47 protein-coding genes and 6 pseudogenes are annotated in these 57,671 nt (G+C 69.8%); 29 read left to right on the plus strand and 24 right to left on the minus strand.

Features of this window, described 5'->3' with window-relative positions; genetic code table 11:
• Window positions 1–118: 118 nt before the first annotated feature.
• Together ABD774_RS17335 and ABD774_RS17340 are read left to right on the plus strand one after the other, a co-directional pair.
• Window positions 119–376 (plus strand): annotated as a pseudogene (locus ABD774_RS17335) (DsbA family protein); the annotation flags it as partial.
• A gap of 55 nt (window positions 377–431) precedes the next feature.
• Window positions 432–1,023: pseudogene (locus tag ABD774_RS17340) on the plus strand (vitamin K epoxide reductase family protein).
• 187 nt (window positions 1,024–1,210) lie between these two features.
• On the opposite strand, the gene ABD774_RS17345 reads toward ABD774_RS17340, so the two are convergent.
• Together ABD774_RS17345 and ABD774_RS17350 are read right to left on the minus strand one after the other, a co-directional pair.
• Window positions 1,211–1,792 (minus strand): class I SAM-dependent methyltransferase, encoded by a 582-nt coding sequence (locus ABD774_RS17345; protein ID WP_345043952.1) that lies wholly within the window; start codon window positions 1,790–1,792, stop codon window positions 1,211–1,213.
• Between the two features lie 25 nt (window positions 1,793–1,817).
• A complete protein-coding gene (locus ABD774_RS17350; protein WP_486327339.1) occupies window positions 1,818–2,462 on the minus strand; it encodes a methyltransferase family protein in 645 nt (214 codons plus the stop codon).
• 86 nt (window positions 2,463–2,548) lie between these two features.
• Here ABD774_RS17350 and ABD774_RS17355 point away from each other — a divergent pair, with 86 nt between their 5' ends.
• The 7 genes from ABD774_RS17355 (at window position 2,549) to ABD774_RS17385 (ending at window position 7,772) form a co-directional block, all read left to right on the plus strand.
• Window positions 2,549–2,977 carry an ArsR/SmtB family transcription factor gene (locus ABD774_RS17355; protein WP_345044084.1) on the plus strand — a complete coding sequence of 143 codons (429 nt, stop codon included), beginning with the start codon at window positions 2,549–2,551 and terminating at the stop codon, window positions 2,975–2,977.
• Window positions 2,974–4,941 (plus strand): heavy metal translocating P-type ATPase, encoded by a 1,968-nt coding sequence (locus ABD774_RS17360; RefSeq protein ID WP_345043957.1) that lies wholly within the window; start codon window positions 2,974–2,976, stop codon window positions 4,939–4,941. Before ABD774_RS17355 ends, ABD774_RS17360 begins: the two co-directional genes overlap by 4 nt.
• A 134-nt stretch (window positions 4,942–5,075) precedes the next feature.
• Window positions 5,076–5,678, plus strand: a complete 603-nt coding sequence (locus ABD774_RS17365) for a cadmium resistance transporter (RefSeq protein ID WP_345043959.1) — start codon at window positions 5,076–5,078, stop codon at window positions 5,676–5,678.
• 234 nt (window positions 5,679–5,912) lie between these two features.
• Window positions 5,913–6,413: a signal peptidase II gene (lspA, locus tag ABD774_RS17370; RefSeq protein WP_345043962.1), complete on the plus strand. Its 501-nt coding sequence runs from the start codon at window positions 5,913–5,915 to the stop codon at window positions 6,411–6,413.
• A gap of 167 nt (window positions 6,414–6,580) precedes the next feature.
• On the plus strand, window positions 6,581–7,003 hold the full coding sequence (locus tag ABD774_RS17375; protein WP_345043965.1) for a hypothetical protein: 423 nt from the start codon (window positions 6,581–6,583) through the stop codon (window positions 7,001–7,003).
• 85 nt (window positions 7,004–7,088) lie between these two features.
• On the plus strand, window positions 7,089–7,358 hold the full coding sequence (locus ABD774_RS17380; RefSeq protein ID WP_345043967.1) for a methyltransferase family protein: 270 nt from the start codon (window positions 7,089–7,091) through the stop codon (window positions 7,356–7,358).
• A gap of 81 nt (window positions 7,359–7,439) precedes the next feature.
• Entirely contained in the window at window positions 7,440–7,772 is a 333-nt protein-coding gene (locus tag ABD774_RS17385; RefSeq protein WP_345043969.1) for a YnfA family protein, read from the plus strand.
• Window positions 7,773–8,009: 237 nt separating this feature from the next.
• On the opposite strand, the gene merA is transcribed toward ABD774_RS17385, so the two are convergent.
• Window positions 8,010–9,446 (minus strand): mercury(II) reductase, encoded by a 1,437-nt coding sequence (gene merA, locus ABD774_RS17390; RefSeq protein WP_345043971.1) that lies wholly within the window; start codon window positions 9,444–9,446, stop codon window positions 8,010–8,012.
• Between the two features lie 81 nt (window positions 9,447–9,527).
• Between merA and ABD774_RS17395 the strand changes: the two genes are divergently transcribed.
• Window positions 9,528–9,917: a heavy metal-responsive transcriptional regulator gene (locus ABD774_RS17395; protein ID WP_345044087.1), complete on the plus strand. Its 390-nt coding sequence runs from the start codon at window positions 9,528–9,530 to the stop codon at window positions 9,915–9,917.
• Between the two features lie 264 nt (window positions 9,918–10,181).
• Here ABD774_RS17395 and ABD774_RS17400 read toward each other — a convergent pair whose 3' ends face one another.
• A complete protein-coding gene (locus ABD774_RS17400) occupies window positions 10,182–10,508 on the minus strand; it encodes a hypothetical protein (protein ID WP_345043974.1) in 327 nt (108 codons plus the stop codon).
• Window positions 10,509–10,742: 234 nt separating this feature from the next.
• Between ABD774_RS17400 and ABD774_RS17405 the strand changes: the two genes are divergently transcribed.
• The 3 genes from ABD774_RS17405 to ABD774_RS17415 all read left to right on the plus strand — a co-directional run bounded on the left by ABD774_RS17405 (window position 10,743) and on the right by ABD774_RS17415 (window position 13,925).
• Window positions 10,743–11,147, plus strand: a complete 405-nt coding sequence (locus ABD774_RS17405; protein ID WP_345043976.1) for a MobC family plasmid mobilization relaxosome protein — start codon at window positions 10,743–10,745, stop codon at window positions 11,145–11,147.
• Complete coding sequence (locus ABD774_RS17410) at window positions 11,144–13,063, plus strand: relaxase/mobilization nuclease domain-containing protein (RefSeq protein WP_345043979.1); 1,920 nt, start codon at window positions 11,144–11,146, stop codon at window positions 13,061–13,063. The genes ABD774_RS17405 and ABD774_RS17410 overlap by 4 nt, the downstream gene beginning before the upstream one ends.
• Before the next feature lie 67 nt (window positions 13,064–13,130).
• Window positions 13,131–13,925, plus strand: coding sequence for a hypothetical protein (locus ABD774_RS17415; RefSeq protein ID WP_345043981.1), 795 nt, complete (start codon window positions 13,131–13,133; stop codon window positions 13,923–13,925).
• Here the strand turns inward: ABD774_RS17415 and ABD774_RS17420 are convergent.
• Together ABD774_RS17420 and ABD774_RS17425 are read right to left on the minus strand one after the other, a co-directional pair.
• A pseudogene (locus ABD774_RS17420) lies at window positions 13,915–14,251 on the minus strand (thioredoxin family protein). The gene ABD774_RS17415 and the pseudogene ABD774_RS17420 overlap by 11 nt on opposite strands.
• 22 nt (window positions 14,252–14,273) lie before the next feature.
• The gene (locus tag ABD774_RS17425) at window positions 14,274–14,684 is read right to left on the minus strand and encodes an arsenate reductase ArsC (RefSeq protein ID WP_345043984.1); all 411 of its coding nucleotides are present in this window, start codon (window positions 14,682–14,684) and stop codon (window positions 14,274–14,276) included.
• Window positions 14,685–14,800: 116 nt separating this feature from the next.
• On the opposite strand from ABD774_RS17425, the pseudogene ABD774_RS21870 reads away from it, so the two are divergent.
• Window positions 14,801–15,046: pseudogene (locus ABD774_RS21870) on the plus strand (transposase); the annotation flags it as partial.
• A 601-nt stretch (window positions 15,047–15,647) separates the two neighbouring features.
• On the opposite strand, the gene ABD774_RS17435 reads toward ABD774_RS21870, so the two are convergent.
• The 5 genes from ABD774_RS17435 to ABD774_RS17455 all read right to left on the minus strand — a co-directional run bounded on the left by ABD774_RS17435 (window position 15,648) and on the right by ABD774_RS17455 (window position 20,787).
• Window positions 15,648–15,845, minus strand: a complete 198-nt coding sequence (locus ABD774_RS17435) for a hypothetical protein (RefSeq protein WP_345043987.1) — start codon at window positions 15,843–15,845, stop codon at window positions 15,648–15,650.
• 103 nt (window positions 15,846–15,948) lie between these two features.
• The gene (locus tag ABD774_RS17440) at window positions 15,949–16,290 is read right to left on the minus strand and encodes a winged helix-turn-helix domain-containing protein (RefSeq protein ID WP_345043990.1); all 342 of its coding nucleotides are present in this window, start codon (window positions 16,288–16,290) and stop codon (window positions 15,949–15,951) included.
• Between the two features lie 661 nt (window positions 16,291–16,951).
• Window positions 16,952–17,593, minus strand: a complete 642-nt coding sequence (locus ABD774_RS17445; protein ID WP_345043992.1) for a thioredoxin-like domain-containing protein — start codon at window positions 17,591–17,593, stop codon at window positions 16,952–16,954.
• 157 nt (window positions 17,594–17,750) lie between these two features.
• Entirely contained in the window at window positions 17,751–19,286 is a 1,536-nt protein-coding gene (locus ABD774_RS17450; protein WP_345043995.1) for a gamma-glutamyltransferase family protein, read from the minus strand.
• Window positions 19,287–19,488: 202 nt separating this feature from the next.
• Window positions 19,489–20,787, minus strand: coding sequence for a DUF418 domain-containing protein (locus ABD774_RS17455; protein ID WP_345043997.1), 1,299 nt, complete (start codon window positions 20,785–20,787; stop codon window positions 19,489–19,491).
• A gap of 464 nt (window positions 20,788–21,251) precedes the next feature.
• Here ABD774_RS17455 and ABD774_RS17460 point away from each other — a divergent pair, with 464 nt between their 5' ends.
• Window positions 21,252–21,653, plus strand: coding sequence for a four-helix bundle copper-binding protein (locus ABD774_RS17460; protein WP_345044000.1), 402 nt, complete (start codon window positions 21,252–21,254; stop codon window positions 21,651–21,653).
• Window positions 21,654–21,733: 80 nt separating this feature from the next.
• Entirely contained in the window at window positions 21,734–22,342 is a 609-nt protein-coding gene (locus ABD774_RS17465) for a DUF305 domain-containing protein (RefSeq protein ID WP_345044003.1), read from the plus strand.
• A gap of 87 nt (window positions 22,343–22,429) precedes the next feature.
• Here the strand turns inward: ABD774_RS17465 and ABD774_RS17470 are convergent, their stop codons facing one another.
• Complete coding sequence (locus ABD774_RS17470; protein WP_345044005.1) at window positions 22,430–22,891, minus strand: DUF305 domain-containing protein; 462 nt, start codon at window positions 22,889–22,891, stop codon at window positions 22,430–22,432.
• Between the two features lie 519 nt (window positions 22,892–23,410).
• Here ABD774_RS17470 and ABD774_RS17475 point away from each other — a divergent pair.
• Window positions 23,411–25,163: pseudogene (locus ABD774_RS17475) on the plus strand (heavy metal translocating P-type ATPase); the annotation flags it as partial.
• Window positions 25,164–25,282: 119 nt separating this feature from the next.
• Here ABD774_RS17475 and ABD774_RS17480 read toward each other — a convergent pair.
• Window positions 25,283–26,587, minus strand: a complete 1,305-nt coding sequence (locus ABD774_RS17480; RefSeq protein ID WP_345044007.1) for a phenylacetate--CoA ligase family protein — start codon at window positions 26,585–26,587, stop codon at window positions 25,283–25,285.
• 244 nt (window positions 26,588–26,831) lie between these two features.
• Between ABD774_RS17480 and ABD774_RS17485 the strand changes: the two genes are divergently transcribed.
• Window positions 26,832–27,800, plus strand: a complete 969-nt coding sequence (locus ABD774_RS17485) for an IS481 family transposase (RefSeq protein WP_345044010.1) — start codon at window positions 26,832–26,834, stop codon at window positions 27,798–27,800.
• Between the two features lie 374 nt (window positions 27,801–28,174).
• Window positions 28,175–29,215 (plus strand): ATP-grasp domain-containing protein, encoded by a 1,041-nt coding sequence (locus tag ABD774_RS17490; protein WP_345044012.1) that lies wholly within the window; start codon window positions 28,175–28,177, stop codon window positions 29,213–29,215.
• 56 nt (window positions 29,216–29,271) lie between these two features.
• Here ABD774_RS17490 and ABD774_RS17495 read toward each other — a convergent pair whose 3' ends face one another.
• The gene (locus ABD774_RS17495; protein ID WP_345044014.1) at window positions 29,272–30,540 is read right to left on the minus strand and encodes a type III PLP-dependent enzyme domain-containing protein; all 1,269 of its coding nucleotides are present in this window, start codon (window positions 30,538–30,540) and stop codon (window positions 29,272–29,274) included.
• 222 nt (window positions 30,541–30,762) lie between these two features.
• Window positions 30,763–32,211: a glycosyltransferase gene (locus ABD774_RS17500; protein WP_345044017.1), complete on the minus strand. Its 1,449-nt coding sequence runs from the start codon at window positions 32,209–32,211 to the stop codon at window positions 30,763–30,765.
• Between the two features lie 728 nt (window positions 32,212–32,939).
• Between ABD774_RS17500 and ABD774_RS17505 the strand changes: the two genes are divergently transcribed.
• The 3 genes from ABD774_RS17505 to ABD774_RS17515 are packed head-to-tail and all read left to right on the plus strand — an operon-like array spanning window position 32,940 to window position 35,857.
• A complete protein-coding gene (locus tag ABD774_RS17505; RefSeq protein WP_345044019.1) occupies window positions 32,940–34,064 on the plus strand; it encodes a tyrosine-type recombinase/integrase in 1,125 nt (374 codons plus the stop codon).
• Window positions 34,057–34,410, plus strand: coding sequence for a helix-turn-helix domain-containing protein (locus ABD774_RS17510; protein ID WP_345044022.1), 354 nt, complete (start codon window positions 34,057–34,059; stop codon window positions 34,408–34,410). The genes ABD774_RS17505 and ABD774_RS17510 overlap by 8 nt, the downstream gene beginning before the upstream one ends.
• Window positions 34,403–35,857: a Fis family transcriptional regulator gene (locus tag ABD774_RS17515; protein ID WP_345044024.1), complete on the plus strand. Its 1,455-nt coding sequence runs from the start codon at window positions 34,403–34,405 to the stop codon at window positions 35,855–35,857. Before ABD774_RS17510 ends, ABD774_RS17515 begins: the two co-directional genes overlap by 8 nt.
• 805 nt (window positions 35,858–36,662) lie before the next feature.
• Here ABD774_RS17515 and ABD774_RS17520 read toward each other — a convergent pair.
• Window positions 36,663–37,187, minus strand: a complete 525-nt coding sequence (locus ABD774_RS17520) for a hypothetical protein (protein WP_345044027.1) — start codon at window positions 37,185–37,187, stop codon at window positions 36,663–36,665.
• Window positions 37,188–37,544: 357 nt separating this feature from the next.
• On the opposite strand from ABD774_RS17520, the pseudogene ABD774_RS17525 reads away from it, so the two are divergent.
• Both ABD774_RS17525 and ABD774_RS17530 read left to right on the plus strand, forming a co-directional pair.
• A pseudogene (locus ABD774_RS17525) lies at window positions 37,545–37,796 on the plus strand (DUF1016 N-terminal domain-containing protein); the annotation flags it as partial.
• A gap of 106 nt (window positions 37,797–37,902) precedes the next feature.
• On the plus strand, window positions 37,903–38,628 hold the full coding sequence (locus ABD774_RS17530; RefSeq protein WP_345044030.1) for a PDDEXK nuclease domain-containing protein: 726 nt from the start codon (window positions 37,903–37,905) through the stop codon (window positions 38,626–38,628).
• An 81-nt stretch (window positions 38,629–38,709) separates the two neighbouring features.
• Here ABD774_RS17530 and ABD774_RS17535 read toward each other — a convergent pair whose 3' ends face one another.
• From ABD774_RS17535 to ABD774_RS17565, 7 genes are read right to left on the minus strand one after another with little or no spacing between them, the layout of a single operon-like run.
• The gene (locus tag ABD774_RS17535) at window positions 38,710–39,762 is read right to left on the minus strand and encodes a zinc-dependent alcohol dehydrogenase (RefSeq protein ID WP_345044032.1); all 1,053 of its coding nucleotides are present in this window, start codon (window positions 39,760–39,762) and stop codon (window positions 38,710–38,712) included.
• Complete coding sequence (locus ABD774_RS17540; protein WP_345044035.1) at window positions 39,759–40,604, minus strand: fumarylacetoacetate hydrolase family protein; 846 nt, start codon at window positions 40,602–40,604, stop codon at window positions 39,759–39,761. Before ABD774_RS17540 ends, ABD774_RS17535 begins: the two co-directional genes overlap by 4 nt.
• 40 nt (window positions 40,605–40,644) lie before the next feature.
• Complete coding sequence (locus ABD774_RS17545; protein WP_345044037.1) at window positions 40,645–41,520, minus strand: amidohydrolase family protein; 876 nt, start codon at window positions 41,518–41,520, stop codon at window positions 40,645–40,647.
• Entirely contained in the window at window positions 41,517–42,611 is a 1,095-nt protein-coding gene (locus ABD774_RS17550; RefSeq protein WP_345044040.1) for a Gfo/Idh/MocA family protein, read from the minus strand. Before ABD774_RS17550 ends, ABD774_RS17545 begins: the two co-directional genes overlap by 4 nt.
• Window positions 42,608–43,711: an enolase C-terminal domain-like protein gene (locus ABD774_RS17555; RefSeq protein ID WP_345044042.1), complete on the minus strand. Its 1,104-nt coding sequence runs from the start codon at window positions 43,709–43,711 to the stop codon at window positions 42,608–42,610. Before ABD774_RS17555 ends, ABD774_RS17550 begins: the two co-directional genes overlap by 4 nt.
• A complete protein-coding gene (locus tag ABD774_RS17560; RefSeq protein WP_345044044.1) occupies window positions 43,708–46,182 on the minus strand; it encodes a hypothetical protein in 2,475 nt (824 codons plus the stop codon). Before ABD774_RS17560 ends, ABD774_RS17555 begins: the two co-directional genes overlap by 4 nt.
• Window positions 46,179–48,776, minus strand: coding sequence for a glycoside hydrolase family 2 protein (locus ABD774_RS17565; RefSeq protein WP_345044047.1), 2,598 nt, complete (start codon window positions 48,774–48,776; stop codon window positions 46,179–46,181). The genes ABD774_RS17560 and ABD774_RS17565 overlap by 4 nt, the downstream gene beginning before the upstream one ends.
• Before the next feature lie 164 nt (window positions 48,777–48,940).
• On the opposite strand from ABD774_RS17565, the gene ABD774_RS17570 reads away from it, so the two are divergent.
• From ABD774_RS17570 to ABD774_RS17590, 5 genes are all read left to right on the plus strand, one after another.
• Window positions 48,941–50,011 carry a LacI family DNA-binding transcriptional regulator gene (locus ABD774_RS17570; protein ID WP_345044049.1) on the plus strand — a complete coding sequence of 357 codons (1,071 nt, stop codon included), beginning with the start codon at window positions 48,941–48,943 and terminating at the stop codon, window positions 50,009–50,011.
• A gap of 154 nt (window positions 50,012–50,165) precedes the next feature.
• Window positions 50,166–51,473, plus strand: a complete 1,308-nt coding sequence (locus tag ABD774_RS17575; RefSeq protein ID WP_345044052.1) for an ABC transporter substrate-binding protein — start codon at window positions 50,166–50,168, stop codon at window positions 51,471–51,473.
• Window positions 51,470–52,411, plus strand: a complete 942-nt coding sequence (locus tag ABD774_RS17580; RefSeq protein ID WP_345044054.1) for a carbohydrate ABC transporter permease — start codon at window positions 51,470–51,472, stop codon at window positions 52,409–52,411. Before ABD774_RS17575 ends, ABD774_RS17580 begins: the two co-directional genes overlap by 4 nt.
• Complete coding sequence (locus ABD774_RS17585; RefSeq protein WP_345044057.1) at window positions 52,408–53,307, plus strand: carbohydrate ABC transporter permease; 900 nt, start codon at window positions 52,408–52,410, stop codon at window positions 53,305–53,307. The genes ABD774_RS17580 and ABD774_RS17585 overlap by 4 nt, the downstream gene beginning before the upstream one ends.
• Window positions 53,308–53,317: 10 nt before the next feature.
• The gene (locus ABD774_RS17590; RefSeq protein WP_345044059.1) at window positions 53,318–54,478 is read left to right on the plus strand and encodes an SGNH/GDSL hydrolase family protein; all 1,161 of its coding nucleotides are present in this window, start codon (window positions 53,318–53,320) and stop codon (window positions 54,476–54,478) included.
• A 41-nt stretch (window positions 54,479–54,519) separates the two neighbouring features.
• On the opposite strand, the gene ABD774_RS17595 is transcribed toward ABD774_RS17590, so the two are convergent.
• A complete protein-coding gene (locus ABD774_RS17595; protein ID WP_345044061.1) occupies window positions 54,520–57,054 on the minus strand; it encodes a glycoside hydrolase family 5 protein in 2,535 nt (844 codons plus the stop codon).
• Between the last annotated feature and the right edge of the window lie 617 nt (window positions 57,055–57,671).

A 57,671-nucleotide genomic window follows, 5' to 3' on the forward strand; every position in this document is an offset into this window, starting at 1 on the left:
CACGACCGAGGAACCCGAAGTGGAAAAGCCGGGCAGACCGGCGAGTCCTCCATGCCCGCACACGAAATGCTTCACGCCGAACGACTCAGAATGACCGACGAAAGCCGACCGGTGGATCGAGGCTGAGTGGGGGGAGCAGCAGACCTCCAAGGCCGACCTGTTCCGCACCTTCGCTGAGGACCTCGGGCTCGACATGGCGGCGTACGACGAGGCGGTGGCGGATCCGGCGACGCTCGAACGCGTTCAGCAGGACATGTCCGACGGCCTGGCCCTAGGGGTGCAGGGCACCCCGACGTTCTTCCTCAACGGCGAGATGATCTCGCCGGCGTCCCCCGACGAGTTCCGTGCGCTGATCGACGCCGCCCTTGAGGGCTGACCCGGTGGCGGCGCCCACTGCGCACGTCGGTACCACCGACGACGTCGCGGTCGGCATCGGCGGTGGGGCACCCCGCCACCTGGCGGTGCTGCTGGCACTGGGCGGGTTGGTGGGTCTGGTCGCGGCCGTGGTGCTGCTCGTCGAGAAGATCGCCCTGGTCGCCGACCCCAACTACGTGCCGAGCTGCAGCATCAACCCGGTGCTCAGCTGCGGCTCGGTCATGAGACCCCGCAGGCCGAGGCCTTCGGCGTGCCGAACCCGCTCATCGGCGTCACGGGCTTCGCGGTCGTCACCACGGTGGGGGTGGGGCTCCTCGCAGGCGCCGGCTACCGGCGCTGGTTCTGGCTGGGTCTGCAGGCAGGCGTCACCTTCGGTGTGGTCTTCGTGCACTGGCTGATCTTCCAGAGCCTGTACCGCATCGAGGCGCTGTGCCCGTACTGCATGGTGGTGTGGGTCGTGACCATCGCGGTGTTCTGGTACACCACCCTGCACAACCTCCGCGCCGCTCACGCGTCGCTCCCCGGGCCGGTGCGCCGAGCCGCTCGAGGTGTCGCCGGGTACCACGGGTCATCCTCACCGGCTGGTACCTCACCATCGCCACGCTCATCCTCTTCCAGTTCTGGACGTACTGGCAGACCCTGCCCTAGTCCGTCCTTGCCCGGGCGGGGCACCCAGACGGCACGGTGGCGGTGACGGGGGTGGGAGGCCGCGTGCTTACCGGCGTTCCTGTGGCATGAGGCCGCGCAGCCGCCCAGGTGGATAGACCTTGCCGCTCAGTACATGTGAGCGGGCCAAGTGCAGCGCAGCTTCCCGAGTCTGGGAGGCCGGACCCGACTAGCACTTCCTCGCAAGGAATCGCATGACCTGGCCTGCCCAACCGGTACGGATTGAGACGTCGAGGCCTATGTCGCGCGCGGTGGGAGCAAGTTCGGCGGGCTGCACGAGCTGGTGGGGTGACCGGTCAACGAGGTGCAGCAGCTTGGCGGCCGGCGAGGCGGTCAGGTCGTAGCCGATCAGCATGCCGCCTGGCTTCAGCACTCGAGCCGCTTCCGCGACGGCGGGCTGCCAGTTCACGACGTGGTGCAGCATCAAGAAGCTGAGGACGAAGTCGAATGATGAGTCCGCGTAGTGAAGCGCCGTTGAGTCCGTCTGCTCCACCTTTGGGCGCGGGTTTCTTGTGAAGCGGTCGCGCGCTGTGGCGACCATGCGCTCGTCGATGTCGGTCAGCGTGAGACGAACTTCAGGCGACCGCTGCAACAGCGCTGCAGCCATCTCTCCGCTGCCAGCGCCGAGCTCTAGCACATCTCCGCTGACGTCTTGCCCTTGAAGAGACCAGGGCAGGGCGACGTCGCGTGCGAACCGTCTCCACAGAGCACTACGGCAGAACGTCGTTTCGAGCCCGGACATCTTGGGCATAGGTGATCTCCTGAGAGGTTGGGTCTTACTGACGACGGTTCTCGGCACCGAGCTGCTTCAGCCGTCCTAGTCCAGGGACGAACCGGCCGACAGTGCGGGCGTAGGAGAGGTATGCCATTCCGTGCACCCGCACCAGGTATGGCTCCTCGACGAAGCGGACCTGGAGCTCGACCGCGACCACCAGGGCGAGAAGGGCTGCCACGGTCAGGACGCTGGGGACCATGAGCGTCATACCCAGCAGGGCTGTGATCATCGCGGAGAAGATGGGGTTGCGAACCTTGGCGAAGGGCCCGGTGGTCACCAGGTCGGTGCGTTCGTCCGCGTCGACGCCGATGCGCCACGAGGCGCCCATCCCGGACTGAGCGATCAGCACACCCGCGATGGCGGCGATCACGGCGAGCAGGCCAACCCAGCTCAGCCATCCCGGCGTCCACGCGTACACCCCAACGACACCCGACAAGGCCAGAACAGGGCTCAGCGCGCCGAGCGCCAGCGCCGCGGCGAAGAGGACGCCACCCCACCACTCGCACGACCCCGACGGGCCGGAGAGCCCGCGAAAGCCGCTCGAACCGGTCCGGCGGCGGTGCGCCCACGAGCGAAACCCGAACATTATTACCAGGCCCGCGCCGTACAGGCCCAGGGCCAACCCCGCGGCCACATCTGCCGACATCATCCTTGGCATCCCTTCGGTTCTCCACCGGTCCACGGTCCGCGGTTGATCCCGAACCGACCCGTGCTTAGTATCGTCATATGACGATGCAAACATCTAATGCCGATGTCAGCGGGGAGCGGGGTGCGGTCGATCCCGCCACGCTGGCGCCGGCGGCGGCGTTGTTCCATGGGCTGTCTGACCCGGCCCGGCTGGCGATTCTGCAGCACCTGACCGTGGGGGAGCACCGGGTGCGGGACCTGACCGAGCACCTCGGGCTGGCTCAGTCGACCGTGAGCGCGCACCTGGCGTGCCTGCGCGACTGTGGCCTGGTGACGTCCCGTCCGGAGGGGCGGGCGTCGATATTCTCCCTGACCACGGCCCCGGAGCTGCTCGCGGTCCTGGCGGCGGCGGAACACCTGCTGGCCTCGACCGGGTACGCCGTCGAGCTGTGCCCGAACTACGGCATCGGCGCCACCAGCACCCCGGACGCGGAGCACCTGAAGCCTCACGAGAATCTGGAGAGCGCCCGATGAGCGACGCCTGCTGCGCCCACGACGAGGACGAGCACACCGACACCAACGACGACGAGCACGGCGAGGCTGTCGAGCGGCTGTGGGACGTCGACGAGATCCGCGGGGCTGCCGTGTCCGGCGTGCTGCTGGCCGCCGGCTTCCTGCTCTCCTGGGCCGGGCAGGACGGCTGGGCGCTCGGGCTGAACATCGTCGCTCTGGTGGTGGGTGCGTCCACCTTCGTCCCCGGGACGCTGCGCGCCCTGGTCAAGGGCCGGATCGGGGTCGGCACCCTGATGACCATCGCCGCGGTCGGTGCGGTGCTGCTCGGGGAGGTGCAGGAGGCCGCGATGCTGGCGTTCCTGTACTCCATCAGCGAGGGCCTGGAGGAGTACTCGCTGGCCAAGACCCGCGGGGGTCTGCGGGCCCTGCTCTCGCTCGTTCCGGAGCGAGCCACCGTTCGCCGCGACGGTGTCGAGGTCAGCGTCTCCCCCAAGGACCTGCGCGTCGGCGACGTCATGCTCGTCAAGCCCGGTGAGCGCCTCGCCACCGACGGGACCATTCTCGCCGGGCGCACCGCGCTGGACGTCTCGGCCATCACCGGGGAGTCCATGCCCGTCGAGGCCGGCCCGGGCAGCGAGGTCTACGCCGGATCCATCAACGGCACCGGCGCCCTCGAGGTCGCGGTCACCACGACCGCCGAGAACAACTCCCTCGCGCGTATCGTCCACATCGTCGAGGCCGAGCAGTCCCGCAAGGGCGCGACCCAGCGCCTGGCCGACAAGGTCGCCAAGCCGCTGGTGCCCGGCATCATGATCCTCGCCGCCCTTATCGCCGTCATCGGCTCTCTCGCGGGTGACCCCGGGTTGTGGATCGAGCGGGCGCTGGTGGTCCTGGTCGCCGCGTCCCCGTGCGCCCTGGCGATCTCCGTCCCGGTCTCGGTGGTCTCCGCGGTCGGCGCCGGCAGCCGGTTCGGGGTGCTGATCAAGGGCGGGGCCGCCCTGGAGACCCTTGGTCGGATTCGCACCATCGCCCTGGACAAGACCGGGACCCTGACCGCGAACCGGCCGGTCGTCGTCGATGTCGCCACGACCGCGGGTGCCTCCCGCGAGGAGGTGCTCTCACTGGCGGCTGGGCTCGAGGCCCGCAGCGAGCACCCGCTGGCCCGGGCCATCCTCGCCGCGGCTGATTCCGTGCCGGTGGCGGCCGAGGTCGAGGCCGTGACCGGCGCCGGGCTGACCGGCACCATCGGGGCCCGGCGCGTGCGGCTCGGGCGACCCGGGTGGATCGACCCGGCCGGGCTCGCCGCAGAGGTCACCGCCATGCAGCAGGCCGGGGCCACCGCCGTGGTCCTCGAGGTCGACGGCCGGGTGCTCGGCGTCATCGCGGTGCGCGACGAGCTGCGCCCCGAGGCGCCGGAGGTCGTCGCACGCCTGGGCCGCGAGGGGTACACCGTGACCATGCTGACCGGCGACAACACGGCCACCGCCCAGGCGCTGGCCGCCGAGGCCGGCATCACCACCGTGCACGCCGAGCTGCGCCCGGAGGACAAGTCGCGCCTGGTCGGTGAGCTCCGCGACAAGGGGGCCACCGCGATGGTCGGGGACGGTGTCAACGACGCCCCCGCCCTGGCCACCGCCGACCTCGGCGTGGCGATGGGCGCCATGGGCAGCGACGTGGCGATCGAGACCGCCGACGTGGCCCTGATGGGGGACGATCTGCGGCTGCTGCCGCAGGCCTTCGCGCACGCCCGCCGCTCACGGCGGATCATGCTGCAGAACGTCGGCCTGTCCCTGGCCCTCATCGCCGTCCTCATCCCGCTCGCCCTGGCCGGCGTCCTGGGCCTGGCCGCGGTCGTCCTGGTCCACGAGCTCGCCGAGGTCGTCGTCATCGCCAACGGCGTCCGGGCCGGCCGGTCCAAGGACCTGCGCACCATCAGCCCTTCGACCACGTCCGTCACCGCGACACCGGCCCCCGCCCACAGCTGACCCGCCCCCGGGCCGACGGCCCGGCGGCTCACGAATGCGGCCGAGAGGGCCGTGGCCACGACACCACGGCCCCTCCTCTCGTGCCCGCCCGCACACGCACCGGCGGCTGCGCCGGTAATCCCCGAAAGGCAGTCATGGAATTGCTCGCCCCGGTCCTGCAGGCGATCGGCCTGTTCCTGGCCACCAACATCGACGACATCATCGTGCTGTCGTTGTTCTTCGCCCGCGGCGCCGGTATGCGCGGCACCACGGGGAAGATCCTCGCCGGCCAGTACCTCGGCTTCGGCGCCATCCTCGCCGCCTCGGTCCTGGTCTCCCTGGGCGCGGCCACCTTCCTGCCAGAGGACGCGATCGCGTACTTCGGTCTCATCCCGCTGGCGCTCGGCCTGTACGCGGCCTGGAAGGCCTGGCGCGGGGACGACGACGATGACGACGACGAGAAGGTCGCCGGCAAGGCGATCAGCGTGTGGACGGTCGCCGGCGTCACCTTCGCCAACGGCGGGGACAACATCGGCGTCTACGTCCCGGTCTTCCTCACCGTCGGCACCGGGGCGATCATCGCCTACTCGATCGTCTTCCTCATCCTCGTCGCCGTACTGGTGATGCTGGCGAAGTTCGTCGCCACCCGCAGACCCATCGCCGAGATCCTGGAGCGCTGGGAGCACGTCCTGTTCCCGGTCGTCCTCATCGGACTGGGCGTGGTCATCCTCGTCGAGGGCGGCGCCTTCGGCCTGTAGGCCCGCCACCCCACGACCTCGGCAAAGTTTCGAAGGAGCAGATCGTGAGCCACGTGCACGCGCACCCCACCCACCGGAGGCGGCCGCGACCGTGTCCGTGACCACCGCCACCATCTTGCTTGCCGGGGTAGAGGGCGATGGCCACGCGGCCCTCTCGCCGCCTGCCAGCCGAGCAGGGGGCGACGCGACCACCGAGCCAGGGGACACGATCACCGAGCTGAAGGGAGTGTCCTCGTGACCACACACGAACCCGCCAAGACGATCACGGTGGCTCGGGCGCGGGTTGCCCTGGTCGCCACCGTCGCGCTGCTCGCCGCGGTGGACCTGGGCCTGAAGGCGTGGGCGGGCGGGGCCCTGTCCGGCGGTCAAACGGTGGACCTCGGGCCCGTCCAGCTGCGTCTGGGCTTCAACTCTGGGGTGGCGTTCAGCCTCGGCGCCAACCTGCCGGCCGGTGTCGTGCTCGGCGTGACCGGGCTGATCATCGTCGGGCTGGCGGTCTTCGCCTGGCGGGCGGTCCGAACCGCGACGCTGCCCGCGCGGCTGGCGCTGGCCGCGATCCTGGCCGGTGCGGTGGCCAACCTGCTCGACCGGGCCGGCGACGGGGTGGTGACCGACTACCTGCACACCGGTTGGTTCCCCACCTTCAACCTGGCCGACGTCTTCATCACCGGTGGGGCCGCGGCACTCGTGCTGGCCAGCCTCACCGGCGGCGACAGGGCCGAGAATCCGGCGTGACCGGCCAGGGTGAACGCGCGGCGGTTCGGCGGGGCTGGCCCTGGCGTGGTTCATCGTGGTCTGGGACGTCATCGAGGGCGTCGTCGCCGTGACTGCCGGGGTGATGGCGAACTCCACGCGCTGTCGGGTTCGGCATCCACTCGGCCATCGAGGTCTCCGCCGCCGCGGTGGTGATCTGGCAGCTGCGGGCCGGCGCCCGGGCGCGGCAGCGACCGGCGCCGCGCGCCATCGCCGTCACCTTCTACGCGCTGGCCGCCTACGTGGTGTTGGAGCCCGTTCGTGATCTCCTCACGCAGGACAAGGCCGGGGAGTCCCTGCTGGGCATCGTGCTCGAACGTGGTCGCCCTGGTCGTGATGATCCCGGTCGCGATGGCGCAGCGGCGGACCGGGCGGGCCCTGGACAATCCGGTGCTGGTGGCGCAGTCCATCGAGACGTGGATGTCCAACGCCGTGTCGGTGACGGTCCTGGCCGGGCTCAACTCAACGCCGTGCTCGGCTGGTGGTGGGCCGACCCCGCGGTCGCCCTGGTCGTCGCCGCCGCCGGTTTCGTCGGTGTCCTGGCCGCTCAGGCCGGCATGGGTGCCTCCTGACGGGTCGGCATCGATGCCGCCGAACGCACCGACCTTGTCACATCGGGTGCGTTCTCGGTCGTCCGCAACCCGTTCTTCACCGCCCATGCTCGCGGCCCTGCTGGGCATGACCTTGCTCGTCCCCTCCGCGGTCACCACGGCGGCGTTGTTGTGTCTGCTCGTCGCCGTCGAGCTCCAGGTCCGAGTCGTCGAGGAGCCCTACCTGTTACGCACCCAGGGGCAGGCCTATGCGAGCTACGCCGCCACCGTGGGGCGGTTTCTCCCCGGCCTCGGCCGGCTCGCTCGCCGTCCGCAAGAAGATCCGGTCCCTAGCGCAGACGACCTCGACTTCGGGCTTGACGCTGGTGCCTGTTAGCGCGCAGCCTCACAGCCACGGGGTGTGAAGAAGTCGAGCGGCTCCCGATAGCGTCGTGTCGATGCCGTAAGGGAGACCGCCATGCCGCTACGTTCCATCCTGCTCTTCGCGATCGCCGCCCTCTTCGAGATCGGTGGCGCGTGGCTCGTCTGGCAAGGAGTGCGCGAGCACAAGGGCTGGATCTGGATCGGTGCCGGTGCCATCGCGCTCGGCCTGTACGGCTTCGTGGCCACTCTTCAGCCCGACGCCCATTTCGGCCGGATCCTCGCTGCCTACGGCGGCGTGTTCGTCGCGGGCTCGCTCGCCTGGGGCATGCTCATGGATGGCTTCCGCCCCGACCGCTGGGACCTCCTTGGTGCCCTCGTCTGCCTCGTCGGTGTCGCCGTCATCATGTACGCACCCCGGCCAAGCTGAGGCTCACTCGCTCGGATCGAGCCGACGCCTTGCCACCAGGCATGGGATCAGGTGGAGCTCAGGCATCGCGTCGACGAGCGCGCGCGCACGTCGGCCATGTCGGTGATGGACGGCTGAGCCGGTCGGCGATGGGTCGGGAGGGACGATCACCGGGCGTTTGCGTAGCGGCCACACATGGCGCCGAGTCTGCCCTTCTACCGGCAGTTCGGCGGGTCTGGTCATTCTGCAGGTGGTCGCTCAGGCCGCACAGCACGAGAGCCTCGTGACGTCGGTGGTGAAGGATTGGGCGGTGAGCTTGAGCCCTTCAGCCATGGTGAGGTACGGGCTCCAGAGGTTGGCGACCTGCTCGACGGTCATGCTGGCCTCGAGGATATACACGCCCGCGGCGGCGAGGTCCCCGGCGTCCTTTGCGAGAGCCGTGATGCCGACGATGCGGCCGGTGTCGGCGTCGATGACCATCTTGATCAGGCCTCGGGTGTCCCTGTTGACCATGGCGCGGGGCACGTGGGCCAGGGGCAGGACGCGGCACTCGCACCGGATCCCGGCCTCGGTGGCCTGCCTGTCGGTCATCCCGACGGCCGCGAGGGAGGGACTGGTGAAGAGGACCCGGGGGAGATGTCGGTAGTCGACCTCGCGGTGGGCGTCTGTGAGGGCGTTGTCGACGGCGAGGGTGCCGTGCGCGGCGGCGACGTAGACGAACTCGCGGTGCCCGGTGACGTCGCCGGCGGCCCAGATCCGCGGGTTGGTGGTCCGTAGCTGCGCGTCGACGGCGACCTCGGCCCGGTCGCCGGTCTCCACCCCGACCGTGTCGAGGCCGAGCCCGGTGGTGACGGCTCGCCGGCCGGTGGCTACGAGCAGCTCGGCGGCCCGTAGCTCCTGGTTGGCGCCGGCGACGGTGGCGGTGACGACGACCTCGCCCGTGGCCCCGTCGCGGCGCACGCCGGTTGGCGCGGCCCGGCGGATCACCTGGATGCCGTCGTCGGCGAAGACCTCGAGGAGCGCCTCGGAGGCCTCGGGCTCCTCGTGGGAGGCGAGCCGGGAGCGGACCAGCATGGTCACGCGGGTGCCGAGGCGGGCGAAGAGCTGGGCCTGCTCGAGCGCGACGTAGCCGCCGCCGATGACCAGGAGGGAGTCGGGCAGATGGTCGAGCTCCATCGCGGTCGTCGAGGTGAGATAGCCGGTCTCTTCGAGTCCCTCGATGGGCGGCGCCCACGGGGTGGAGCCGGTGGCGATCAGGTAGTGGTCGGCGCGGACCGTCTCAACCGTGCCGTCGGCAGCCGTGGCCTGCAGCACCGGGTCGCTGGAGGTGCCGGTGAAGGTGGCGTCGCCCTGGTGCAGGTCCCACCCGTAGTCGTCGGCGAGGTCGAGGTACTTCTCGAGGCGCATAGCACCGACCAGGTCGTCCTTGCCCGCGATCAGCGCGGGCATGTCGACCGCGGGCGTCGTGGCGGTGAGGCCCGGGAACCGGGCAGCGTCCAGGGCGACGTGCCGGGCCTCGGCGGCCGCGAGCAACGCCTTGGAGGGCACGCACCCGGTGTTCACGCAGGTACCACCGACGGTGCCACGCTCGATCATCACCACCCGCTTACCCAGGGCGGTCGCCCGGATGGCCGCCGCGAACGCCCCACCACCGGACCCGATCACCGCCAGGTCGTACCCCTTGCCCGCTGTCATCGACCTTCCTTCCCTTAGCCGTCGTCGGGAACAGAATCGACCTTCCAGTGCGCTGGAAGGTCAAGAGGGAGGATGAGCAGCATGCGGATCGGTGAGGTGGCCCGGGTGGCCGGGACGACGACCAAGACCCTGCGGTTCTACGAGGACGTCGGGCTGCTTCCGCCGGCGGAGCGCACGCCGGGCGGATACCGCGACTACGAGGCCGGAGTGCTGGGCCGTCTGAACTTCATCCGCCGCGGCCAGGCCGCCGGCCTGACCCTTGCCCAGATCGGTGAGGTGCTCCAGATCCGCGACGGCGGCCAGGCACCGTGCACGCACGTCACCGACCTGCTCACCAGCCGGCTCGACGACATCGACCGGCAGATCGCCGACCTCCAGCAGCTGCGCACCACACTCGCCGCGCTGCGCGACGACGCCGCGGCCGCCGATCCGGCCACCTGCTCACCCGGAGACGTCTGCCGCTACCTCTGACTCGCGGCCGCGCCCTGATCCGGCCACGTGGCACCATCCGGAGATGGCCGACGACACGAAGCTACGGTGTTCCTGCTGCGGCCGGCTCCGGCCGCGCAAGTCTCTCCACGCCCTCGGTGCCGAACCCGCCCACATCTGCCGGCGCTGCGGGCTATGGGTCGCACTCCGGCTTCGCGCCGACGAGAGCTGATCCCCGCTTGCCGGGACGCCCGGGAGAGACACGCTCCACTAGCGGGGGTGCCAGCAACGCATGCGTGGTCTCGCTCAGTTCAGCGCCGGTTCGGGGACCGGCTCCCGGTGGTCGACCGCGGGGGTGTCGACGGCCGGCTTCTTGGCCGCCGCGCGGCGACGGGTGCGCGCCTTCTTCTCGGGCTCAGGCAGGCCGAGCCTGCGCAGCTCTTCGGGTGACCAGCCGTCGCTGAGTGCGGCGTTATACAGGCGCACGTCCTCGCGCTCGGCGTCAGCGACCTGCTCGCGCAGCTCGCTGAGCCTCTGGCGCGCGGTGACGAGCGTGCGGACCGACGCGATGCGTCGGTCGAGCAGCTCACGGGCCTTCTTCTCGGCGTCCTCGACGCTCAGTTCCTTCGCCATGCCGTCATGCTAAGGCGACGGACTGACGACGGCCGAAACCCACGCCGTCCCAAGCCCTTTCGGCGCTGACGCCCACCCAAGGCGTACGGAGCCGCCAACCCCTCCAAGACGGAGCAAGTTATACAGTTACGTGCCGTAACTGGCCGCTATCGCTGGACGGCCGGTGGCCGTTACTGGCACGCTGGGCGTGCATCCCCGCAAGGGGCGGGGTCGCTGCGCTGGGCATGAGAGGCGGTGGTCGCGGTGGCGGAAGAACCTGCGAAGGCGCGCCGTTTGGTCCGGCGCCGGCGGGCGAACGTGACTGGCGGTCGCCAGCACAGCCACCGCGTGATGGTCACGCCCGAGGAGGAGGCGCTGCTGCTGCAGCGCGCCGAGGAGCACCGGGTCACGGTGCCCCGGCTGTTGATCGAGTCGGCCTTGGCACCGACGGGGGAGACGCCCACCGAACGGCGCAACGCGGTGGTCGAGCTGTTCGCCGTGCACCGGCTGCTCGCGGGCATCGCGAACAACGTCAACCAGATGGCGAAGGCGATGAACGCGACCGGCGAGGTGCAGGCAGAGATGGTCGCCACCCTGCGGGCGGTACGCCGGGTCGCCGAGCGCATCGACGACGCGGTCGACCGGCTGGGGCAGTCGTGATCCCGCACATCGTCCGGGGCGACCGGATGGCCGGCCTGATGGTCTACCTGGCCGGGCCGGGACGACGCAACGAGCACACCGAGCCGCACCTGGTCGCCGGCGACTCGGCGCTGCTGGCCTGGCACGACGACAACGAGCTCGACCGCGACGCCGCCCTTGCGATCGCCAAGCACCTCGACCGCCCGCACAAGGCGCTCGGGGTCGACGTGATGACGGGCGTCTACGAGCGCCAGGTCGTCGGCCACGACGACGCCGGCAAGCGGATCTTCAAGAACGTCAAGGTCGGTGAGAAGGACGCGCACGTGTGGCACTGCTCGCTGTCGCTGCGCCCGGAGGAAGGGATGCTCACCGACGAGCAGTGGAGCACCATCGCCACGGAGTTCATCAGGCGTATGGGCTTCGACGACCACGAGGGCACGAAGGCCCCGTGCCGGTGGGTCGCGGTGCGTCACGGACTCTCGGCGAAGGGCAACGACCACGTCCATCTCGCGGTCAACCTGGTGCGTGAGGACGGGACCAAGGCGTCCACCCACAACGACTACCGGCGCGTGCAGGAGGTCGCCCGCGAGCTCGAGCGAGACTACGACCTGCTGCCTCTGTCACCGAACGAGTACGAGACCGCCCGCGCGCACACCCGTGCCGAGTGGGAGCGCGCCCGCCGAGGGGACGGGCGGGTGCCGTGGGACGAGCTGACAAACGAGTTGCAGGACGCCGAGGTGCGCAAGCAGTTCGCCACCGAGCAGGCCTGGCAGCGTGCCCTTACGGGCCGGGACCGGCACGGGCCGGCGGACACCGCCGAGCGTGCCTACGACCCCGCCGAGCGTGAGGCCCAGGCCCGCGGCCGCGCCTGCGCGAAGCACGAGCGAAACCGCCGACACGGCGGGGGAGTGGTGCCGTGGGACAAGCTGCCCACGGCCGAGAAGCAGGCCCGCATCACTGCGGAGCTGCGGGCAGACGAGCCGCGCCGCGCGCTCGCCCGGATCGTGCGCGGGTGCTCGACGGCGGCCGCGGACGAGGCCGAGTTCGTGCGCCGGATGCGCCGGGCCGGTCTGCTCGTCCGGCCACGTTTCGCGGACGGCCGCACGGACGTCGTCACCGGCTACTCCGTCGCCACACGGCCCGAGGCCGGCGAGCGGCCCGTCTGGTACGGCGGCGGGCACCTGGCCCGCGACCTGACCCTGCCCAGGCTGCGCCAGGCATGGCCCGACACCCCCGCGGCGGGGGAGTGGACCGCCGCGAAGCGCAACCGCCGCCCGGTCACGCCAGGCCGGGAGGCGGGCGAGGTCGACCCTCGACTGTGGGAGCAGTACGCGCGCGAGGTCACCGCGCTGCGTGAGCAGCTGCGCGCCGTGCCGATCCACGACCGCGACACCTGGGCTCAGGTCGCCCGCGACACCGCCGGGGCGTTCGCCGCCTGGTCGCACCGGGTTGAGACCGTGCCCGGGCCGCTCGCGGCGACGGCCGACGCGCTGGCGAAGTCGGCGCAGCTGCGCCGCCAGTCCGTGCACCCCAAGGCATCCGGAAAGGCGTCCATCGGGGGAGTGGCGATGCTCCTCGCGTCCGCCACCACAGCGGGTCAAGGTGCGGTCGCCGAGGCGGCGCTGCTGCGTCAGCTGGTGATGCTCGCCCAGGCCGTCTACGCCATGCACCGCGCCTCCGCCGAGCACCACCGGGCCGCCCAGATCCGCCAGGTCGCCGAGCAGCGCCTGCGCGAGGTCGCCGACCGTCTGCCACCTGTGCCCGGGCCCGTACCTGCCGGCCCGGCACACGACGCCCGGGCGGCCGAGGCCGCCCGCATCGCGGCCACCGGCCAGACCCCGGCACGCCCGGTCGGCTCCCCGGTGCCCAACCGGATCGAGCCCGCCCGCCGACACGAGCTGGCAGGGCACGACAAGGACCGCGGACCGGAGCGGTAGACCAACACGATGGGGGAACGTCATGGCTGAGGAATCAGACGGCATCGAGGAAGCCCTGACCGGATCGGTGCGCGTCGCCGTCACCGTCGGCGCACGCCTGGGCGAGATGCTCGCCCGAGCCCGCGAGGAACAGAAGCGCCGCGCCGAAGTCGCCGAGGAACAGCACGCACGCGAGCTCACCGCCCGGCTGCAGGCTGAACAGGCCGCCGCCCGCGCCGACCTCGCCCCGGTCTTCCAACCTCAGTGGTGGGACCAGGCCGGCCCCGAGGGCATCCAGCACGCCTGGACCACCGCCCGCGCCTGGACCGGGCAGGACCCCGAGGCAGACCGGGCCGCAAACCGGATCCGCGATGCGGTCCGGCGCCGCTACGGCGTCGACGTCGACCGTGCCGCGGCCGACCCCAACCTCGTGCGCGTCGCCCTCGAGCGCGCCGAGACCCGCCGCGTCGAAGCCGAGCGCGAACGGGCGCGCGCCGCCGAGGAGCAGGTAGAGGCGCAGCTGCTCGTCGCCGAGGCCGACCACGCCGACCAGGTCGCCGAGGCAGCGCGCGCGGCCGCGCAACACGAACCCGACCCCGTCGAGCGTGACGAAGCAGCCCTCGCAGCGGAGCGCGAACAGAACTTCGCCACGGCCACGCGCGAGGCAGGCAAGGACAGCTACGACAGCGCCGAACGACGCCAGGCGTTCGCCGCCGACCTCGAACGGCGCGGCATCGACCAAGAAACCGTCGCCGCACGCATGACCGCCGACATCAGCCAGGGCACCCACCCCTCAGAGGTAGTGAGGACCGGCGGGAAAAAGGCGCCCAAGGCGCGCACGAGTCGAGGTCCCGGGCAGCGCCAGCACGAGCTCAGCCGCTAACCCGCATTCCTAGTCGGCGAGCTCGTCGAGGAACTGCTTCTTGGTCCGCGCCGATGAGGGACTTGATGACCTCGCCGCCGGCGTAGAGGTTGAAGGTCGGGATCGATACGACGCCGTACTTGGTGACGGTCTCGATGTTCGCGTCGGCGTCGAACTTGACGAACTTGATCTTGTCGCCGTGCTCGGCGGCGAGCTCATCGATGATTGGCTCAGTGCGCCGGCACGGGGCGCCACCAGGTCGCCCAAATGCCGACCAGCACAGGAGTCTCGGACTGCAGAACCTCCGCGTCGAAGGTGGCGTCGGTGACGGCCAGGACATCTCTCATGCTCGTTCCCTCCGGTGGCTCTTCAGGCCCTGGTGGGCAGGAGGCTGGCGATCAGTCCCTCCACGCGGGTCTTGATCTCGTCGCGCACCGGGCGGACGCCGTCGACGCTCTTGCCGGCGGGGTCCTCGAGCTCCCAGGCCTCGTAGCGCTTGCCCGGGAAGATAGGGCAGGCGTCGCCGCAGCCCATGGTGATGACGACGTCGGACTCCCTGACCGCCTCGGTGGTCAGCACCTTGGGCGTCTGTGCGGAGATGTCGATGCCGACCTCGGCCATGGCCTCGACGGCGGCGGAGTTGACCTGGTCCGCCGGGGCCGAGCCGGCGGAGCGGACCTCGACGGCGTCGCCGGCGAGGTGGGACAGCCAGGCGGCGGCCATCTGGGACCGACCGGCGTTGTGAACACAGACGAACATGACGCTCGGGCGCTCAGACATGGGATCTCCTCAGGGTCAGCGAGTCGCGTCGGGCGCGACGTTGGTGGGATTGGTGGGCAGCGACAGGCGGGGGGCGAGGTTGCCGACGCGACGACCGATCTCCGCCAGGGCGTTGTCGAACGCCTGGCGTCGCCCCGATCCCGGTCTGGTCCGGGAACACCCGCGGCCGGGTACGGATGAACAAGTCCGGCAACCGCCAGCTCAACGCCGCCCTGCACCGCATCGCCATCACCCAGGTACGTCTCGGCGGCCTCGGCCGTGCCTACTACGACAAACGCCTTGCCGCCGGCGACACCAAGACCGAAGCCCTGCGCTGCCTCAAGAGGCGGCTCGCCCGAGTCGTCTACAACACCCTCAAGAACCAGACAACAACCAGTCAACCGCCACCACACCCGCATACGCGGCAGCGGCTTGACATAGGAGAAACCCATGTCGCTCGAGCCGGGTACGTACCGACAACAAGGTGGCGCACACCCTCACACCTGACCAGTACGGCCAGCCCGTCAAGAAGGCAGATCTCCCGGTCCCGCCCTGGCGTGCGTGCGCCACGGGGAAGGGCGCCATCACCTGGTTGACGCCGTCGCGACCGCTTGGACACCGCGGGCGGTCCTGTCCGGCGTAGAAATCGGTCCGTTCGCACCGCGTGCCGCAGCAGCCTCGCCAGACGGGCGCGGCGCACCTCGAGGGTGCTTGTTGACCGGCGAACCGACGACGCCCGCCGCGGCGTCCGGAGGCGATGTCGAGACGGCCGCAGCGTTGCTGCGCCTGCTCGGTGATCGAACCCGCCTCGCCATTCTGGCCGCCCTCGGCGAAGACGAACGACCGGTCTCAGTGATCGCGGAGGCGGTCGACCGCCCGCCTACCGGCCGTCTCGTAGCACCTGGCCAAGTTGCGCATGGGCGGTCTGGTGACCACCCGCCGGGAGGGACACCACGGTCTTCTACGCCCACACGAACGGGCACGTCAGCGCTGGTCAGGCACGCGCTGCACCTCGCCGAGCACCTGCGATACCCCGTCCCGCCCCACCACCGCTAGGAACCGGGCCAGCACACCGGTACCCGTCCGGCACTGTCGGGCATGAGCCGAGACAGCGCCGGCGGTCAGCTTGCGAACGGAAGACTTTCTCAACGCCACCAGGTTGAGCAGTGCGGCGCTGCGCACAGCGCCCATTTTTGGACGCACGTTCCGCGGCTGGATCGGGCGTAAGTCGCCCCGGACGAGGTCGCCCTCGAAGGGCTTCGCCGGCCGCATTGGTGGGTAAGGATCATCTAGTTCTTCCCCAGCTGGGCTGGCGGCGCGCGGTGAGGCGGTACCCCAGTCCCCGGACGGTGTCGATGGAGATGCCCGGGGTCGGCTCCAGCTTGCGGCGCAGCCGCCCGACGTAAACCTCGACGACGTTAGGGACGGCGTCGAACGCCTGGTCCCAGACGTGCTCAAGGATCTCCTGGTTGCTCACCACCCGCTCCGCCCGATGAGTGAGGTAGGTCAGCAGCTGCGGAGCGTCCAGGAGGGCGTTGATGTCGCTGACCGCCTCGGCGACATGCCCACCACGGGCACGGTCCAGCGTCCAGTAGACGGCCCGTCGGGCGGTGCCGGACAGTTCCATAATCTCTTCCTCTGCATCGGGCCCGGGGCCGGGGCCTTACCACCTGGCTCGACCGTAGTGATGGCTGAGACCAGGTAGAGCCGCGTTGCAATGAAGGTTCGATGAAGGTTGCTCGACCGGATCAAAGGCCCTCACCGCCGTAGGAACCAGGTGCCCTGAGGCAGGTAGAAGGGGACTTCTGACCGCAAGCTCCCCATGCAGTTATGCTACGGCGGCGGACCGACGGCGACCGAAATCGGCGCCGTTGTCCCGTCCTTGCGTTTGACGGACAGCACCTCGCTGTCGCGGTCGCGCGAACGCACGGTCTCCGCAGATCTCCGAAAAGACTGGCATCGGGCGCGTGACGCTGTACTTCCCGGACGTCGAGGCGATTTTGCTCGCCTGCCACGAACGTCACGTCAACGATTACCTCCGGCATCTCACTGAGTTCCGGGACCAGGGCGGTCACGCGGGTGCGCGCTGGAGGCTTACGCGCGCGTCTTGTGGAGCATCACCGGCACCGAAGGTCTTGGGGCGCTGCTTTGGCCGGCTCGTCGCGGTCATCCTGGGGCTGCGCCCCGCGCTGACCCTGTTCCCGTTGGAGTTTGCGAAACTAGGCGACGACGAGGCGGGGAGCCGCAGGGGTCCCGATGTGCGCCGGCGCTTCTCGTGCGTTGCTTGTTCAGGCGGCGGGGGTTCCGACCCCGCCGGAGCAGGCCGCGCCGGGCTCGAGCGTCTGCTCGCCCTGGAGGTAGCGCTCGAGGAACGCGTCGATGCGTGGGTCGGCCGGGTCGTCGACCTTGAGTTGGAGGCCCCAGGCGCTGAGGGTGACAGATGCGTCGAGGGCTTCGTACGGGCTCACGAGTGCGTAGGCCTCGCCCTTGGCCTTGTCGGTGAGGATGGCGACGTCGTCTGTGGATAGGTCGGGGGAGTAGGCGATCCAGACGGCGCCGTGTTCGAGGGAGTGCACGACGTTCTCGTCGGTCACCGGCTCGGTATAGACGCCGCAGTTCTGCCAGACGGTGTTGTGGTCGCCGCCAACGGGCGGAGTGGTGGCGTAGTCGACCGTGCCCTCGACGTGGTTAGAGCTCAGGTCGGTAAACTCCTCGACGCCCTCGATCGGCGCGTTCGCTGCGGCCTCGAGCTCTTTTTGTCTCTCGGCCTGGTTGATCAAGGGGATGGCGGTCGCTGCGGCGAGCCCGAGGACAACGGCGCCCGTGGTGCCGAAGATGAGAATCTTGCTCCTACGATCCTTGCGTTGCTGCTCGGCGCGCATGGCGGCGAGCTTGGCGGCCCGCTCCTCGTTACGTTGCTTGCTGCTCACAGTTGTTCCTCACGACCTGGCGTGGGTTTCGGCTTCTAGCGCAGGGAACACGCCCCATGCACGACGCCGACCTAACTACCCAGGCATTCGATTTTTGATGCCGTTCCGACAGATTGATTCAGGTGCTGGCACGGTGGTCAAGGAGATGTGGGCGGCGTCACGGCGGGCCCACGATGAAGTCGGCTTCGCGGCGGGTATCGGCGGTGCCGGTGATCTCGCCGGTGGTGTGGTCGACCTCGAGGGCCTGGACGGATCCGAAGATCGCTTCTTCGACCGTTACGACGTCGGTGGTCCAGCCGAGTTCCTCGAGGCGGTCAGCGAGGTCATCGGACGGTGGTTCCTCGACGGTGAGCTGGCCGTCCTGGAGGTGGAAGCGGGGTGCGGCGACGGCGTCGGCCAGAGGTTGGCCGTGCAGGGCCCATCTGGTGAGGACGTTGGCGAGGATGTTCGGGATCTGATGGCCGCCGGGGGAGCCGAGCCCCAGGACGGGGCGGTCCTGGTCGTCGAGCACAACGGTGGGGGCGGCCCAACTCACGGAACGACGGCCAGGTGCGGGCTGGTTCTGTGGGGTGTCGAGGGCGTCGAAGCGGGAGAGCTGGTTGTTGAGGAAGAATCCGCCCACGACCTGGGCATCGCTACCGCCCCAGAAACTGGTGATGGTGTTCGTCATCGAGACCATGAGCCCGTCGGAATCCACGACGGTTATGTGAGTGGTGTTCCCCGGCACAAGCTTCGCTGCAGCGGCGAGGTTGTCACCCTCGCCGCCGGGAGCCGGCGAGGCGGTGACGTTCGTGGCCAGAGCCGCGTTGCGGGCCGGGTCGGTCAGCTCGTCTACCGGCACGTCGACGAACGCGGGGTCGCCCAGCTCGGCTGTCACCGCCGCATCGGCGACCTGCCAGCCGGTGGATAGCTTCTCGACGTAGTCCGCCGAGCCTGGTTCGCTTTCAGCGATCCCGAGGGACTCGGCCACCTGAAGCATCTGGATCACTGCCACCCCGGGAAGGGCCGGGGCGGCAGAGACCACCTCGTAGTTGCCGACATCGCCACGCGCCGGCTCGGAGCGCACGACCTCATAGGCGGCAAGCGAGTCGGCGTCGATGCCGTCGACGGCCTCGAGCTGTTCTGCGATCTTGCCGGTGTAGAAGCTGTCGGGTCCGTCCTCCGCGATGGTGGTCATCGTGTTCGCGAGCTCTTCCTGGACAAGCTCGTCGCCGGCCTCCAGAGCGAACAGGCCGCCCCAGCCCTTGAACTGGTCCTGGCCGGAGATGGCGCCCGGGCCGTAGTCGCTGCGCATACGCAGCGCGAGAAACTCAGAGACGGGAAACCCTTCGGAGGCAAGCGTGGTCGCGGGTTGGAGCAGTTCGGCCCACTCCAGCTGGCCGTGGTCGTCGTGCAGGGCGGCCATCCCGGCGACGAATCCCGGGATTCCCGTGCCGGACGGAGGAATCTTGCCGTTCTGTGCCACGACTTCGCGGTAGTCGTAGGCCCGGGGCTGGCCGCCGGTGGGTGCCACAATCGCAGAGCCACCGCCGCCGATACCCGAGGCGAACGGCTCGACAACGGCGACGGCGAACGCGGTCGCGATCGCCGCGTCAACCGCGTTCCCCCCGCGTTCGAGAACGGTCATTCCGGCTTCCACCGCCGCGGGGTGTGCGGCGCTGACGCCGTGGGCCTTCAGGGCGGAGTCGCTCACTGGTGCTTCCGCCTCCGGGGTGGGGGACGTCGTCGTAGATGACTGTGCTGCCGTAGGGAACGTAGAGGCAGCGGGAGTCGGTAATCCGGTGCATGCGGTGAGTACCGCAAGGACCGCAGCGGTTCCGGCGGCGCGGACGACCGCTGTCTTCTGAGTGGGCACAGGAAGTCCTCCGTCGGGCGGTTCCGGTCGGATCGGGAAGTCAGCCTTGGCCAGCGCCGGCTGGGAAGTCGGTCACGCGGGGTGGGTGCGGGACCGGCATCTGAGCCGGTTGGCGCCCAGATGGGCCGGTGAGTAGATGAGGGCGAGGGCCGATCTTCAACCCCGTGAGCGGAGTGGCTGAGGCCGGTTGGATCGGCTCTTCCTTGGACCGGGTCCGAGGGCTCGTGCTGTTGCGCGGTGGGTGGCTCGGCGGCGTGGTCTCCGCGTCTGGGGCGGTGCGCAGCCGGGTGGGGATTCGGGGGTGGTTCCACGGATCCCGGAGGAGGGCTTCGAACGGACCCTGCTTGAAGTAACGACGCCATAAGGTCGCGCCAACGATCGCCAGGACAGACAGGACGAAGCTGATGAGCACCCCCTCGGCGAGGGTGTGTGGCTCTGGCCGGATGAGAAGTGCAAGAGCGAACAAGTGTGCGACGTAAATGGTCAGGGCGAGTTGCCCGGTGGCCACCAGGGGCCACAGCCACCGGTCAACAACGCGCCCCAGGCGAAGCAGAACACCTAGGGCAAGCAGTGCACTGCCGGTCCCGCTCAGCAGCCACAGCGGCATCTGGGAATGGGCCACGGACGTAACCAGGCGATCGAACCCGATGGTGTTGGAAGGCTCGCCCAGCCATGCCACGAGAGCCAGAGAGATCATGCGACCGGCGACGGCCGCGATCGCTCCGGTGACGATCATCCGGCGCTGTAGGACCCGATCGCTCAGGCGTCGGCGTCCCAGCCACATACCGAGCAGGAAGGGACCTGCCCAGGTGATCACCGGGTACGGACTTGAGAGGAGCACCTTGTGCAGGATGAGAAGCGGCGAGTCGGTGAGCGAGGCAGGCTCCGAGGCAAAACGCACGCCTTGGACCATCTGCAGAAAAATCCACGTCACAGGGCCGAGAACCATGAGGGCGCCCGCGAGGACGAGCAGCAACCGGTCCGGGGCCCGGACAACGGGTAGTGCGATGAGGAAGAGCAGAGCGTAGGTCGGCAGGATCACGCTGACGCCGTGATCGAGCAGTTGGAGCGCGAGACCCCCCACCAGCAGGAGCCCGGAACGCCAGAGCAGCGACGCCCACGGCAGCGGCCCGCCACTGTCACGAGCGCGCCGGGTCAAGAGGGAGATGCCCAACCCCGCAAGAAGCACGAAGAGCAGAGAAGCTCGACCGAGCGGAATCCGGTGCAGGACGTCAGCCAGACCGTCACCGCTACGCGGGCCGACATTGACGATCACCATGCCAATGACCGCCAACGCACGCGCGGCGTCGATGGCCGCAATCCGGTTCCTGCTCTGCACGCCTGCCCTGCGGGCAGTGGCCGATCCTCCTGCCGCCACTTCACTCCGATCCGTGATCATGCCCGTTCAGGCCACCAAGTCGAGCGGGACGCAGGTGTGCGGCCGCCACTGCGTTCGGCCGAAACGTTCGTCGAGCCGGAACGGGCCGAGTGAGAGGCTGAGCCGATAGCAAGCGCCTGCCAACGTAATCGCCGACCTGCCCTAAGTCACGTTCAGGTAACGCTCTTCATCGATTCTTCATACAAGGCGCGAGAACGGGTGTGGTACATCACGAATGCGGCTCGATCGGCCGAGGGGGCACCTCGCGACATCCTGCGTGTGAGGTCGGTTCTTCCGTGAAGTTTCGATGAATCCGGACAGCTCGGGATGCACCCTGATCCGTTCCTTCGTAGCGTCGAGGACGCCAACGGTGGCCATGCTCCGGAGGGCCACCGCCAATCTCTGACGAGGAAGGGCAGATAGCCATGAGGACCGCCGAGATGATGGAAAGCTACCCGGCCGAGATAAACCTGGACCGCCAGCTTCTGGCCCGAACTGTCGACGCTGTCATCGCTTGCGCTCAGGCGTGTACCGCGTGTGCAGACGCGTGTCTGAGCGAGGAGATGGTCGCCGAGTTGCGGAAGTGCATCCGCACAGATCTGGACTGCGCAGACATCTGCGAGGCCACCGCACGGGTTCTGTCCCGGCATACCGGTTACGACGCCAACATCACCCGAGCCCAGCTTCAGGCCTGCATCCAGGCATGCCGGGCCTGTGGGGACGAGTGCGAGGCGCACGCCGGCATGCATGAGCACTGCCGAATCTGCGCGGAAGCATGCCGCGCCTGCGAGCAGGCCTGCACCGAGCTGCTCGCCGCGATCGCCTGAGACGGCTCAGTCATGCCGATGCCTGACCGGCGGCAACGTCCCTCGGTAGCCGCCACATCCCGCGTAAGTAGAGGAGTCACATGACCGAGACCACCAGCCGACGTAACGCCCACCGTCCCGCGGCCGTACTCGCCTCCATCGCACTGGCCACCGGCGCCTTCGCCGGTGCCGGGGTAGTCATGGCAGGCCCTGCCCTTGCCGACGTTCCCGCCTCGAGCGAGCAGACCGCTCGGTTCGAGGTCGACTTCCTTACCGGCATGATCGACCACCACGCGATGGCCGTGAGCATGGCCGAGATGTGCCTGGAGGAGGGCGTCCATGACGAACTCATCGCCACCTGCGAGTCGATCATCACCTCCCAGTCCACTCAGATCGAGCAGATGCAGGCCTGGCTGCAGGACTGGTACGGCATCGACTACGAGCCCGGCACGAGCAGTGGCGGATCGATGAACCACCTGGCCAACCTCAGCGGTGAGGAGTTCGAGGTGGCCTTCATGCGGTCGATGATCCGCCACCACTGGGGCGCGATCCGCGAGGCGGAGAAGTGCTTCGACAACGCTGAGCATCCCGACCTGCTCACCCTGTGCGAAGACATCTACACCGCGCAGCTCGAAGAGATCGAGCAGATGCAGACCTGGCTCGACGACTGGTACGGCATTCCCGGCGGTCGCCCTGTAAGCACCGCCTAGAACCCCGGCCTGGGCAGTCGCCGTGTGTGCCCCGGCCCCAAACAGGGGTCGGGGCACATCTGTTGATCAGCGTTGCAGTTCGTGGGGCTAGCGGTCCAGGGCGCCGAGCCAGGTGCGGAAGTCTGCGATCTCGGCCTCCTGGTTGATGATCCCGGTCGCGGCGGCGACGCGGAGTTCGGCGTGCGGCGCACGGGACTGTGGCTCGAGGAACTCGATAATGCCCGCCGAGTGGTGGGGAATCATCATGCGGACGAACTCGACGTCGAACTCTGCACCGGCCGGCACCTGCTCAAGTTTCGCCATGTCCTCCTGGGTCTCGCGCTCCATCGTAGCCATCTCTCGTTGCGCCTCGCGGGGTGCCTGTTCCATCGCCTCCTCGGGGGTGAGCCCGTACCACTCGTCCAGCCAACGGGTGAACTGGTCGATCTGGTGCTGCTGGTTGGCGATGATGTTTTCCGCGTGCGTGCGGATGTCAGCGTTCTGGCCCCGCTCAAGCTCAAGCTCAGCCATCTCGATGGCGGCACGGTGATGAGGGATGATCCCCGCCATGAACGTGATCTCGAGGTCCTCACCCTCGAGCTTTGCGAGTGTTTCCCCGAACTCGTAGGCAGTGGGTGACGTGGGCGGGGGCTGGCTGGGGTCGTTCTCGGGTCGCTCCCCTCCCTCCACTGTCACCGGGTTGTGTGTCGAGACCGGAGCGGTCGATGCGGACGTCGCTGGTAGCCCGACGAGTGCGGCGCCTACGAGGACTCCGATGAGCGTTCGAGCAGCGGTGCTAGATCTCATTTCGTGCCCTTCCTCGGTGTAGGGAAGGCTCCGGGCCGGCTGCCCAGAGCCGACGGTTCAATGACCGTATGTCCACCACACCCAAGGGGCAACACGCGAACAGTGGCTAATGCCGGTGTCCGCGTCCGTTCTCAGCTGCGCCGTAAGAGTGCAAGCCCGGCCCAGCGTGCACGGCCTGAGATGTGATCCCGGTCGGGTAAGAAGCGGGCGGATGCGATGAGCAAGCTGCACGAGGACGACGCACACTCCGCTCATGGCGGTGGGCATGCGGGGCACGATCCCATGCCCGAGGACGACCGTCATGGAGGCGTCGACACTCACGTTCTCCACGACGCGCACGCGGGCCACGACATGTCTCACGACGGCCACGGCCACGGTGGTCACGGGGACCACGTCGCTCAGTTCCGGCGGCTGTTCTGGATCATGCTCGTGCTGGCGGTGCCGACGGTGCTGCTCAGCTCGATGTTCGCGTCCCGGCTACTCGCTGCCAGACCTGCCCGGCCTCGCGTGGGTCTCGCCGATCCTGGGCACGGTCATCTACCTCTGGGGCGGACGCCCGTTCCTCACCGGCACCGTGAGTGAGATCCGCGCACGCAAGCCGGGGATGATGCTCCTGATCGGCATGGCGATTACGGTGGCCTTCGTCGCCTCCTGGGGCGCGACCCTGGGCGCGCAGTCCCACGGGCTGGACTTCTGGTGGGAGCTCGCTCTTCTGGTCGTGATCATGCTGCTCGGTCACTGGATCGAGATGTGTTCCCTGGCCCAGACCTCTTCCGCGCTCGACTCCCTCGCCGCCCTCCTCCCGGACGAGGCGGAGCGGGTCGACGGCGACCAGGTCACCAAGGTGGCCCCCGCAGACCTGCGGATGGGTGACGTCGTGATCGTGCGGCCGGGCGGCCGCATCCCGGCGGACGGTGAGGTGGTCGACGGCGGGGCGGACGTGGAGGAGTCGATGATCACCGGCGAGTCGAAGCCGGTGCGCCGCGAGGCCGGCGACCACGTGGTCGCCGGCACCGTCGCCACCGGCAACGCCCTCCGGGTCCGCATCTCCGCCGTCGGCGAGGACACGGCCCTCGCTGGCATCCAGCGCCTCGTCGCCGAGGTCCAGTCCTCGTCCTCCCGTGCCCAGCGCCTGGCCGACAAGGCCGCCGGCTGGCTGTTCTGGTTCGCGCTCGGCGCCGCAGCCGTCACCCTCGTCGCGTGGCTGCTACTCGGCACCCCGGAGCAGGCCTGGATCCGCGTGATCACCGTCCTGGTCATCGCCTGCCCCCACGCCCTGGGCCTCGCGATCCCGCTCGTCGTCTCGATCGCGACCGAGCGCGCCGCCAAGGGCCGGGTGCTCGTCAAGGACCGCATGGCGCTGGAGCAGATGCGCACCGTCGACGCCGTCCTCTTCGACAAGACCGGCACCCTCACGGCCGGCCGCCCCGCGCTCACCGGCGTCACAGCCGTCGCTGGCACCGGCGAGGACGAGGTCCTCGCGCTCGCCGCGGGCGCCGAGTCCGACAGCGAGCACCCGCTCGCCCGCGCGATCGTCGACGCCGCAGCGCACTGCGGTCTCGACGTGCCGCGTGCTACGGACTTCTCCGCGTCGACTGCTGTCGGGGTCCGCGCAACGGTCGACGGGCGCTCGGTCGCCGTCGGTGGCCCCGCCCTGCTGGCCGAACGAGGGCTCGACCCGCTCCCCGCGACGCGGGAGTGGTCCGACTCCGGAGCCACCGTCCTGCACGTGGTCGTCGACGATGAGATCGCTGGCGCGCTCGCCCTGGCCGACGAGGTTCGGCCCGAGTCCCGCGAGGCCGTCGACGCGCTGCACGGACTCGGTGTGCACGTCGTGATGATCACCGGCGACGCCGAACCGGTGGCCCGGGCCGTGGCCGACGAGCTGGGTATCGACCAGGTCTTCGCCCAGGTCCGGCCCGAGCACAAGAGCGAGAAGGTCGCCGAGATCCAGCGCCAGGGACGCACCGTCGCCATGGTCGGCGACGGCGTCAACGACGCCCCGGCACTCGCGCAGGCCGACGTCGGCATCGCCGAGGAACCGGCTCTCGTGCAACACTGAGGCGGTGGGCCGACATCAGTGTGCGGCTGCGTGAGAGCTCCGCATCTCACGCGCGGCCGCAAACCGTATGCATAACACGGTTGCCACGTGGGTTATCCGGTGGGGCGCCACTGATTGATCACGATCTGGCGCTTGCCGGAGGCGAGCAGCGGAACCTCGTCGACGTACTCGATCTGAAGGTCTGCGTCGGCACCCAGGAACGTGAGGTAGTCGGCGCGGATCCGTGCGTCTCGCCCGGCGTCGCGGTCGGCGTTGAGTTTGAGGGTGTACTTCCCTGGTCCGGTCTGGATCAGTTGGTACTGTCGGAGGTTTTGGTCGGCAAGTTCTGGTTTGGCCATCGGGTTAAGGCTTCGCCCGCGTGTGTCGAAGAGCTGATCGAGGGCGCGCCCGGAGACCGCCGCCAGGGTGGTGTCGTCGACGTTGTCGTCCTCGTCTACGGCGAAGGTTCCGACATCGCCGGTGTCGTACCTGATGAAGGGCATGGCGTAGTTGAACAGGTCGGTCAAGACGATGCGTCCTTCTTCTCCGGCCCGGGTGGGTTCGTCGGAGTCGTGCCGCAGAATCTCTACGGCATAGGACGCGACGTTGATGCGGTACGCACTTTCGCCGGGTGTCTGTTGGGCGATGAGCCCGTTCTCGCTGTTGGAGTAGCGTGCGACGAGCGGGCGGCCGAAGCGCCGAGGGGCGGCGCTGCTCAGGTAGTTCGTCGGGGCCTCGCCGCCAGCGATCACCGCACTGACGTGGCTGTTGACGTCCAAGTCTTGGTCGTCGAGGACGTGGCACAGTTGCTCGAGGGCCGAGCTGTAGCCGAACAGTGTCACCGGGCGGCGTCGGCGTCGGATGCCGTCGAGGACTTCTCGGGCCCGATCTGTGTCGAGGGCTCGGACGTCGATCGGTGTGATCGCCTCTTTCATGCAGCGGAGGCGGCTCTTGCGGTACTGCCCACCCCAGAGCCTGAAGTACAGCATGGGAGTCCCCAGCCGGTAGCCGGCGCGGCCGGCCAGGGCGATCGTGTCAGCCTGGTTCTGCCGCATCTTGCCGCTGTCCCACAACGATTCGAACGGGGTGCCGGTGGATCCCGAGGTCCGGTGCGGATAGAGGTCACGGGCGGCGAAGCCGCGAGCGAGCATTGACTGGCCGTTGGTGCGGAACGTCAGCTTGTTCACCACGGGGAACTCAGCGAGATCGCTCGGGTCGAGACCGGCGTAGTAGTCCGTCACTTTGGAGGCGTGCCGTAGCAGGTCCGCCAGCCTGTCCCGTCGAACCGCGACGGCTGCGGGTGACCTAGAGGAATCTAAGAGGGCATTGATTTCGGTGACTGCTTGGGCGACATGACCGCCCCGGGCACGGTCCAGCGCCCAGTAGACCGATCGGCGGGCGACGGCTGCCAAGTCCATAGCGGGCTCCTTGCGATAAGTCTCCGTCCATTTGACTGTAGTAAGTCTGGCGACCGGAGCGGGGCGGTAGACCCTTGAATTTCTGATGAAGATCGGCTGGCCGGGACGAACGGCTCTAGTTGTACCCGGCCGGGACGTTGGTGACACGGGAGCGGTCGGGACACACGGTCGTGGGTGATTGAACGAGGAAGGGCCTCCGGGTGGGGTGTGGCTTGTCTAGAGTCCGCACCCACCGGAGGCCCTCGTGTCCCACCGTAACGCCCGTCTGACCTTCCACGGCCGCCTGACCATCGTCGACCGGGTGCGCCGGCAGGGCCGCCCGCAGGCCCACGTCGCCAAGGAGATGGGTGTCTCGCGCAAGACGGTCATCTACTGGCTCAGGCGTTACGACACCGAGGGTGAGTCCGGCCTGCACGACCGATCCTCGCGCCCGCGCTCCTGCCCGCGGCGCACCCCGGCCCAGGTCGAGCAACGGGTGCTCGAGCTGCGCGCGTCGTCCCGGCGCGGGCAGGACTGGATCGGCCCCGAGCTCGGTCTCCCGGCCCGGACCGTTGGCCGGGTACTGCGCCGCCACGGGGTGCCCTACCTGCGCGAGTGCGACCCGCTGACCGGAGAGGTCATCCGTTCGTCCAAGGCGACCGCCACCCGCTACGAGCGCGCCCGGCCCGGGGAGCTGGTCCACATGGACGTCAAGAAGATCGGCAAGATCCCCGACGGCGGCGGCTGGAGAGCGCACGGCCGTGAAGCGGTCTCCACCACCCGCGACCGCTCAGGCAAGCTCGGCTACGACTACGTCCACTCCCTCGTCGACGACCACTCCCGCCTGGCCTACTCCGAGATCCTGCCCGACGAGAAGGGCACCAGCTGCGCGGGGTTCCTGCGCCGGGCCGCGGCCTACTTCGCCGGCCACGGCATCACCCAGATCGAGCGCGTCATGACCGATAACGCCTGGGCGTACAAGCACTCCCTGCGTGAGGTCGTCGCCGAGCTCGGCGCGAGGCAGAAGTTCATCAAGCCGCACTGCCCCTGGCAGAACGGGAAGGTGGAAAGGCTCAACCGCACCCTGCAGAGCGAGTGGGCCTACCGGCAGGTCTTCACCAGCAACGATGAACGAGCCGCCGCCCTTGCCCCCTGGATCGAGTACTACAACACTCAAAGGCGCCACAGCGCACTCGGCGGCCTCCCGCCGACCAGCCGACTGTCACCAACCTGATGGCCGGGTACATCTAGTGCGGCCGGCGGAACGCGAATTGTGAACTTGGTAGGCGCGGCGGAACCGGCTTCGGGCCCGAGCGCGTATCCGATGACCTACGAGAGGTGCATAGCCGACGAACGGCCGCCGGCAACCATGCAGGTTGGTGGGTGGGAGCAGGATCGTGCCCGAGCTCCGCTCGGCACGAAGGTCGCCGGATGAATCTTCATTAAACCTTCATCACTACACCGGTCCTTCATCGCGGCGCACCGGACATAGTGGCCATCCCGGACACGTACGATCCGCCGCCGGCCCGGGCACTGCGCGGTGTCTTTTCAGCACGGTCACTGGGAGTTCTCATGAGTCGACCGACACACCAGCCAGGACTCAAGATCGTGATCGCCTCCGCGGGGCGGCGCGCTCACATCGTCGGGTGGTTCAAGGAGTCATTGGTGCACGTGGGGTTGCCGGGCGAGGTCATCTCGATGGAGTTCCGGACCACCAGTGCCTCGTTGGCCGTGGCGGACCGTGCCGTGACCATGCCGGCCTACAACGCCGACGAGTACCCCGCAGCCATGCGCGCCTGGTTCGACACAGAGCGTCCTGACCTGTTCCTGTCGCTGAACGACTACGAGCACGAAGTGCTGTCCAGGGGCCTCGCAGACCAGCTGCGCGAGTACGGATGCCGCGTTGCCGCGCTAGAGGAAGGTGGCCAGGAGACGGTGTCCGACAAGTTCTCCATGGCGAAAGCCCTTCGAGCGCACGGCATCGCGTCCCCGGTCACCCACCTAGGGACCGAGAGCCACGACCTGGCGCGGCAGGGCCCCGCCGACCGGATGTTTGTCGTCAAGCATCGCTTCGGCAGCGGCTCGACGGGCTTGAGGATAGTGGAAGCCGCTCATCTGGAGGCCGCCGTAGCCGATTCGGCCAGGACCGCCCTGAACAGGCGCGGGCTGCCGGCCTACGGAGACCTCAGCCATGTCATCGTCCAAGATCGTCTCCTCGGTGCCGAGTTCGGAGCGGACGGTGTGTTCTCGGTAGACGGTCGCGCACAGCTCCTGGGTGTGCTGGCCCGCCGGAAGGTTCAGATGAGGTCCGGAGCCACGGATGTGGCCACCTCCGTGGACGCCGAGCGGTTTCGCGACCTTGTCGGACGCATCGGGTCCCTGATCCGACCAAGTGCACTCATCGATCTCGACATCATCGAATCGGCGGACGGCGAACTGCACGTGATCGACATAAACCCGAGATTTGGAGGTGGCTATCCGTTCGTGCACCTTGCCGGTGCGGATGCGCCCGCCGTCCTCATCCAAGCAGCCGCCGGGCTGGAGCCCGACCTCTCGCTCCTCGCGTACGAGGAAGGCGTGACATCGGCAAGAGGGGAGACGTTCGCTGTGGTCAGCCGGGCGTCGACGCCCTCGCCATTGTCGGCGTGAATGGCCGACAACTGCGCCGAGCTCCGTCCTGATGGTGGCCAGTCTCCGACGACGACTCAGGAGGTCGGTCGGGACACCAAATCGGGCCGGGGATCGGAGTCCTGCCCGGCGGCGTCGGTCGTCACGTTGTCGCCGCGGAGCGGCGGCATAGGGAGCTCTGGCGAGCCGGGTCTCGAGTTGCCCTGAAGGAACTCGGCCACGCCCCACCTCTCGCGTACTGGGATCAGCATGTCGCCCTCGCGGACATACACGGGCGGGAGGAACTCGATGAACAGGGGCTGGAAGCACATCGAGTACGCGCCGACCTTGAGGTAAACGATCCGGTCACCCTCGGTGAGGGCCGGCGCGTCGTTGAGCCGCATGAGACGGTCGTGCTCCATGCACGTAAAGCCGCTGACGATCTGGCTCGGCGATGTCGCGGCAGAGGAGGTGACGAGCTGATACTGGTACGGAGCCTTCCGCCGGAAGGTGGGGTCGATGTTCGTGCGACTGCCGTCCGTGACCACGATGGTGTGCGGGCCGACGTTCTTGACGTCGATGACGCTGGTGTGGAACTCGATCGGGACCGCCACCAAAGACCTGCCCGGCTCCACGATCAATCGCGTCCGTGCCGGGTCCACCACCTCACCGAGGGTGTCCCGTATGACCCCGATGTAGTCGTCGAACGTCGGGTCACCGGGGGCTTCGCCACCGAAGAAGCCCCCACCGATGTCGACGAAGTCCAGGTCGAGCCCACGGGAGGTGATGAGTTCAGCGGCGACCGTGGCCGCTGCGCGGAAGACCTGTGCGCTGCGTGACAGGGAACTCGAATGCAGGTGCAGCCCTGAGATCCTCACCCCGGCCTGGGTGAGCTCGTCGACCGCGCGGTCGAACTCGCCGTTGTCGAGGTTGAACCCGAAGCGACCTCCCTCCTGCGCCGTGGCGCTCTCGCCCGGGCACATCGCCTCAAGGTCCCAGTTCACCCTGAGCCCGACGGCGACGTCCTGACCGGGATGGTCACGGGCGAGCTCGCACGTCCACCGCACCTCCCGGTTGGCGTCAAGATTGACCACCGAGCCCTGGGTGAGCGCCGCCCTGAGCCTGTCCCGACTCTTGATCGGACCGTTGTAGACCACCTGGTCGGGGCCGTACCCCAGGGCCAGGGCGAGCTCATACTCGGTGTCGGAGACCACCTCCGCCCACGCGCCGCGGCTCTTCATGTATGTGATGAGCCAGGGGAGAGAGTTTGTCTTGAAGGAGTACGCCAGCGTCGCGTTCGGCCAGAACCGCTCCAGGGCGCGGCTGAAACGGCCGTAGAACCTCTCGAGGGTTTCCAGATCGATCACGAACGCCGGTGTCGGCGGACGAGTGTCGGTGGTGCCGCTGCTCAGCTCTGCCATGTCAGCCTCTCTCTGTGTCGGCACGGAACCAAACTGGCACGGCGCGGACCTGGCGCACCGCCGGTCTTCGGCGCCCTACGCAGCAGCCCTCGTCGCTCGCGTCTGATGCAAACTCTGGCGTCGTTTACCGCCTCCTGAACGGAAAACTGTTGAATCTTCACCAGATTTTCACAGGTCCTCGTGCGGGAGCCCACCGGATCTGAGCCCGCCGCCAGGGAGACCAACCCTGGGGGAGGTGTGCCGAGAAGACCGGACGGGTGGCCCGCGCGTGTCACACCGGTGCCTGGGGAGCGCGCGAAGCAGCACGGGGTGCAACCACCGAACTATTGGCCCGCGGCCGACCGCATGATCCGGCTCGCGGCTGCCTTGCGTCAGCTGTCCCTGGAAGTAGGTGTCCAGAGCAGCCCATACACGGGGGCGCGAGAAGTTCTCGTGCACCCACGTCCGTCCGCGAGCCCCGAGGCTGGAAGCGAGCTTGGGATCAAGCGCGAGGCTCTCCAGTGCGGCGGCCAGGGCAACGGGGTCAGCCGGGGGGACAGCAATGCCGGTACGACCGTCGAGGATGCTGTCCACCGCTCCCGTCGCAGTCGTCGTCACGACCGGCACGCCCATCGCCGCCGCCTCCAGGCACACATTCGGCATTCCCTCACGAAGCGTGGGGAGGCACAGCACATCCATGAGACGGAAGTACGGCCGAGTGTCCTCGACAACGTCGACCCGTACAGGCCTCCTCGTCACACTGTCGAAAGGGTCGTACCCGGCCCGGTCGACGCCTCCGACGACCAGCACGTCCACGTCGACCGATCGGATCGCGAGCAGTTCCACTGCGGCGGCCAGCGTCTCCAGGCCCTTGTCGGGCGCGAGGCGCCCCACGAAGCCGACCACCCGTCGCCCTCCGGTGAGACCCAAGCTGTCACGAAGGCGTGCGAGTTCACTCTCATCGACCTGCTGCGGCGAGAACCACGCCATGTCCACCCCGTGCGAACTGCCGGAACCGAGCATGTCGATCTTCTCGGGACGTGCGAGACGGTGAGCGGTGAATGCCCTCGTCAGACTCGGGCTCACAGAGAGAACCCGTGTCGCCGAGCGTGCAGACACCCATTCGAACAACCACAACAAGGCACGGAAAGCCCCTCTGGTGGTCTCAAGTCGGAGCCCGTACAAGTGGTAAATCCTTGCCGGCACACCGGTGCCCTTGGCGGCAAGGAGCCCCAGCAGCGCGGCCTTCGGCGTGGCAAGTACGGCAACGTCCGGCCGGTACCTCCGCAGATGACGTATCCAGCCCAGCAGCGAACGAACGTCGCCCACCGGTGAGGGACGACGCAACATCGGCAACTCGAACGTAGTCACGCCAGGGCGCAGGAACTGCTCCGTACTCCCACCACCAGGTCCGCTAAGGAGCTGAACGTCCCAGCCCTGCTCGACCAGGTACTCGGGGAAACCGGCCAAGAAGTGGAAGGATCCTGACGACGTGGCCCCAAAGAGAATGGAAGGCCGGGAGCGGGCGCCGTCTCCGGCATGGGGAAGCCCGGACTCGTGGTCCCGACCGCGAGCACCACGTTCGGTCCGCCTCATTGCCACCACCGTCAATCGTACGGACACCGGCCTGGGCGCCATGCCGCGCAGGGGTTACACAGCGGCGATCTCGTCCCAGAAATGTCGAGGTTGCGGCTCGACTCTATGTGGCACGGACCGCACGCGTCTGCGGATTCGGGCGCTGTACCGACGGCCCTCGCGTAGTTTGCGCCCGAGTCGTCTCCGAAGGCAGCGCCACAGCTAGGCACGCCGTCGCCGAGGGAGTCGTGGTGACGTCGCTGGGGCCGAAGTGGCTGCCGCCGGGTGGCCAGTTTCGGCACACGCCTGGATGCGTGGTGGGGTGAAGTTTGCCGTCCGGCGTGGGCGCTCTGGAACAGCCACGGGCTGCGGCCACGCCGGTGTTGAGGTTCGGCTGGGGGTTGTTCAGTGCATGAGGAGCGGGATCGCAGCGCCGCGACGCGGCCCGGCGCTGGGCGCAGAGGAGCAGGTAGGAGTGCCGTCGGCCGACTCAGTAGAGGAGTCGGAGTGGTTGAGGGGAGAGTCGTTCGTCTGTCCGGCCGTCAGCGATGCATCCGATGAGATACGCAGACTGCACTTTGTCATAAGGTCCATTATCGGATCAGAACCCACGGGAGTTGCAGTAGATGCGAGAACTCCCGTCCCGGGCCGATCTGGACGTCTTCGCAGGTCAGGACCCGTCTGGAGCGCCACGGCTCTCGTGCACCGGCGTGTCGTTGAGCGGGCATCTATGCAGGTGGCCATAGGTTTCCTGCATTAGATGCACGATTCCGCGATGAAGTGGAGAGCGCGTGGACGCCGTCCCGGGCAGGGTTCCAGCGGTTCTCAGCGACGCCAGCGTGGGTCTGTTCCGCGCGGACGAGCGCGTGTTCGAGGCGATGCTCGCCGGCTGGCGCACCCAGATGCTGGCCCGCGGACTGACGACGCACACGATCAAGGGCCGCTGCGGCGTCCTCGAGCGGTTCCAGCGCTTCGCCGGCACCTTCCCGTGGCAGTGGCACCCGGCGGATCTCGAGGACTTCCTCGCCGAGCGACGCTCCGGCGACCGGCCGATCAGCCTGACGACGCTGCGCGCGGACGCCAACGCGGTGGCGGCGTTCTGCACCTACCTCACCCAGCCGGTGTACGGCTGGGCACCCTTCTGCGAACAGACGTTCGGCGACGTCCCGTCGCAGATCAGCTTCGAGTGGAACACCCCGCGGCACACCGCCGAGGACGCCGTCCCGCCGGGCCGGCGCGCCTTCACCAGGGCCGAGCTGCAGCGCCTGTTCGACCATGTCGACGACCTCGTCGACCGTGAGCACGCCGCCGGCAGCAAACGGTGGCTGCCCGCGCTGCGGGACTCGATCGCCTTCAAGGTCTGCTACGCCTACGGCCTGCGGCGCCGCGAGCTGACGATGCTCGACCTGCACGACTTCGGGCCCAACCCGCACGTGAGCGACTTCGGCCAGTTCGGTGCCGTCCAGATCCGCTGGGCCAAGGGCACCGCCGGATCGGGCCCCCGTCGGCGCACCGTGCTGACCGTGCCGGAGTTCGACTGGGTCGTGCCCCTGCTGCAGTTCTGGACCGGACCCGAGGGCCGGGGCCGCTTCCCCACCGCTGATCGCTCCTCGGCGCTGTGGCCCTCCGAACGCGGTGACCGGGTCCGCCTGGGCAGCCTGGGTGATGCGTTCTCCCGGCTCCGCGAGGAGGTCGGGCTGCCCAAGGAGCTCGGGCTGCACTGCCTGCGCCACTCCTACGTCACCCACCTCGTCGAGGCCGGCTACGACCCGGCGTTCATCCAGACCCAGGTCGGCCACTCCCACGCCTCGACCACCGGGCTGTACACCTCGGTCTCGGCCGACTTCAAGCAGCGGGCCGTGCAGCAGATGATCGCCCGCCGGATCGCCAACCCGAAGGAGGACCCCGATGCCTGAGCAGCGTCGCATCGGCTACCGGTGGCACCTGCGCACCCTGATGGCCCAGCGCAACCTGTGGAAGAGCACCGAGCTCCTCCCCCTGCTGCAGTCCCGCGGCATCAACCTCTCCGAGAGCCAGGTCTACCGGCTGGTCACCGGCACCCCCGAGCGCATCCCGGCCCGCACCTTCGCCGCGCTGTGCGACATCCTCGAGTGCACCCCCAGCGACCTGTTCGAACCCGTCGTCGAGATGCGGGGCGCCGCCACCGCGAACGCCCCGCGCCGGCCCGAGGACATCGGCGTCAAGCCCGGGCAACCCATCGCGCGCCGGATCCGGGTCGTCCCGACGGACCACGATGGCTAGACCCCGCAAGGCCAGCGACCCGGATACGTTCCCCGAGGCGTGCGGCCGCTGCGGTGAGCACTACCAGGTCGCCGCTCGCTGGCCCGACGGCGCCGTCTGCGGCTACTGCTACCAACGCGCCAAACGCACCCGCGGCACCTGCGCCTGCGGCCACACCGGCGTCCTGCCCGGCATCGTCGACGGACAACCCGCCTGCCGGCCGTGCTCCGGCGTCCGGCTCAACGTCGACTGCCAAACCTGCGGGGCGGAGGACGAGCTCTACGACGGCGGCCGCTGCTGGACCTGCGTCCTCGCGGCGACCGTCGACCGGTTGCTGACCAACCCCGCCACCGGCACCGTCTCTCCCGAGCTCGTGCCGATGGTGACGGCCCTGAAGTCGATGGAACGCGCCAACAGCGGGCTGACCTGGGTCCGGCAACCTCACGTCACCGAGTTCCTCCAGCACCTCGCCGTCGCCCCCGCCATCACCCACGAGGCCCTCGACCAGCTCCCCGCCTCGCGCACCCGGGACTACGTCCGCGGCCTCCTCGTCGAGCACGGCGCACTACCCCGCCGCGACGAGCTCCTGGCCCGGTTCACCACCTGGAGCGACCAGGCGCTCGACCGGCTCCCCGACGGCGAGCACCGCGACATCGCCCGCCGATTCGCCCGCTGGCACCTCATCCGCCGCATGAACTCCGCGCCGGGCACGGTCACCCAGGGCACCTTCCTGCGCTCGAAGCAGACCACCACCGTCACCATCGACTTCCTAACCTGGCTCACCGCCCACGGCACCACCCTCGACCAGCTCACCCAGGCCGACCTCGACGCCTGGCAGGCCGGCGGACCCACCACCCGCGAGCTCGCCAGCCGCTTCCTCTCCTGGGCCATCAAGGCCCACCTCGTCGAGCCGGACCTGCGCATGCAGCCCCACCGCCGCGGCACCGCCGACAAACTCCCCTCCGTCGAGCAGACCGCGGCCGTCCAGGCCGTCGTTCACCACGACGACCTCACCGCGAGGGACCGCCTCGCCGCCATCCTCATCCTCGTCCTGGGCCAGCAGGTCGAGGACGTCGTCCGCCTCACCTGGGACGACGCGACCGTCACCGACGACCTGGCCACCATCACCCTCGGCGAAGCGCCCATCGATCTTCCGTCGCCGCTCGACGAGCCGCTGCGCCAGCTCCTCGCCGACCCAGGGCACGGCCGCACCGCCGCGCACCCCCACAGCCCGTGGATCTTCAGAGGCCACTCCCCCGGCCGCCACCTCAGCGCCGCGCACCTGCGACAACGACTCAAGACCGTCTGCTCCACCAGAGCCGCACGCCTCGGCACCCTCGCCGACCTTGTCAAGACAAGCCCGACCCCGGTCCTCGCCGAGATCCTCGGCTACCACCAGGCCACCCTCGAACGCCACGCCGTCGCAGCCGCGAACACCTACGGCCGCTACATCGCCACCCGTCGCTGAACGCCAAAGATCACCGGTCGCTCTCTTGCTTAATCTTCGATACGGCACACTCAGGTAGCGGGTTGGTCGGGATCTGATGCAGGGGCAGAGCACACTGATGAAGAAATCGCGGAAACTGGAGTTGTGCGGCGACTGCCGGCACCCGTGGGCCGAGCACCTTGGCGCGTCCTATGACGCTGCTGTCGATGGAAGCTGCGGGGAATGCATCTACGAAGCGGAACATGCGGGCCGCACCGAGCTCTGCCGGAGACGCGCGCCTGACGAGCTCACGCGTGGTTCACGAGAGTCGTTCGTCATCGACGTGAAACCAGGAACCCCAGGCTGGCCAGCGCTTTTGCGGACGATGCGCACGGATGCGGTCCAGGTCGGGCTGGACATTCCGGAATCCGCTGACTGGAGTCAGGCGGAGATCGAGGCGGCTAACACTCTTCGGCGACGTGCAGGCATCCCAAGATCGTCTGAGGCGCATTACACGGCTATTCCAGAGCTCGCGACCGACGATGAAGTCTGGTCAGCATTTGAGGTTTTGGCAGGCCGAGCTCACGACGCCCATGTACTGCGCTCATCGGCAGATTGGGACCCAATCCTTGATATCGCCGACGAGGGCACCTCTGTCGTCGCGACCGTGACGCCCGACGGCTTCGAAGCCCTTGTTGCCGCAGTGGGAGTTGACCTCATCCGGCCGCTACCGCGACGGCGACACTGGCGCCCGTGGCGCCGCCGGCCCCAATAGCGAGGAACTCCGGGCTCCTTAGTATCCGGCTCTACCAGTCTACTGACGGGAGTTGCAGCAGGTGCGAGAGTTTCAAGGCAGTGGGTGCCAGGTTCCCTGGACAAGCTCCTCGAGCTGCAAGGCGCTGTCGGGGTCCTGTGCGGTCGAGATGGTCACGAACCAGCCGTCTACGCCCCTGGTTACGGACCTCCAAGCGCCGTCGTCAACGCGGCACCTGATCTCTGCCACCGCCGACCGGCGGATGACTGCGTAGTGGTACCTGGGTCCCCGATCTGAGTGCTCGTAGGCACACCCGACCTCGGTGACCTCCCGGTCGAGGGTGGAAACCAGGGAGGTCAGATTCATATGGCGACGCTTTCCCCCGCTTGCGAAGAACAGGTGAGTAACTGCCCATTCCCGACTGGCGGGCACCGCAACCAGGACGAACGACGCTTCGCCATCCCTGGCCTGGGCGAGCACACCGGGCACATCATCGCGGCCGTCGTCGGCCTCAGCAGCAAGGGCGAACGCGCCATCGAGGTCAAGCCGTCTCCAGTCGATCGCCGTACGGTCGGCTTCGCCCGGGGCGCCGAGAGCGTCGTCAACGGGCCTATTCATGGCAGGGATACTCCCACGCTTGAACGCCCAAACGCGGGTTCGGTGGCACCCTTGAGTGCTACTCCCGCCTCACTGATATCCGGCTCTACCAGTCCATGTAAGACCCAGCGTCTCACATAGTGGTAAGGGCCTCACCTGGAAGGGGCCTCCCTTCTCCTCTAGCGCTGGTCGTCGAGATCTGCGGTTAGTCGCGCGTTCTTGGTTATCAAAGACGTCAGGCGCGACATAACATGCAGGCTCGATCGACAGATCGCAGGACGGCGGACCGGATGCTCAGGACGAGGAACTGAGCGGCTGCTCGCATGGCCGTGCAGGAGCCCGTGTCGCTTGCCCAGACGAATCCAGCAAGACGGCAGTATGGCGTGCGTGCCAAGCCAGGACCTCGAAGCCACTGTCCCCGAGGGGTACGACGAGCTGCTCGAGGAGCTCAAGCAGCGGGTACGCACCTCACGGGTGCGCGCCGCACGGGCCGCGAACACCGAACTGCTGGCGCTGTACTGGTCGATCGGTCGGGACATCCTGCAGCGGCAGGAACGGGCCGGCTGGGGCGCGAAGATCGTCGACCGCCTGGCGCGCGACCTCCGCGAGGCCTTCCCCGACCAGCGCGGCTGGTCACGGCGCAACTTGCAGTACATGCGCGCGTTCGCCGCGGCGTGGCCGGACCCGGCATTTTGTGCACCGGCTTGGTGCACAACTCCCCTGGCGCCACGTCACCGTGCTGCTCGACCGCCTCGACGAGCCGGTGCTGCGGGACTGGTACGCCGGCCAGGCCGTCGAGCACGGGTGGTCCCGCAACGTCCTCGAGCACCAGATCATGAACCGCCTCCACTCCCGGGTAGGAGCGGCACCGTCGAACTTCCGCAGCCACCTGCCGGCACCCGATTCCGAGCTCGCCCAGCAGTTCACCCGCGACCCCTACATCTTCGACCACCTCGACCTGACCGACCGGGCGAGCGAGCGGGCCCTCGAACAAGCCTTGATGGATCGCCTGCAGGGCACCCTCACCGCCTTCGGGCACGGCATGGCGTTCGTCGGCCGGCAGGTCCGTCTCGACGTCGGCGACGACGTGCTCGTCGTCGACCTGCTCCTCTTCCACGTCACCCAGCTGCGCTACGTCGTGGTTGAGCTCAAGATCGGCCGCTTCTCCCCCGCCTACGTCGGCCAGCTCGGCACCTACGTCGCCGTCGTCAACGACCGGGTCCGCGACCACACCATCCACGCGCCCACCGTCGGCCTCCTGCTGTGCACCAGCCGCGACGAACAGATCGTCCGCTACGCCCTCGCCAGCGCCAGCGCACCCCTCGCAGTCGCCACCTACGACACCCTCACCCCCGAGCAGCGCCAGGACCTCCCCGACCTCGAGGGACTGACAGCCGCCCTCACAGACGTCCTCTCCGACACGTCGCGCGAACTCGCGAGTGACAAGCCTGCCGACACCTGACGGAGCGCTCTCACTAACGACGTGCCAGTTATCGGACATCTACCTACGGCCGTTACGCCATCTCGTAGCCCACCACCGTGTTTACACCGATCCGAAACTGACAAGGACCTTGCCTGGAGGGTTGTCCCCGAGCGCCATCGCGGCAAATACGGCGGGTGCCTCTTCGGCGGTGACCGTGCGTGAGATCAGCGGGTCCAGCATTTCTGGGTTCGCGGCCGCCCACCGGGCAGTTTGCGTGAACTCGTCCGCGGGGTAGCAGAACGCGCCGACGACAGATCGCTCAAAGGTCGATAAGGCGTACGCGGCCAGCTCGATCTGGGGGCTTGCCATGCCCACGAGGACGCAGGTTCCGCCCGCGACCGTGGAGTCGATTGCGGACTGAACAGTAGTCGTGGCCCCGACGGCGTCCACCGCCACCGTGACCCCGAGCCCCCCGGTCTGCTCGCGCGCCAGGGTGGGCAGGTTCACCTGCGCCGGGTCGAGCGTCACGGCGCCGAGCCGCTCGAGCAGTTTGCGGCGGGCGGCGTCAGGCTCGCTCACGAGGATGGAGCGGGCGCCCAGCCGCCGACAGGCGAGCACCACAGCCTGTCCTATCGGGCCACCACCGATAACGAGGACGTCATCGTCGGCTCCAACCGACCCGCGCACCGCAGCGTGATATCCGACAGCGAGCGGCTCGACGAGAGCGCCGTGCAGCGGCTCGGAGGCGAAGGGCACGAGGTTCTCGGCCGGTGCGAGGACGTAGTCGGCGAACGCGCTTGGGATGGTCGGGTCCACCCCGATCACCCGACGGTCCGCGCAGATGTGGCCCATGCCGCGGGCGCAGCTCGCGCACCGGCCGCACGAGAGTGTCGGGTTGAGGACCACCGTGTCGCCCACGGCGAGGGACTCCACGCCCGGTCCGACGGCGGCGACCGTCCCGACCGTCTCGTGCCCCATCACCTGCCCGGGGACGCGGCGGCCGTTCTCGCCGGTGTACCCGTGCAGGTCCGACCCGCAGATCCCGGTTGCCAGCACCCGGACGAGCGCCTCCCCCGGGCCCGTCCGTGGCACGGGGCGCTCGGTGAGCGCCATGCTGCCGAAGTCCTCGAGCACCAGCGCGCGCATGGTCGTGGGGATCGTCGTCGTGCTCATGCCTGCCTCACCCGCTGTCGCTGCGTGCCGATGCCCTGGATGCTCAGCTCGACGGTGTCGCCGTCCCGCAGGTACGGGAACCGGCCCGAAAGGGCCACGCCCTGGGGGGTGCCGGTGTTGATGACGTCCCCGGGCTCCAGGACCGCCACCTGGCTCAGGTGCCACAGCAGGTGGTGGACGTCGAAGATCAGGTCCGCTGTGGTCGAGTCCTGCCTCGGCTCGCCGTTGACGGACGACGTCAGGCGCAGACTGGCGGGGTCGAGCTCCTCCGCCGGGACGAGTGCCGGACCGAGGGGGTTGAACGTCTCCGCGCACTTGCCCTTGGACCACTGGCCGCCCGAGACCTCGAGCTGCAGCTCGCGCTCGGAGACGTCGTTGGAGATGGTGTACCCGGCGATGTGGGCGGCCGCGTCGGCGGGCGAGTCGAGGTACCGCGCTCGCCTCCCGACGACGACGGCGAGCTCGACCTCCCAGTCCGTTCGGGTGGATCCGCGGGGTATGAGGACGTCGTCGTGCGGGCCCACCACGGTGTTGGGTGTCTTGAAGAAGAGCACAGGCACCTCGGGCGGGGCTGACCCCGACTCGGCGGCGTGCGCGGCGTAGTTCATGCCGATGCACCACACGGCGTGCGGGCGGGCGACGGGGGCCCCGACCCGCTCCCCCGTGACGTCGACCGGCTCGAGGTCGCCGTCGGCCAGCGCCCTGCGGACCCTCCCGATCCCGCCGTCGGCGAGGAACGCCCCGTCGATCTCCGCCGTCAGAGGCAGCAGGTCGTACGTGACCCCGTCGTCCTCGGCCACCGGCCGCTCGGCACCCAATTGGCCGACGCGCATGAGTTTCATGTCTCTCCTGGGGTTGGGGCGCGCGCGGCGCCGAGTGGCGTCACCGGGCGGTGACACGCGTGGGGTGGCGCCGGGCGCCGGCGAGCAGGCGGGCGGCGGTGCGGCCGAGGACGTCGGCCCGTTCGGCGGGGCGCAGCCCGGCGTGGTCGAGGATTTGCAGGGACTGCCCATAGGTCAGGTGCCGGCGCGCGACGGGGAAGTCCGATCCCCACAGCAGGCGCGCCGACCCGAAGGAGCCGATCAGCGCGCGGAGCACACGGTGGGTGCCCGGGTAGGGGTACGCCTCGCGCCCGGCGGCGAGGTAGTGGAAGCCGGAGACCTTCACGTAAACGCCCGGACGCTGGGCCAGGTCCGCCAGCGCCGCGAGGTCCGCGCCGTAGGTGGGCGAGCCGGGGGTGACGTGCCCCTGGTGGTGGAGGAGGACCCGGAGGTCGGGCACCTCGCGCAGGGCCGCGGCGAGCGGACCGAACCACGGCGGGGTCGCGTGGATGCTGAGGAGGGCTCCCAGGTCGGCGGCCCGGGCGAGGAACTCGCGCCCCTCGTCGGCGGAGAACCAGCCGTCGACGTCGTCGGCGAGGTAGTGGCTCACGCCCACGGCGTCGGTGAGGCCCACCGTCCGCTCGAGCCGGTCGGCCGCGCCGGGGGTGTGGTACGTCGGGGTCCACCGGGAGTCGACGTCGGCGAGGACGTCGAGCCGGTCGGGGTGGGCGGTCGCGGCGCGGGCGACGTAGGTGTTGTTGTCGGGGTTGGCCGTGGCCGGGTCGGTCCCGCCCACGGTGGCGCACACGACGAGCGCGCGGTCCACCCCGGCGGCGTCCATCTCGTGCAGCAGCGCGGCGACGTCGCCGCGGGTGGCCGGCACGCCGGCCTCGTAGGGCCAGCGCTCCCAGGCGTGGGCGTGGGCGTCGACGATCACGGCGCCTCCCCCGCCGGTCCGCCGGCACCCGGGCAGGCGCCCGGTACGTCCGCCGCGGGGAGGGGCTCCACTCCGACGACGGCTCCGGTGCGGGCGGCGCGGAGCAGCGCCTCGGTCGCGGCGACGGCCGCGGCGGCCTCCGTGGCGCCGCCGAGGTTGTCGCCGCGTCCCAGGACGAGGTCGACGAAGGCGCGGGCCGGGGCGGCGGCGTCGTAGGCGGCTTCGTGCTGGCCCGGTTCACGGACCACGTGGCTGCCGTCGGGGCGGTGCAGGACGGTGCGGGCGCGGTAGAGGTCCTGCTCGACGACGCCGTCGGTGCCCTGGTACCGCAGATGCTGACGCAGCGGCAGCGGTTCCGGGACGGCACCGGTGGAGACGGCCACCGCGGTGGCGCCGCCCTCGAGGCGGAGCGCGGCGACGTCGTCCACGTCCACCGCGAGCCCGTGGTGCTCGGTGAACGCCGCAACGGTGGTGACCTGGCGGCCGGTGACCCAGCACAGCATGCCGAGGGCGTGGGTCAGCTGGGTGTGGGCCTGGCCGCCGCCGTTGGCGGCCGTGTAGGCGGCCGGGTGCTGGCCCCGTGCCGTGGCGGCCTCGCCACGCTCGGCGGCGGCGTAGAGCTCCCCGGCGCGGGAGCCGAACTCGACGGTGACCTGGAGGAGCCGGCCGATGTCCTCGCGCACCGCCCGGCGGGCGAGCAGGGCGGCGGGGGCGTGCTGATAGGTGTTGCCGACGGTGAGGTGGACGCTGGCACGGCGTGCGCGGGCGAGAAGGTCAGCCGCGGAGGCAGCCGTGAGGGTCAGCGGCTTCTCGACGAGGGTGTGCAGGCCGGCGTCGAGGGTGGCGGCCGCGGCGCCGTGGTGGGCGGCCGACGGGGTGGCGATCAGCGCGGCGTCGTAGTCTCCCGCGTCGAGCGCACCGGCGAGGGTGGGGTGGACCGCGGCCCCGGTGCGGTCGGCCACCGCGGCGGCACGCTCGGCCACCGGGTCGCACACCGCGGCGACCACCGCGTCCGGGTGCGCCTCCAGCGCGGGCAGGTGGTGCGCCGTCGCCCACCAGCCGGCACCGACGAGAAGGATCCGCACGCTCATCCGAAGCCCGCCGCCCGCCGGTCCGTGCCGGCGCCCGGGGCGTCGGCGACCTCGGGCACCGCGGCGGGCGTGCCGGCGCCGACGAGGACCTCCGCGAGGACGCCGGGTCCGAGGGCGGAGAGGAGGTGTAGCGCCCAGGGGTGCATCGCGGCGTTGTGCGGTGCGAACGTGACGCCGCGGTGCGCGGCGAGAACTCCCAGCGTGCGGGCGACGCCGAGGCCGCCGCACCAGGTGACGTCGACCTGCAGGACATCGACGCACCGGCCGTCCAGCAGGCGTAGCCCGTGGTCGAGGCCGAAGGCGTGCTCCCCTGCGGCGACCAGCACCGGTGACAGGCGGGCTCGGAGCTCGGTCAGCCCCGCCAGGTCGTGGGCCGGCAACGGTTCCTCGATCCAGCCCAGGTCCAGGTCTGCCGTCGCGGCCGCGAACCGCACCGCGTACGGCACGTCCCAGGACATGAAGCAGTCCACCGCCAGCGGCACGTGCGGGGGCACCCGGCGGCGGACGGCGCGCAGGCGTTCGACGTTGTCGTCCCGGCGTGCCGGACCGTCCGCCGGGCCATACGCCATGGGGACCTTGACGTACCCGGCTCCGGCGAGCAGATCGTCGTCCACGTCGTCCAGTGCGGACGGATGGGCGGCGGTGACGTAGTACGGCAGCGGCCCGGGCCGTCCCCCGAGCAGCCGGCACAAGGGGGCCCCGAGGTCGCGGGCGGCCAGGTCCCACAAGGCGAGCTCGACGGCGGAGACGGCCATGGCGGCGGCACCGCCGGCCGCGTACGGCTCCGCCGCCCTGCGCAGCTGCTCGGCGACGTCGGCCGGGGCGCCGGTATCCACGTGCTGCAGGAGCGGCACCAGGTGGTCGAGGACCGCCTCGACCACCCGGCCGCCGCGGGTCTGCCCGATGCCGAAGACGGCGGGGTCGTCCGTGCCGAGGTAGAGCCACACCAGGTCGCCGCCCGGCCCGCGCCAGCTCGACCGGCGCTCGGCGAACACCGGGTAGGGCGCCATCGGGGTGGAGATCCGCGACTCGTCCAGCCAGGTGTCCGTGGAGAACGGGACGCTGCGGACCTTCACGTCCGTGATGCGTTGGCCCGTCACCGCTCCTCCCACATCACGGTCAGGGTTCCGGTCACGTGCTCCAGGACGACGGCGTGCCCGGCCGGGTCCGCGGCCGGCACCACCGGGACGCCGTCGACGTCCAGGCGCACCTCGCCGCGAGACGGAGGAAGGAGCAGCGTGACGGCGGCGTCGACGAGACCACTGACGCGGGTGCCGCGGCTCATGTGCATGGGGAACGGTGCGACCTCGCGGCACCGCAGCAACCCCGCGGTGGCCTGCCGGACGAGCACACGGCACTCAAGGTGGAACGACTTCGGCAGCTGGTACACGGCCGCGCCGCCGTCGTACCAGCACTCGGTGTGCTGCAACAGCGGGGCCCCCTCCGGCATGGCGAGGCGGATCCGGGTGGTGGTGTCGGGCAGGTACCCGCTGAACCAGTAGGCGCCGTCGTGGCGGTGGATCGCGTGGACGGCGCGGCCCGAGCCCGCGGTGCGCAGCTCGTGCGAGACGTGCAGGCCGGCGACGGCGAGAAGGTCCCGGGCGAGCGCGCCCGCGTCGGCGAGCCGGATGCGGTCGTGCGGGACGTGGGCCCGAACGCCACGCGCGTCCGGCTCGGCGTAGGCGAAGGGCGAGGAACCCCGCACCCAGAGCACCGAGCCCTCGCCCGCCGGCCGGACGGAGGCGAACACCCGCTCGGTGCCGTCGCGGGAGACGGTGGCCAGGACGCGGGCCACACCCGCCGGGCCGGCCGCCGCCGGCCTCGGCGCCCCGTCGTCCGTCCCGCGCACCACCTCGGTGACCGGGCCCGCCGAGAGGTGCGCGACATGACGCAGCGTGCTCGGCAGGCCGCCCCCGGGCGCGGAGTCGCCGGGGAGTTCGGTGTGGAGCTCGAGATCACCGTCGAGCCCCGTCCTGGCGACGGCGAGACCGACCAGGTCGCGACCGGCTGCGCCCGTCCGGGCGAGGGAACCGTAGATGAGGACGGTGCCGCCGGCCTCGGCGTGCGCGCCCAGGTGAGCGGCGACGTCGTCCGTCAGTGCGCCCGCGGGGACCACGAGGATGCGGCCCGCGAGTGCGCCGGACGCGAGCGCGGGGCCGAGGTCGTCGGTGGCGAGCACGGTGTTCAGGGGCAGCCCGGCATTGATCGTCGAGGTCAGGTACCAGTCCTCGAAGTGGGGACCGTCGATGGTCGTGGGGTCTGCCGCCATCGCCTCGTGGTACTCCCGGAACGGGTAGACCCACACGAGCGGTCCGGGCGCGTCGGGGGCGGACTCCAGCGCCGTCGTCACGTGGATGCCGACCTCCCGGCCGCACCTCTCGTCCAGGACGCCGCGCGCGGTGTCGACGGATAGGACGTTGACCTCGGTGGGCGGCTGGACGGTGCCGTCCGGACGCACGCGTGCCACCGCCAGCGGGAGGTAGATGTCGAAGGGCTCGCGGTGGTAGAAGTCCCACCACGGCTGCTGCCAGAACCACGGGTCGTTCGCGTAGAAGCGGAACCGGTAGCCCTCGGCGCCGGCGGGCAGCAGCGCCACCCGGGACATGTAGCCCGACATCTCGATGCCGAAGTCCTCGTTGAGCGGGCCCCAGGGGGAGTTCGGCGGCGGGGATTCCAGGTGGCCGCCCTCGTACACCTCCAGCGCGGGCACCGAGTCTGCGCCGATGTCGATGCCGGCGGTGTGGTTGGTCCCGCGCACCTGCACCGGGAACGTCAGGTGCGCCGAGAGGTCCCGCCAGAAGCCGAGGGCACGCTCGCGCAGCTCGGCGGTGCGCTCGCTGCGGAAGCGCACGCCGTCGAAGGACTCGCCGAGCTCGGACCAGGCGTAGGAGCTGAAGCCGAAGCCGTTGGACAGCCAGAGGTAGTCGAACCCGAGGGCGGTGAGATAGTCCTGCGCCTGCCGTCCGAGGAACTCCCCGAAGCTCGTGCCCTGCGGGATCCCGTCGGGGAACGCGGCGTAGGGGCGGTCGTCCCCGTGCAGGGTGGAGAAGTGGCGGACCATGGCGATGATCGGGCCGATCCCGACGTCCTCGCCTCGGGCGACCACCTCGGGGTGGCGGGCGAACTTGAAGTCCGACGGCGCGAACTCGGGGCCGGGGTCGAAGGTTGCGCCCACGCGGGTGGGGCGACCGTGTTCCGCGCCGACGGCCTTGACCGTGGCCACCAGCCTGCCCAGGTCGCGGTAGGTGATCGGCGCTGTGCCCTCGCGGTACGGAACGGCGACGCGCTCGGGATCCTTGGTCTCGCCGTACGGCTGTGCGTCGGTGTTGCTGAAGCCGATGAAACGCGCCCATTCCAGCGTGTCGTCGAGGTCGCCGGCCCAGTCGAGAATCTCGCTGCCGTCCGAGATCCACAGCAGCACCGAGCACTCCTCCGCGGCGTCCAGCAGGGTGCGCCACTGGTCGAAGATCCGGCGCACGGTGGCGGTGAGGGTGGCCTGGTCGAACGCGTCGAACGGTTTGAGCGAGACCTCGAGGTTCGTCCGCCGCAGGGGCGGTCGCACGGCGCTCATGCCTCCGGTCCACCCGTCGCCGCCCTGGCCGGCGCCAACTGCCTGTCACCCAGCGGTCCAGCAGCGTCGGGGACGCTGCCTAGCAGGGACAACTTCTCCGGTTCCTCCGCTCCGCGGTTGACCAGGTCGTTGGCCGTGCGCAGCACAGGAGGTGATGTCAGCACCGCTGGATCGAGGCGGGCGGCGGAGCTCACGTGGAATGTGGCGCTCTCCCCGGCGAGGAGGGTCACGAGTGCGCGGTCCACGCGGGCCCGCGGATCCGCATGATCCACCAGCAGGGTGAGGTCCTTGACGAGGCTGCGCGCCCGCACGGTGACGAGGTAACCGTCGGCGCACGCCGTGGCGCGCGCCTCCGGCGCGTCACGGTCGAGGGCGAGGTGGGGGTCCTCAACGAAGTACCACACGGCCCGTTCGCCGGTGCCCAGGTCGGCCACGACCAGTTCCGCACGCCGGTCGGCAGGCTCGACGACCCGCGCCGGGAGCGCGAGCGTGGCCGAGCCCCGCGCCGGAACGTCGACGGCGAGCACCTCCGAAGCCAGCTCGGTGCCGCCGACGTCGGTGCGCCTGACGGTGGCGGTGGTGGTCCAGGCCTTGTCGGAGTCGTTGTGCAGTACGAGTGCCGGGCGGTCGTCGCGGGGCTGGATCGTGGGCAGCCGGTCGGTGAGCACGGCGCGCAGCGCGTACCAGAGCGGCTTGCGCACGCCGTGTCCGTCGACGGCGGACCAGGAGACCACGGGCCAGCAGTCGTTGAGCTGCCAGACGACGGCTCCGGTGTTGAAGGGGGCGAGGGAGCGGAAGTGCTCGATGCCGAAGCGGATTGCCCGTGCCTGGTTCAGCTGCGTGGCCCAGTGCCAGTCGACGTAGCCGGAGGGGACGGGCAGGTGGTCGCCCAGGCCGCGCTCGAGCTTGCCGTTGCCGTCCTCGGCTTTCTGGTGGACCAGCATCTGCCGGCCGTGGGGGGAACGGGGCTCGTCGTGCACCACTGACTCGAGGGTGGCGAACGCGGGTGGTCCCTGGAAGCCGAATTCGGAGACGAAGCGGGGCCTGTGCTGTCGGTAGGTGGCGTAGTCCGCGGTGTTCCACACGTCCCAGATGTGCATGGTTCCGCTGGCGGCCTCGTTGGGGTGGAGGTACCGGTCGAAGGAGAACGGGCTGCCCTCAACGTAAGGGGTGCCGGGAGCGAGCTCGGAGACCAGCGCGGGGAACAGGTCGGTGTAGTAGCCCTCGCCCCAGCTGGCCCCGGCGAGCTTCTCACGCCATCCCCAGGAGGCCCAGCCCCAGATGTTCTCGTTGCCGCCGTTCCACAGGGCGAGCGAGGGGTGGGCACAGAGCCGGGTGATGGCCTCTCGTGCCTCGGCCTCGATCTCGTTGGCGAGCTCGGGTGCTTCGGAGTAGGCGGCGCACGCGAGGGCGAAGTCCTGCCAGACCAGCAGCCCGTGCTCGTCGCACAGGTCGTAGAAGTCCTCCGACTCGTAGATGCCTCCGCCCCAGACGCGCACAAGGTTCATGTTGGCCTCGGTGGCGTCGGTCAACGCGGCGGCGAGCGAACGACGGTCGATGCGCGGCAGGAAGGTGTCGGCGGGAATCCAGTTCGCGCCCCGCACGTACACGGGGCGGTCGTTGACGCTGATCGTGAAGCGGTTACCCTCCGCGTCCGGGCTGGTGTCGAGGGTGACGGTGCGGAACCCGAGCCTGCCGGTCCAGGTGTCCACGGGGGTTCCCGAGGCGTCCCGGAGGGTGACGGTGGTGGGGTAGAGCGGCTGGTCCCCGTGACTACGGGGCCACCACGGTTGCGCCGCCGGGACCGAGAGGGCGAGGCGCGCGGTGTCCGTGACGCTCGTGACCGCGGAGGCGAGGCCGGCGACGTCGACACTCACGGTGTGCCCAGGCCCGCCGTGCTCGACCGTGAACTGGAGGTCCAGGCCCGCGCCGTCGGCGGCGTCCCACCTGGTCAGCGGACGTACGGCGGCGAGCCGGGCGGTGGAGCGGGACTCGAGCGTCATGGGACGCCAGATGCCGGCGGTGACCAGCTCGGGGCCCCAGTCCCACCCGAACGAGTAGGCCGGCTTGCGCAGGGAGTTGAACGGGTGCGGGTTGGAGTGTGGCCGGGCGCCGAGCACGGCCTCCCGGCGCTCCGCGTCGTTCAGAGCCGCGGTCAGCACGACGCGGAGGTCGTTGGTGCCCTCGCGCAGCAGCTCGTGGACGTCGAACCGGTAGGAGCGGTGGTGGTTCGCCGTGCGCGCCACCTCCTGCCCGTTCAGCCACACGGTCGCCACCGTGTCCAGGCCCTCGGCGACGAGCTCGTGGCGGTCGTGACCGTCCGGCTGCCACTCGAAGGTGCGGGTGTATTCCCAGTCGGTGCGGCCGATCCAGGTCAGCAACTTCTCGTTCTCGCCGTCGTACGGGTCGGGGATGAGCCCGGCGGCCAGGAGGTCGGTGTGGACGACCCCGGGCACGGTGCCGGGGAAGCCGGCGGACAGCTTCTCCGCAAGGGGCGCGGGGACCGGGCCAGCGACGGCGCGGCAGGTCCACGTCCCGCCCAGGTCCAGACGCAGGGCGGGGGCCCCCGGGACGCCCGGGGATGAGGTGTTCACGTAGTGCTCCGCAGGATGTGGGGAAGTTCGGAAGCCGGCCAGACCCCGCAAACCGGTGCCCACGGGCGAGACGCTAACCGGGAGCTGGACGTTTGTAAAGCGCTTTAGCGGACGAGTGCGACGGTCGGCCCGACGGGTCGGTGGCGACGGTTAGTCTGCCCTCCATGGCAACACTCCCCACCGGCCGCACCGGCGCGCCCGACGGTGAGGCCCCGGCGCGGCGCCTGACGATCGCGGACATCGCCGCACGTGCGAAGGTCTCCCCCTCCGCGGTCTCCTTCGCGCTCAACGGCCGGCCCGGCATCTCTCCCGAGACCCGGGAGCGCATCCTCGAGGTGGCTCGACAGGCGAACTGGCGGCCCAACTACGCCGCGCACGCCCTGTCCACCTCGCGCGCCGGGGCGATCGGCGTCGTGACCGTGCGGGCGCCGGACCAGCCGCTGTGGTCGGCGAGCTTCGGCGGCCACTTCCTCGCCGGCGTCCAGGCCGAGATCGCGAGGCACGGCGTGCTGCTCATCCTGCACACCGTTGCCGACCTGTCGGACGAGACGGTCCTGTATGAGCAGTGGCTCGGCGAGCGCCGGGTCGACGGCGTGCTGGTCATCAACCCCGAGGTCGACGACCCGCGGCTGGCGGAGCTCGAGCGCACGGGGCTGCCCGCCGTGGTCGTGGGTGACACCCGCGGCCTCTCGGCCCTGAGTTGCGTGTGGACGGACGACGAGGCCGCCGCGCAGCTGGCGGTCGCCCACCTTGCCGAGCTCGGTCACCGGCACGTCGGACGCATCGGCGGCGATCCCCACCTGCTGCACTACGCCATCCGCGAACGCGCCTTCCGGGCGGCGGCGGTCGCGGCCGGGATGCACGCGCACGCCGAGACGCTCGACCCGGACGAGCGCGGCGCGGAGACGATCCGCCAGCTCGCGACCACCGGCGACGACCCCCTGACCGCGGTCATCGTGGAGGACCTCGAGTTCGCGGTCCATCTCACCGGGGCGCTGGCCCGGGCCGGCGTCTCGGTGCCCGGGGACGTCTCCGTGCTCGCGTGGGACGACGGCCCGAGCGCCACACTGCTGACGCCCACACTGACCTCCCTGCAGCGCGACATCGCCGGTTACGGCCGACTGGCGGCCGAAGAGCTGCTCGCGGTCATCGCCTCGGGACCGCGCCGGGCCGTCCAGGGCACCACGACACGGCTCGTCGTGCGCCAGAGCACCGGGCCGGCACCGAGGCCCTGACGGCACCTGCGCCCCGGTCGGGGGCACGGAACGGTAACGACCCGCCGGTGACCTTGACAACTAAAGCCCTTTAGTCGTTGACTGCGTGCACCGGCCAAATCTCGCGAACCTCCTGCTTCCCCAACCTCAACGACGAGAGATCCGAGGACCAAAGATGCGTGCACCAGCCCGACGTCGCGCCGTCGCCATGACCGGCGCGGCCCTGGCAGTGACCCTCATGGCCGCGTGCTCAGGCAGCAGCGGCGACGAACAGGACGACGCGGCCACGGCGGGAGGGTCCGGCGGCGAGCTCGGCGGATCACTCGCGCTCGCCACCACCAGCGACGTCGGTCCGAAGCTGTTCATCGACGACTTCGAGGCCGAGACGGGGGTGACCGTCGAAGGTACCTACGCGGAGGCAGGGGCCCTGGGTGAGCAGCTGCGCATCCAGATCACCTCCGGGACCGCCCCGGACCTCTTCCGGGCGGCCCCGGGGACGGCCTCGCCATCGGCGGTGCTGACGCTCGCCCAGGAGGGTGCGCTGATGGACCTCTCCGGCCAGGACTGGGCCCAGTACGTCCCGGAGTCGTTCGCGCCGCTGCAGCAGATGGACGGGGCGACGTATGCGTTCCCGACCTACGGGCAGGCCATCCTGGCGTTCTACAACAAGGAGGTCTTCGAGGAGGTCGGTGTCGAGCCGCCCGCCACGTGGCCGGAGTTCGTCGACGTGCTCGACCAGCTCAAGGCGGCCGGAAAGGTGCCGCTGGCCCTGGGGCTCGCCGACAACTACATCATCCAGTTCCTCCCGTACGCGCTCTCGGCGACGCTGGTCAACGGTCAGGAGCCGGACTTCTACGAGCGGCTCGAGGCGGGCGAGACCTCCTTCGCCGAGTCCGAGGGCTGGCGTGAGACCTTCGAGGTGTTCCTCGGCCTCATCGAGGACGGCTACACCACGCCGGATCCGCTGGGCATGCCGGGCGACCCCGCGATGCAGGCGGTGGGGAGCGGTGAGGCGGCCATCGTCGTGATGCCGTCCGCCGCCTCGCCGGTCCTCGCCGGCTTCATGGCCGGCGGGGAGGAGCAGATGGGCGTCTTCGCCGTCCCGGCCACGGAGAACGCCGCCGACACCCACATCCCCTTCACGCCGGACTACCTCGTGGTCAACGCGGACGCCAAGAACCCCGACGCCGCCCTGGCCTTCCTCGACTACATCGCCGAGCCGGAGCGCACCGCCGCCTGGGCCGACGAGGTCGGGGCCATCCCGGCACTGACGAACGCCGAGCCGATCGACAACAGCCTGAACCAGACGGTCCAGCCGTTCCTCTCCGAGGGGCGCACGACCCCGTTCGCCAACCACGTCTGGCCCGGCGGTGAGGTCGCCACGGCGCTGATGGAGGTCGGCCAGCAGGCCGTGGAGGGCTCCAAGTCGGTCGACGACCTGCTGGCGGCGCTCGACGCGGCCTATCAGGAGAGCATGTCGTGAGCACCGCCGTCGCCGTGAGGGGGTCTGCTGCTCGGCAGGCCCCCTCCGGGGCGGGTCTCCGGCGGCGGCGCAACCGCCACCGGCTCGTGCCCCAGTGGTTCTTGTTGCCCGCGCTGGCGTTCTACGCCGTCGTCGTGCTCTACCCCTCGGTCGCGGGGGGGATGTATGCCTTCACGGACTGGAAGGGGGGCACGGACGCGAGCTGGACCGGGCTGGAGAACTTCCGCGACCTGCTTGCCGACCAGGCCGCCATCGCCTCCCTGCGCAACACCCTTCTCATCGCTGTCACGCTCACGGTCGTGCAGTCGGCGCTCGGGCTGCTGTTGGCCCTGGCGCTGAACTCCGCCATCCGTGGCCGGAACCTGCTCCGCACGCTCTTCTTCGCGCCGATGATGATGCCGCCCGTCATTGTCGGCCTGCTCTGGCAGTACATCTACACCCCGGGGGGGCCGCTCGACACCGCGCTCGGTGCGCTGGGCCTAGAGGGAGCGGTCCAGAGCTGGCTCGGCGACTCCTCGATCGCGCTGTGGGCCATCATCGCCAGCGTCATCTGGCACCACGTCGGCATGTCGATGGTCATCTTCCTCGCCGGACTGCAGGGCATCCCGGAGGAGCTGTACGAGGCCGCCGCGCTCGACGGCGCCGGCACCCTCCGTCGCTTCTGGTCCGTCACGCGCCCCCTCCTCGGGCAGGCGACGACGATCGCCACGGCCCTGACGATGACCTCGTCCCTCAAGCTCTTCGACCAGGTCTTCGTCATGACCGGCGGCGGGCCGGGGGTGTCCACGCAGACGCTGTCGCTGATCATGTACCGCGAGGCCTTCGTCTACGGCGAGTACGGCTACGGCTCGGCGATCGCCCTGGTCCTGACGATGATCGTGGCGTTCATCGTCTTCCTGCAGATGTCCGTCACCCGTCGGGGAGAGGTCGAGGCATGAGCACCACAGCCAGCCGGACGGCGACCACCGCCGTCGTCACCGCACCACCGGGGCGCCCCGCCTCGCGGCGGCGGCTCCGCCACGGGTACGGGCGGCCCCTGCTCGAGCTCGTCATGGTCCCGGTGACCGTGGCGTACCTCTTCCCGCTGTACATCATGGTGTCGATGTCGTTCAAGACGACGACGGAGATCGCCGCGTCGACCGTGGCGCCCCCGCAGTCGTTCTTCACCGGCAACTACACGACGGCCTGGGCGTCCGCGGACATCGGGCGGGCCATGGTCAACAGCGTCCTGATCACTTCCGTGAGCATCACCGTGGCGGTGCTGGTGGGAGCCATGGCCGCCTACGCCATCGTGCGGGGCAGCCGCCGCACCAGCGGCCCAAAACTCATGCTCTTCCTGCTGGGCTTGATGATCCCCGGCCAGCTCGGCATGGTGCCGCTGTACCTGCTGATGCGTGACGCCGGCCTCCTGCAGACGCATGCCTCGCTGATCATCTTCTACGTCGGCTCGTTGATGCCGATGACCGTGTTCCTGTACGCGGGGTTCCTCAAGACCCAGTCGCCCACCTACGAGGAGGCGGCGAAGATCGACGGCGCCGGCTGGTGGCAGACCTTCTTCCGGGTGGTGCTGCCGCTGCTGCGCCCGGTCACCGGCACCGTCATCATCGTCAACACGATCAACACCTGGAACGACTTCCTGACACCGCTGCTCTACCTGGCCGGTACCGAGAACCGCACGCTCCCGGTAGCCGTGTTCTCCTTCCAGGGCGAGTTCGCCAGCGAGTGGGGGCTGATCTTCGCCGGCATGGTGATCGCCGCCCTGCCCGTCCTCGTCGTCTACTTCTTCCTCCAGCGTCACATCATCCACGGCTTCGCCGGCGGCCTGAAGGGGTGAGATAAGGCCGGTGAGCGTCGACGACGGTGCGCTGGTGCCGGTGGGGACGAACGTGCACCTGCCCGTGCGCGTGCGTGAGCCCGACAACCTCACCGCCGCCATGACGATGACGACGACGCTGCGCCACCAGGTGCAGCGTCGCGTCACCGCGGTGCGGGTCGTGTACGGGAACTGGTACAACGACCTCGGCCAGGATCGGCCCGGTCCGAACGTGATCACGGTCTCGGCCGAGATCGATGTCCGGGGCACCTGCACGGCCGTGACGTTCGCCGGGGACCACTGGGTGCGGATCGAGCCTGGCGGGGCCGTCATCTCCGACCCCGTGCCCGTCGACCTCCCGGAGGCTGGTCACCTCACCAGTCGCACCACCGTCTCGGCGACAGCCGCCGGCCGTATCCCCCTGGGCCCGCAGACGAACGCGGACGACGGCGAGGCCGCGGTGGCGGGCCCACCCCCGCCTGCGGCGAGCACAGCTCCGTCGACCGCCTACGGCTACGGCCCGTGGCAGCTCCTCGCGGCCGCCGGAGCGCCGACGCCGGGGCAGGGCTCTCCTGCGACGGTGCTGGTGACGGGGGACTCCAACGCTGTCGGCTTCGGCGACCGACGCGGGACGGCGTGCCACCTGGGGTGGGTGCGCCGCGCTCTCGACGGCCGCGTCCCCGTGGTCAACCTCGCCGTGAGCGGTGCCACCGCCCGCGGTGCGCTCACGGCGGCGTCCCGACGGCGCCGTGAGGTGCTGCTGCAGTGGGTACGGCCGGATCTGGCCGTCGCGGCGTTGGGCACCAACGACCTGCAGGGCGGCGGGCCCGAGCTGGCGGACATGCAGGCGATGCTCACCGCGCACTGGCGCGAGCTGGTGGATCTTGGCGCGGAGGTGGTGGCGTGCACGCTGCCTCCCGTGACGTTCTCCCGCGATGGCTGGCGGAGCGTGGCCGGTCAGATCCCGGACGCGGGCCGTGAGGTCCGCGCGCGGGTCAACGCGTGGATCCGTTCCGTGCCCGCCCCGCTGGTGGGTGTCGTCGACCTCGCCGGGGCGCTCGCCGCCCCCACGGACCCCGATCGGTGGGCGAGCGGTCTCACGGACGACGGACTGCACCCGAACGCCGTCGGCCATGCCGCGGCCGCTGAGGCCGTCCCGGCCTCCGGGCTCTGGCCGCTGCTGCGCGGGTGACGCGCGCGGTGCGACGGCGGACCGCCGCACCGCGCGGGCCCTCAGTCCTCGATCCTGAAGATGGCGCTCCGCCACTTCTCCAGCGGCACCCGGATACCCCCGGACAGCAGGCCGCTCGAGCTGCCCGCGTAGACCTCGTTCCCGTCCTCCGCCACCAGCCGGAACGTGCCCGGCCGGTCGATCCGCGGGTGGATCGTGTCGCGGCCGGGGTTCTTGTCGCTCCGGCGGTATACGACGAGGTGTGCGGGCCCGGTGGCGAGCTGGTAGTCGGGGCTGGTGCGCTGGTCCACCGGCACTCCGGCGCCGATGAGGAAGCGGGCGAGATCGTCCCGGGCGAGCGTCGCGGCGTCGTCGACCCACAGGATCGGGAGCGTGAAGGTGTCCGAGGCGAGGACCGCCCTGACGCGCTCGTCGAGGTTGCGCCGGTCCACCACGACCGCCCGGTAGTCGAAGTCGGCGCTGAGGCCGTCGACCTGCTCCAGGCCGGTGGGGACCATGGTCAGCAGCCGGTCGATCACCTCGTCGTCGGTGAGCAGGTGGAACGAGGGAAGGTGCAGGTCCAGCGCCAGCCGGACGAACGGGACCACGGAGAAGTTGTGCCCGTTCGCAATGGGGACGGCGGCGGGGTTCTGGATGAGTGCGACCGGGGCGGAGCGCCAGTCCACGGGCCCGGCGGCGTACACCGGCGAGTACCGGCGGTAGTGCCGGTCGAAGACCTCCTCGAACGGGACGAAGTCCTTGGCGTTGTGCCACAGCGCCCAGTGCAGCTGCCCGACCGCGCCCGCGGCGTAGTACTGCGCGAGGCCGGCCTCGATCATGAGGTCGCCGGCCTCCGCCTGGGGCAGGTCCGGCAGGAATGAGTCCCAGCCGTAGCTGCCGCCCTCGCCGTTGTATACGGGGCCCGGGGAGGTCGAGTAGGGCGCGAACAGCGAGGCGATGGCGTGGGAGAAGACGTCCTCGACGTTCCGCGCCAGCCAGGGTGAGTGGCGGTCCTGGGCGTCCGGGCGCAGGTCGACCGGAGCGTTCGGCATGTAGTGGTGGGGGGCGTTGCCGTCGACCACGTTCGGCAGCTGCCAGGTGGGGGCCGCCGTGGACACGTCGTGCCCGTAGGCCGGCGCCATGGCGAAGACCAGGCGGTCCGGGTCGGCGCCCTTGACCGCCATGGCGGCCTGCTCCGTCACGCGCCGCCAGTTGGACTGGATGGACATGAACGCGTCGTGCGGCTCGTTGTGCGGGACCTCGATGCCCAGCACGTGCGGGTTCCCGCGGTAGTGCGCGGCGAGCCAGCGGTGTGCGTCCAGCAGCGCCGCCAGGTGCTCCGGGTCGGACAGGTCGAGCGGACCCTTCTGCGTGGCGGACGGCGCGAGGTAGCTGAACCCCGTGCCCTCCTTGCCGGTCCCGGCGTCGTGGTTGTTCCCGCCGCTCCAGTAGTCGTAGGGGTCGACCGGGTAGCGGTGCCAGTCCAGCAGGAGACGCACACCGTGCCGGCCCGCCCGCTCGACGAAGTGGTCGAGCATGTCCATCCAGGCGGCGTTCATGCCGCGGGAGGTGATCTCGCCGGACCATGCCTCGTCGTCGGGAAAGACCCCGCGCGCAGGCTGAACCATGCCGAGGTTGATCGGAACCCGGACGGCGCCGAGGCCCCAGTAGGCCATGAGTGCGATGTCGGCGTCCAGACCCGTCCAGTCCGCGTTGCGGGGGAACTTCAGCATCATGAGGTCGTAGTTGAAGCCGGTGAACCCGAACGGCTTGTCCCCGTCCAGCAGCCGTCCCCCGACCACGCGCAGCGGCGCGAGCTCGCGCGGTGCGCGGACCTCGACGGGGAAGGTGTGAGCGACGCCGAGATGTTCGACCGCAACATCAACGGACCCGGGTGCCACCGGGGTGAGGTAGCCAAACTCGTCGACGTCGAGGATACCTGGGTCGCTGGTGGTGAGGGTCGAGTGCTGGGTGACGTCCTTGGTGGAGTCGTCCGCGTACGTTGCACGCACGACCAGCGGGACGAGATCGTCGTCCCCGGTGAGGACCACCGGCAGCCCGCTCGTCTCGAGGGCCGCGGGCGCTACCGGTTCGACCGTGTGCTCCACGCGGACGTCGTCGAACCAGGCGGTGCCCGCGGCGGCGCCCAGGGTGAGGTGGTCCTTCCAAAGTTGGAGCTCGAGCCGGATGACGTCCTGCATGCCGGCGATGTTGTTCCAGTGGGTGAGCTCCACGCTCTGCCAGCCGGCCGCGCCGGGAGTTACGTTGACCTGCGCGTTGCGCTGCCCCTGCGTGCGGCTGACAAGGCGCACCTGCACGCGGGAGACGTGCTCGGTGCGCACCTGGAAGGTCACCCTGGTCACGGCGAGGCCGTCTAGGGTCTTGCGGAGGGCCACGTAACGCCCGGCCTGGGAGAAGTCACCGGTCAGCCGCCCGGAGCTCGCCCCTTGGGCGGCGCGCGAGGTGTCGCGATCGAACGACCCGGCTGCGGCGCCGTACTCGTTCCCCAGGTGCACCGCCCAGAGCTCGTGGCGCGACTCGAAGTGACCGATCACATCTGTCCACGTCGTGGCAGCCGCCGCGGCTGGTGTCGCCATTGCCGAGGCAAGCGCCGACGTCGCGATGACAGCCCCCGTCCCTCTCAGCATCGTGCGCCGCGTCATGCCTTGCTGATCCATCGATCCCTCTCCATTGAGCGGCGCGCGCCGGCGACTAAAGCGCTTTAGTTAGGTAGTTTACGACCGCTGCGCCTGGGTGGTCAACGGTTAAGAGACGAAAACGCCAGAAACATGCATGCGATCCAGAGCCGTGTTCGCTCCCGGGTCAGTCCCGCCGGTGAAAACGGTGCGCCGCGTCTCGAGTGCGCCGGCGTGGCTGTATGTCTTGTCTCATCGAAGTTGGCGCATGGAGAGGCGTTGACCAGGGCCGCGCCAGGCTGGGTGAGACGTACGTCGATGTTCTGTCTCATTGAAACTGGCGCAGCTCGCGGTTTCCCGGGCCACCAGGACGGCGACCGCGAAGATGCCCGAGGGCGCAGGAAACGGCGGGCAGGCATGTCGTGCGCTCAATTTTGATGAGACGGACTCAAGGATGCGCCAGATTCGATGAGACTGCGCCAACTGCACTGAGAGGGGACACTGTACTACCCGCCCCTGCTGATGTTCGGCACGGGGAACAGGGGCTGGTTGTGTCATAGCAGCCGTTATCGGCGGTG

The sequence above is a fragment of the Georgenia daeguensis genome (assembly GCF_039537705.1).
GTDB classification, from domain to species: domain Bacteria; phylum Actinomycetota; class Actinomycetes; order Actinomycetales; family Actinomycetaceae; genus Georgenia; species Georgenia daeguensis.

Coding starts and splice junctions, on each gene's coding strand:
- ABD774_RS17365 (WP_345043959.1), top strand. CDS start 5,076: ATGGAATTGCTCGCCCCGGTCCTGCAGGCGATCGGCCTGTTCCTGGCC.
- ABD774_RS17520 (WP_345044027.1), bottom strand. CDS start 37,187: ATGAATAGGCCCGTTGACGACGCTCTCGGCGCCCCGGGCGAAGCCGAC.
- merA (WP_345043971.1), bottom strand. CDS start 9,446: ATGACAGCGGGCAAGGGGTACGACCTGGCGGTGATCGGGTCCGGTGGT.
- ABD774_RS17540 (WP_345044035.1), bottom strand. CDS start 40,604: ATGAAACTCATGCGCGTCGGCCAATTGGGTGCCGAGCGGCCGGTGGCC.
- ABD774_RS17515 (WP_345044024.1), top strand. CDS start 34,403: ATGGCTAGACCCCGCAAGGCCAGCGACCCGGATACGTTCCCCGAGGCG.
- ABD774_RS17395 (WP_345044087.1), top strand. CDS start 9,528: ATGCGGATCGGTGAGGTGGCCCGGGTGGCCGGGACGACGACCAAGACC.
- ABD774_RS17400 (WP_345043974.1), bottom strand. CDS start 10,508: ATGGCGAAGGAACTGAGCGTCGAGGACGCCGAGAAGAAGGCCCGTGAG.
- ABD774_RS17460 (WP_345044000.1), top strand. CDS start 21,252: ATGAGGACCGCCGAGATGATGGAAAGCTACCCGGCCGAGATAAACCTG.
- ABD774_RS17385 (WP_345043969.1), top strand. CDS start 7,440: ATGCCGCTACGTTCCATCCTGCTCTTCGCGATCGCCGCCCTCTTCGAG.
- ABD774_RS17440 (WP_345043990.1), bottom strand. CDS start 16,290: ATGGAACTGTCCGGCACCGCCCGACGGGCCGTCTACTGGACGCTGGAC.
- ABD774_RS17465 (WP_345044003.1), top strand. CDS start 21,734: ATGACCGAGACCACCAGCCGACGTAACGCCCACCGTCCCGCGGCCGTA.
- ABD774_RS17535 (WP_345044032.1), bottom strand. CDS start 39,762: ATGAGCACGACGACGATCCCCACGACCATGCGCGCGCTGGTGCTCGAG.
- ABD774_RS17510 (WP_345044022.1), top strand. CDS start 34,057: ATGCCTGAGCAGCGTCGCATCGGCTACCGGTGGCACCTGCGCACCCTG.
- ABD774_RS17550 (WP_345044040.1), bottom strand. CDS start 42,611: ATGAGCGTGCGGATCCTTCTCGTCGGTGCCGGCTGGTGGGCGACGGCG.
- ABD774_RS17575 (WP_345044052.1), top strand. CDS start 50,166: ATGCGTGCACCAGCCCGACGTCGCGCCGTCGCCATGACCGGCGCGGCC.
- ABD774_RS17355 (WP_345044084.1), top strand. CDS start 2,549: ATGCAAACATCTAATGCCGATGTCAGCGGGGAGCGGGGTGCGGTCGAT.
- ABD774_RS17500 (WP_345044017.1), bottom strand. CDS start 32,211: ATGGCGCCCAGGCCGGTGTCCGTACGATTGACGGTGGTGGCAATGAGG.
- ABD774_RS17595 (WP_345044061.1), bottom strand. CDS start 57,054: ATGGCGACACCAGCCGCGGCGGCTGCCACGACGTGGACAGATGTGATC.
- ABD774_RS17570 (WP_345044049.1), top strand. CDS start 48,941: ATGGCAACACTCCCCACCGGCCGCACCGGCGCGCCCGACGGTGAGGCC.
- ABD774_RS17560 (WP_345044044.1), bottom strand. CDS start 46,182: ATGAGCGCCGTGCGACCGCCCCTGCGGCGGACGAACCTCGAGGTCTCG.
- ABD774_RS17380 (WP_345043967.1), top strand. CDS start 7,089: ATGCTCGCGGCCCTGCTGGGCATGACCTTGCTCGTCCCCTCCGCGGTC.
- ABD774_RS17350 (WP_486327339.1), bottom strand. CDS start 2,462: ATGTCGGCAGATGTGGCCGCGGGGTTGGCCCTGGGCCTGTACGGCGCG.
- ABD774_RS17345 (WP_345043952.1), bottom strand. CDS start 1,792: ATGCCCAAGATGTCCGGGCTCGAAACGACGTTCTGCCGTAGTGCTCTG.
- ABD774_RS17480 (WP_345044007.1), bottom strand. CDS start 26,587: ATGGACTTGGCAGCCGTCGCCCGCCGATCGGTCTACTGGGCGCTGGAC.
- ABD774_RS17585 (WP_345044057.1), top strand. CDS start 52,408: ATGAGCACCACAGCCAGCCGGACGGCGACCACCGCCGTCGTCACCGCA.
- ABD774_RS17470 (WP_345044005.1), bottom strand. CDS start 22,891: ATGGCGGGGATCATCCCTCATCACCGTGCCGCCATCGAGATGGCTGAG.
- ABD774_RS17360 (WP_345043957.1), top strand. CDS start 2,974: ATGAGCGACGCCTGCTGCGCCCACGACGAGGACGAGCACACCGACACC.
- ABD774_RS17425 (WP_345043984.1), bottom strand. CDS start 14,684: ATGTCTGAGCGCCCGAGCGTCATGTTCGTCTGTGTTCACAACGCCGGT.